The organism is Inmirania thermothiophila (genome assembly GCF_003751635.1).
Lineage (GTDB): Bacteria > Pseudomonadota > Gammaproteobacteria > DSM-100275 > DSM-100275 > Inmirania > Inmirania thermothiophila.
In genome coordinates this window covers 1,003,671-1,057,122 of record NZ_RJVI01000001.1, presented here as the reverse complement: position 1 = coordinate 1,057,122, position 53,452 = coordinate 1,003,671, and the positions used below count along the sequence as shown (strand labels likewise).

Here is a 53,452-nt window from a genome sequence, read left to right as displayed (position 1 = left end):
GCGTCCCCCCGACCATGGCCATGAGGCTGTTGAGGGCCACGAGCCCCGAGACCGCCTCCAGGCGCTGGGCCGACATCACGTTGAAGCCGAACCAGCCCACGATCAGCACCCAGGCGCCGAGGGCGAGGAAGGGGATGCTCGACGGAGGGTGGGCGGCGACGCGCCCGTCGCGGCCGTAGCGGCCGCGGCGCGCCCCCAGGTGCAGGACCGCGGCGAGCCCGATCCAGCCGCCCACCGCGTGCACCACCACGGAGCCTGCGAAGTCGTGGAACGGAGCCCCGAAGGTGGCCTCCAGCCAGGCCTGCAGGCCGAGGTTGCCGTTCCAGACCACACCCTCGAAGAACGGATAGACCAGGGCCACGAGGAGGAAGGTGGCGGCAAGCTGGGGGTAGAAGCGGGCGCGCTCGGCGATGCCGCCGGAGACGATGGCCGGGATCGCCGCGGCGAAGGTGAAGAGGAAGAAGAAGCGCACCAGCTCGTAGCCGTGGTCCGCGCTCAGGGCCGCCGCGCCGCGCCAGAAGCCGACACCGTAGGCGATACCGTAGCCGACGAGGAAATAGGCCACCGCCGAGACGCAGAGGTCGGCCAGGATCTTCGTCAGGGCATTGACCTGGTTCTTGGCGCGCACCGTCCCGAGCTCGAGGAAGGCGAACCCGGCGTGCATGGCGAGCACCATGACGGCACCGATGAGGATGAACAGCACGTCCCCCGCGACGGGCCCCTTGGGCATGGCACGATCCCCCTGTCTCCGGAAACCGAACGGAGACCGCAATTGCAAACATCGGGCCAGCTCGGGCGGTGCCGGCGGTCCCCGATCCCAAGGGCCTGGGCACCGCCCATGGGCACCGCGACGGTGCAGACGGGGCCGGCGTGCACCGGGATGGTGCAGCCGCGTCTCAGGCCGCGAACCAGAGATCGCGTCCCTCGCGCCGCCCGAGCCCGGGGAGTGCGGCGCGGATGGTCTCGCGCGCCCCCGCCGCGCCCACCGCCACCACCACCGGGAGGTTCGCGCGGGCCAGCGCCGAGACCGGGCGGATCGGGCGCCCGCGACGGGTGCGCCCGATCTTGCGCGGGTCGATGTCGACGAAGGCGGCCACCGCGACCCCCTCGGCGGCGAGGGCGTCGGCGAGCCGCGCCCCCGTGGGGCCCGCACCCCAGATCACGCAGCGCCCGGCGGCGAGCACGGTGCGCGCGAGGAAGTGCGCCCGTGCCGCGCGGAAGGCGGCGGGGCTGCAGCGCGGATCGCACCGCGACAACCGCCCGGGGCGATCGCGCCAGGCGAGCAGCACCCCCTCGGGCTTGCCCATGGGTACGCCGGCCGCCCACGCCCGCAGCCACAGGTCGTAGTCCTCGGGCCAGGGGACCTCGCGGTAGCCGCCGAGACGCTCGAGCACCGCGCGCCGGATCACCGCGGTGGGATGGGGGATCGGGCTCTCGACGAAGATCTCGCGCGCGATGGCGGCGGGGCTGCGCAGGCCGTTGAGCCAGTCCCGGTAGCGGCGGAAGCCCCCGCCGGGGGGGCCGGCGTCGGTGACGATCTCCACCTGCGCGCCGCAGATGCCCGCCTCCGGGCAGGCCTCGAGCCAGGCGAGCTGGCGCGCGAGCCGCTCGGGATGGGCGAGGTCGTCGGCGTCCATGCGCGCCACCAGCGGCGCCCGCGCAAGGGCGATCCCGGTGTTGAGCGCGGCGACGATGCCGCGCCCCGCCGCCGGCACCACGCGCAGGCGGGCGTCGCGCGGCAGGCGCCCGGGCGCGCCGTCGCGGCTGCCGTCGTCCACCACGATGAGCTCGAGCTCGCCCAGGGTCTGGGCGAGGATGCTCTCCACCGCGGCGGCCAGGGCCGCCCCGCCGTCGCGCACCGGCATCACCACCGAGACTCTCGGCCGCATGGGCGCCCGTTGTACCATGTCCGCCACCGGCGGCGGGCCCGGCACCGCCGAGGGACGTCTCCATGAGCGCGACCATCCTCATCGTCGAGGACGAGCGGGCCATCCGCGAGATGCTGGAGGGTGCCCTGCGGCGGGCGGGGTTCGCGGTGCGCACGGCCCCCGACGCGGTGCAGGCGCGCCGCCTCATCGGGCGCGAGCCGCCCGATCTCGTGCTGCTGGACTGGATGCTGCCCGGGATCAGCGGGCTCGAGCTTCTGCGCCGCCTGCGCCGGGAGGAGGCGACGCGGGAGCTGCCGGTGATCCTGGTCACCGCGCGCGGGGCCGAGGAGGACAAGCTGCGGGCGCTGGAGGAGGCCGGCGCCGACGACTACGTCACCAAGCCCTTCTCGCCGCGGGAGCTCATCGCGCGCATCCACGCCGTGCTGCGCCGCAGCGGGCGCGACGCGCGGGAGACGGTGCGCCTCGGCCCCATCGAGGTGGACCGCGCCGCCCACGCCGCCCGCGTGGGGGGGTGCGAGCTCGCCCTCAGCCCCACCGAGTTCCGCCTCCTCGCCTTCCTCGCCGCCCATCCCGGGCGGGTCTTCTCCCGCGCCGAGCTCCTCGACCGCGTCTGGGGGCGGGAGGCCGCGGTGGAGGAGCGCACGGTGGACGTGGGCGTGCGCCGCCTGCGCAAGGCGCTCGCCCCCTTCGGCCTCGACGGGCTGGTGCAGACCGTGCGCGGCGCGGGCTACCGCTGCGCGGCGAGGGTCTGAGGGGCATGGCGGGCCCGCTCCTGCGCGAGCTGCTGTGGGTGGCGGCAGGCCTCGCCCTCCTCGCCGCCGCGGCGGCGCCGCTGGAGCGCGCCGGCGCCGCCGTGGGCACGGGGCTTCTGCTCTATCTCGGCTGGCACCTGGTCCAGATCGCCCGCCTCCTCGCCTGGCTCGCCGACGGGCGCAAGGCCGAGCCGCCGGAGGCCCCCGGCCTGTGGGGCGAGGTCTTCGACGGCCTGCACCGCCTCCAGGGCCGCAACCGCAAGCGCAAGAAGAAGCTTGCCAAGATCATCCGCCGCTTCCAGGAATCGACCCGCGCCATCCCCGACGCCACCGTGGTGGTCTCCCCCGGGGGCGAGATCGAGTGGTTCAACGACGCCGCCGGCCGCCTCCTGGGGCTCAAGAGCCGCGATCTCGGGGCCCACGTCAACGCCCTGCTGCGCCACCCGGACCTGGTGGCCTACCTGCAGCGGGGCGCCTTCGACGAGCCGGTGGAGATCCCCGCCCCCGCCGACCCCGCGCGCACGCTGAGCGTCGTCGCCATCCCCATCGCCAAGCGCCGCCGCCTCCTCATGGCCCGCGACGTGACCCGCCTCAAGCGGCTCGAGCGGATCCGGCGCGACTTCGTGGCCAACGTCTCCCACGAGCTGCGCACGCCCCTCACCGTCATGACCGGCCACGTGGAGGCGCTGTCCGAGGCCCCCGACGGCGACACCCTGGGCGCCTGGCGGGCCGAGATCCAGGCCGTGGCCGAGCAGACCACGCGCATGCGCCACCTGGTCGAGGACCTGCTGGAGCTGTCGCGCCTCGAGGGCGACCGCCGCCCCCCGCCCGAGCGGCCGGTGGCGGTGGCGGCGCTGGCGGCGGAGCTCGCCCGCGAGGCGCGCCTGCTCTCGGGGCCGCGCCGGCACCGGATCGAGGTGGAGGCGGACGAGGGGCTCGTCCTCCTCGGCGCCGAGGGCGAGCTGCGAAGCGCCTTCGCCAACCTCGTCCACAACGCCGTGCAGTACACCCCGGACGGCGGGCGCATCACCATCCGCTGGGGGGCCGAGGGCGACGGCGCCGTCTTCGTGGTCACCGACACCGGCATCGGCATCCCCGCCCCCCACATCCCGCGCCTGACCGAGCGCTTCTACCGCGTGGATGTCGCCCGCTCGCGCGAGAGCGGCGGCACCGGCCTGGGGCTTGCCATCGTCCGCCACGTCCTCGCCCGCCACGGCGCGAGGCTCGAGATCGAGAGCGCCGTGGGCCGGGGCTCCACCTTCCGCTGCCGCTTCGACGCCGCGCGCGTGCGCCGCCGCGCCGAGGCGGAGGCCGCAGGCTGAACCGGGGCTGTCACGAAACCGTCACACCCGCCTGCTAGGGTGGGCGCCGGTTCCCACGAGAAGAGGAGCAGGAGCGACATGACCGCACCGAGCCATCGTGCCCTCGGGGCGCTCGCGGCCCTCGCCCTGGCCGCGGCCGCGCTGCCGGGCCCCGCCGCGGCCGCCGAACTGATCCGCATCGACGGCTCCTCCACCGTCTACCCCATCACCGAGGCGGTGGCGGAGGAGTTCCAGATCGCCCACCGGGGCCGGATCCGGGTCACGGTGGGGATCTCGGGCACCGGGGGCGGGTTCAAGAAGTTCTGCCGCGGCGAGATCGACATCGCCGACGCCTCCCGCCCCATCCGCCCCAAGGAGCGCAAGGCCTGCGCCGAAAACGGCGTGCGCTTCATCGAGCTGCCCGTGGCCTTCGACGCCCTCACCGTGGTGGTCAACCCGCGCAACGACTGGGTCGACCACCTGACCGTGGAGGAGCTGCGCCGGATCTGGGAGCCCGCGGCCCAGGGCAGGATCCTGCGCTGGAGCCAGGTGCGGCCCGGCTGGCCCGACGTGCCGCTGCGCCTCTACGGCCCCGGCTCGGACTCCGGCACCTTCGACTACTTCACCGAGGCGGTGGTGGGCGAGGCCGGGGCGAGCCGCGGCGACTACACCCCCAGCGAGGACGACAACGTCCTCGTCCAGGGGGTCGCGGGCGACCGCGGGGCGCTGGGCTACTTCGGGCTCGCCTACTACGAGGAGAACCGCGGCAGGCTGCGGGCGGTGCCCATCCGGCACGGCGACCGCCCGCCCGTGGCCCCGTCGCTGGAGACCGCCCGCAACGGCACCTACCAGCCGCTGTCGCGCCCGATGTTCATCTACGTCAACGCCGAGGCGGCGCGGCGCCCCGAGGTGCGGCAGTTCGTGGAGATGTACCTGGACAAGGCGGTGGCGCCGCAGCTCGTCCGGGACGTGGGATACGTGCCCCTGCCCGAGCAGGCCTACGACCTCGCCCTCGAGCACTTCCGCCGCGGCGTCACCGGCACCGTCTTCGAGGAAGGTTCCCACGTGGGGATCCGCATCGAGGAGCTGCTGCGACGGGAGCGCAGGGACTGACCGCCCGGGCCCCTCCCCCGCCCTCCCCGCGCTGCGGGGAGGGCGGGGGAGGGGCTGTCATCGTCCTGTCACATTCGGCGCCTAGGCTTGCGCCCGCCGTAGCCGTCGCACCGGGAGCCTGTCCGCCATGAACGTGAGCACCGAGGAGGCCGCCCTCTCGGCCGCCGAGCTGCGCCGGCGCGAGGCCGTCCACCTGCGCCGGGCGAAGGCCGCCGACGCCGTCATGCGCGCGGTCCTCTTCGCCGCCGCGGCCTTCTCGATCCTCGTCACCCTCGGCATCGTCTACGTCCTGGTGAAGGAGTCGGTGGCCTTCTTCCGCCACGTGCCGCTCTCGGACTTCTTCACCGACACCCAGTGGACCCCGCTCTTCGCCGACGCCCACTACGGGATCCTGCCGCTGCTCGCGGGCACGCTGGTCACCTCGGCGGTGGCCCTCGTGGTGGCGATCCCGGGCGGCACCATCAGCGCCATCTACCTCAGCGAGTTCGCCGGCGCGCGCGTGCGCGAGGCGGTCAAGCCCGTGCTGGAGCTGCTCGCGGGGGTGCCCACCGTGGTCTTCGGCTACTTCGCCCTGCTCTTCCTCACCCCGCTGCTGCAGCGGATCCACCCGAACCTGCCCACCTTCAACATGCTCTCGGCGGGCCTCGTGATGGGGATCATGATCATCCCGTACGTGGCCTCCATCAGCGAGGACGCCATGCGCGCCGTGCCCAAGGCCATGCGCGAGGGCTCCTACGCCATGGGGGCGACGCGGCTGCAGACGGCGCTGCGGGTGGTGGTGCCGGGGGCCTTCTCGGGCATCGCCGGCGCCTACATCCTCGGCATGTCCCGCGCCGTGGGCGAGACCATGGTGGTGGCGGTGGCCGCCGGACAGCAGCCGAACTTCACCTTCAACCCCCTCGAGGGGGCGGCCACCATCACCGCCTACATCGTCCAGGTGAGCCTCGGGGACGTGCCCCACGGCAGCATCGGCTACCAGACCATCTTCGCCGCGGGGCTGACACTGTTCCTCGTCACCCTCGCCTTCAACATCCTCGGCTACATGCTGCGGGCAAGGATCCGGGAGGTCTACTGATGTCCGTCGCCGCCGACCCCCGCGCCATCGAGCGCATCGCGCGCGCCAACGAGCGGCGCGACGCCGCCTTCGCGGTGCTGGGTCTGCTCGTGCTCTTCGTCGCGCTGCTGGTGCTGACGGCGCTGTTCGTCGATCTGCTCATCGACGGCTGGCCGCGCCTGAACTGGGAGTTCCTCACCGGCTACCCCTCGCGCTTCGCCCACCGCGCGGGCATCCTCCCCGCCATCGTGGGCACCTTCGCGGTGATGCTGGTCACGGCCGCGGCAGCGGTCCCGGTGGGGGTCCTCTCTGGTGTCTATCTCGAGGAGTACGCTCCCCGCAACTGGCTCACCACCGTGATCGAGATCAACATCAACAACCTCGCCGGAGTCCCTTCCATCATCTACGGCCTGCTCGCCCTCGGCCTGCTGGTGCACCAGTTCCGCCTCGGCGAGAGCATCCTCGCCGCCGGCATCACCCTCGCCCTGCTGATCCTGCCCATGATCATCGTCGCCACCCGCGAGGCGCTGCGCGCCATCCCGTCGGCGGTGCGCGAGGCCGTCTATGCCCTCGGCGCCACCAAGTGGCAGGTGATGTGGCACCACATCCTGCCCTACTCCACCGGCGGCATCCTCACGGGGGTGATCATGGGCCTGGCGCGGGCCATCGGCGAGACCGCCCCGGTGATCACCATCGGCGCGCTGACCTTCATCGCCTTCCTGCCCGATCCGCCCTTCAAGGCCGAGTTCCCCTTCGTCTCCTTCGAGTGGCTGACCGCCCCCTTCACGGTGATGCCGATCCAGATGTTCAACTGGGTCTCGCGCCCCCAGGCCGCCTTCGCGGTCAACGCCGCCGCCGCCGGCGTCGTCCTCATCGTCATGACCCTGGCCATGAACGCGGCCGCCATCGTCATCCGCAACCGCTTCCGCCGGCGCGTGCGCTGGTGAGCCCGAGGAGCCGCCCCATGGAGCAGCCGACCACCATGCCCGCCCTCGACCTCTCGGGTCGCGCCCCTGCGCAGGCCCAGGACGATGCGCCGCCCAAGGTCGAGGTCCGCGACCTCAACTTCCACTACGGCGAGTTCCACGCCCTGCGCGGCGTCTCCATGGTCATCCGCGAGCGCCGGGTCACGGCCCTGATCGGGGCCTCGGGCTGCGGCAAGAGCACCTTCCTGCGCTGCTTCAACCGCATGCACGACCTCGTCGAGGGCGCCCGCTACGAGGGCGAGATCCGCCTCTTCCCCGACGACATCAACATCATCGACCGCCGCGTCGACCCCATCACGGTGCGCATGCGCATCGGCATGGTGTTCCAGAAGCCGAACCCGTTCCCCAAGTCCATCTACGAGAACGTCGCCTACGGGCTGCGCATCCGCGGCATCTCGCGCCGGCGCGTCCTGGACGAGCGGGTGGAGCGGGCGCTGCGCCAGGCGGCGCTGTGGGACGAGGTCAAGGACCGGCTGCACCGCTCCGCCTTCGACCTCTCCGGCGGCCAGCAGCAGCGGCTCTGCATCGCCCGGGCGCTGGCGACGGAGCCGGAGATGCTGCTCCTCGACGAGCCCACCTCGGCCCTCGACCCCATCGCCACCGCCAGCATCGAGGAGCTGGTGACGGAGCTGCGCGAGCGGCTCACCATCCTCATCGTCACCCACAACATGCAGCAGGCCGCCCGCGTCTCCGACTACACGGCCTTCATGCACCTCGGCGAGCTGGTGGAGTTCGGCCCCACCGAGGAGATCTTCACGCGGCCGCGCGAGAAGCGCACCGAGGACTACATCACCGGCCGCTTCGGCTGAGGCGGAGGAAGCCGTCATGAGGAAGCCCGAGATCGGACACCACATCTCCCACCGCTTCGACGAGGAGCTCGAGGACGTGCGCAACCGCGTCCTCGCCATGGGCGGGCTGGTGGAGGAGCAGCTGCGCGACGCCCTGCGGGCGCTGGCCGAGGGCGACGGCGCCCTCGGCGAGCACGTCATCGCCAACGACGCCAAGGTCAACGCCCTCGAGGTGGCCATCGACGACGAGTGCAGCAAGATCATCGCCCTGCGCCAGCCGGCGGCCTCCGACCTGCGCTTCATCGTGGCCATCATCAAGACCATCACCGACCTCGAGCGCATCGGCGACGAGGCCGAGAAGATCGGCCGCATGGCGGTCCGTCTCGCCGAGGTCTCCGACCCGGCGCGCTACTACGGCGAGGTGGAAACCCTGGGCGAGCGGGTGCAGCAGGTCCTGCACGGGGCGCTGGACGCCTTCGCCCGCACCGACACCCGGGCCGCCTACGAGGTGGCGGCCGCCGACGAGCGCGTCGACAAGGAGTACGAGGCGGTCCTGCGCCAGCTCATCACCTACATGATGGAGGACCCGCGCACGATCAAGCGCGTCCTCGACGTCATCTGGTGCGCGCGGGCGCTGGAGCGCATCGGCGACCACGCGAAGAACATCTGCGAGTACGTGATCTACCTCGTGGAGGGCAAGGACATCCGCCACACCCACCCCGCCCCCCTGGAGCACCGCGAGTAGCGGCGCCGACGCGCGAAGGCCCGGCGCAGGGCCGGGCCTTCGCGGGGCACCCGCCCGCAGGCGGGCTCCGTTCCGCTCAGCTGCGGTCGTCGGCGAAGCCCAGCGCCGCCGTGCCGATCACGCCCCGCGTCGCCCGCACCGCCGGCTCGCCGCTGCGGTCGTCCGCCGCCACCAGCCCGCCGCCCGGCTGCGACACGCTCGCCACCACCGCCGGCTCGCCGCTGCGGTCCTGCCCGTACTCCAGCGTCCCCGCCGTCGCCGTCATCGCCAGCCCCGACAGCAGCACCGCACCCAGCACACCCTTCAGCATCTCGTGAGTCTTCATCTCGCGTTCTCCTCAGATCTTCGCTTCGCTTGCAGGGCGTGCAATCGCCGCCCCTCGCACCATGAGACCCGGCCTCCGCCCGGATCCTTACCGGCCCGGTGCGAAAAAGGGGCGCGGGCCGCGTATACTGGCGCCATGCACCCGCACCACCCCCGCACCGGCCGCTTCCCGCCCCGGAGACCCCGCCCGTGAGCATCCGCGTCGAGCCCGCCGTCTGCCCCCACGACTGCCCCTCGGCCTGCGCCCTGGAGGTGGAGGTGCACCCGGGCGGGCGCATCGGGCGGATCCGCGGCAGCCGCCGCAACCCCTACACCGCCGGGGTCATCTGCGCCAAGGTGGCCCGCTACGCCGAGCGCCTCCACCACCCAGACCGCCTCGTGCAGCCGCTGCGCCGCGTCGGGGCCAAGGGCGAGGGGCGCTTCGTGCCGGTCTCGTGGGAGGCGGCCCTGGACGAGGTGGCGGAACGGCTGGCCGAGGCCGCCGCCCGCCACGGGCCCGAGACGGTCTGGCCCTACTACTACGCCGGCACCATGGGGCTCGTGCAGCGCGACGGCATCAACCGGCTGCGCCACTGCCTGGGCTGGTCGGGCCAGGAGACCAACATCTGCACCGGCATCGGCTATCCGGGCTGGATCGCCGGCGCCGGGGCGCTGCGCGGCACCGACCCGCGGGAGCTGGCCGAGAGCGAGCTCATCGTGATCTGGGGCTGCAACGCGGTGGCGACCCAGGTCAACGTCATGACCCACGTCGCCCGCGCCCGCCGGCGCGGCGCCCGCCTGGTGGTGGTGGACCCGGTGCGCACGCCCACCGCCGAGAAGGCGGACCTGCACCTCGCCCCCCGCCCGGGCACCGACGGCGCGCTGGCCTGCGCGGTGATGCACGTCCTCTTCCGCGACGGGTTCGCCGACCGCGACTACCTCGCCCGCTACACCCGCGACGCCGAGGCCCTCGAGGCCCACCTGCGCCACCGCGGCCCCGCCTGGGCGGAGCCGATCACCGGCGTCCCCGCCGCCGAGATCGAGGCCTTCGCCCGCCTCTACGGCGCCACCCGCCGCAGCTTCATCCGCCTCGGGCTCGGCATGAGCCGCCAGCGCAACGGCGCTCACAACGTCCACGCCGTGAGCTGCCTGCCCGCGGTCACGGGGGCCTGGCGCCACCGCGGCGGCGGGGCGCTGCTCGCCACCAGCGGCGTCTTCCACACCGACAAGACCCTCATCGAGGGCCTCGACGCCCGCCGCGACGGCGTGCGCAGCCTGGACATGTCCCGCATCGGGGCCGTGCTGGCGGGCGAACCCGAGGCGCTCGCGGGCGGACCGCCCGTGACCGCGATGCTGATCCAGAACACCAATCCCGCGGAGGTGGCGCCGGACTCGGCGCGGGTGCGGGCGGGGCTCGCCCGCGAGGACCTCTTCCTCTGCGTGCACGAGCAGTTCCTCACCGCCACCGCACGCCTCGCCGACATCGTGCTGCCGGCCACGATGTTCCTGGAGCACGACGACCTCTACCAGAGCTACGGCCACACCTTCCTGCAGCTCGGCCGCAAGGTGGTGGAACCGCCCGGCGCGTGCCGCTCCAACCACGAGGTGGTGTGCGCCCTCGCCGCGCGCCTCGGCGCCGAGCACCCGGGCTTCGGCATGAGCGCGCTGGAGCTCATCGCCGCGACCCTGGAGCGCTCGGGCTATCCGCCCCTTGCCGAGCTCGAGCGCACCCGCCTCCACGACTGCGCCCTGCCCTCGGAGCGGATGCGCTTCCTCGACGGCTTCGCCTGGCCCGACGGGCGCTTCCGCTTCCGCCCCGAGTGGGCGGCGCTGGGTCCGGAGGGGGCGGCCATGCCCCCGCTGCCCGACCACTGGGCGGTGAACGAGCCCGCGGACGCGGCGTACCCCCTGCGCCTGGTCACGCCCCCGGCGCGCGGCTTCCTCAACACCACCTTCACCGAGACGCCGGGCTCGCGCACGGCCGAGGAGGCGCCGCGCCTGCAGATCCGTCCCGACGACGCCGCCGCCTGCGGCATCGGCGATGGCGACTGGGTGGAGGTGGCGAGCCGCCGCGGCCGCATCCGCCTGCGCGCCCGCATCCGCGAGGGCCTCGCCCCCGGGACCGTTTGCCTGGAGGGCATCTGGCCCGGCGCCGCCTTCGCCGACGGCCTGGGCGCCAACGCCCTGGTGGCCGCCGACCGCCCCGCGCCCCGCGGCGGCGCCGCCTTCCACGACACCGCGGTGGCGGTGCGCCCGGCACCGCCGCCCGGAGGCGCCCGGCTCAGTCGGGACGGCGGATGACGAGGCTGCCCCAGACCGGGATGTCGTCCAGGGCCTCGATCTCCTGGGAGCGGGCGCGCACGGCGACGCTGAGCTCCAGCCCCCACGGGCCCGGGAAGGTGTAGCCGACCCAGGCCTCGCCCACGACGGGACGGAGCTCGTCGCGGGAGAAGGTCACGTCGCTGTCGCGGAACTGCCCCTGCAGGAGCACGTTGTAGAGCCGGTAACGCAGCATGAGGCCGGCCCACAGGTAGCGGTCGCCGCGGCCGCGATCGCCGGTGCCGCCGCCGCCGAGGACGATGTACTCGGCCTCCTGGGGCGTGAAGCTCCACCACGGGCTCGCGATGCGCCCCGAGCGCCAGCCGAGGCCCACCCCGAGGCCGGTGATGCCGCCGAGGGCCGCCTCCGCCGTCCACACGAGCTCGCGGGTGCCCCCCGCGCCGCGCCGCGCCCACAGCAGCGCGTTGCGGTTGAGGCTCCAGCGGAAGGTGGGCTCGCCGCCATCGGAGATCTGGTGGTCCCAGCCGCGCGGATCGTCGCCGCTGAAGGTGGCGTGCAGGCCCTCCTGCATCGTCTCGCAGACGGAGGTGCCGAGCAGGCCGAGGGTGAGGTTGGTGTCGTAGCTCACCCCCTGCGCCGGCAGCGGGCGGCCGGTCGTGGCCCCGACGAAGATCACGCAGCCGTAGGGGTGGTCGTCGGGGACGGGCTCGGCGCGGGTGATGTCGCTCGGGGTGAAGGCGGCGATGCCGAACTCGAGGGCGTGGCGGCGCGTCCGCCCGGCCCGCGCCAGGCGCTCGACGCCGACGAGGCGGTCGAACCCGCGCAGCAGCGCGTGGATGGAGAGGGGGTGGTCGAGGACGCGGTCGCCGTAGAGGGTGAAGGCGAAGCCGCCGGTGTAGTCCCGGTCGCTGGGGGTCAGGCCGAAGGCGTCGTTGTCGATGTGGAACGACCAGCCGCCCGCGCGCACCGCCCCGGGCTCGGGCCGGCCCACGTCCCCCGGGTCGGCATGCGCCGCAAGCGCCGCGAGCCCGAGCAGCACCACCCCCGTCCAGCGCGCCGTTGGCATCGTCCTCAATCCCCCGTATGATCGAGCGATTCGAATGATAACCTCGGAAACACCGGATTGCAGGGCCGCTGCAGGCGGGGAAGGAGGCGTCGTGACGGAGATCCCCTGGCGCCCGGACTGGCGCGTCGGCATCGCCTGGATGGACCGCGACCACGCGATCCTGCGCCGCCTCGCCGACCGGCTCTTCGCCGCCGCCTCGGGCGACACCGCCCCGGCGCAGGTGCTCGCCGTCGCCGACGAGCTCATCCGCCACGCCCGCCTCCACTTCCACAAGGAGGAGCGCGAGATGGACCGGCTCGGCCATGCCGACGAGGTCCAGCACCGCTTCCAGCACGACCACCTGATCCACGAGCTGGAGCACCTGCGCGCGGAGCTGGCGCGCGAGCCCCACCCGGACCCGGCGCCGCTGGCCTCTTTCCTCCACCACTGGCTCGACGACCACATCCTCGAGAGCGACCGCCCGCTCGCCGCGGCGCTTCGCGCCGACGCTCACCGGTAGCGCAGCGAGAGGTCCACCGCGCGCACATGCTTGGTGAGGGCGCCGACGGAGATGTCGTCGACGCCGGTCTCGGCCACGGCGCGCACGCGCTCGAGGGTGACGTCCCCCGAGGCCTCCAGGCGGCAGCGCCCGCGCGCAATGCGCACCGCCTCCCGCAGCCCCTCCAGCGGGAAGTTGTCGAGGAGCGCCCGGCGGGCGCCGGCGGCGACCGCCTCCTCGAGCTGGCCGAGATCCTCCACCTCCACCTCCACCTCGAGCCCGGGGTTGCGCGCCAGGGCGCGGCGCACCGCCTCGGCCACCGAGCCGAGGGCGGCGATGTGGTTCTCCTTGACGAGGACGGCGTCGTAGAGGCCCATGCGGTGGTTGTGGCCGCCGCCGGCGCGCACGGCGTACTTCTGCGCCGCGCGCAGGCCGGGCAGGGTCTTGCGGGTGTCCAGGATGCGCACCCCCGTGCCGGCCACCGCGTCGACGTAGCGGCGCGTCACGGTGGCCGTGCCGGAGAGGGTCTGGAGGAAGTTGAGGGCCGTGCGCTCGCCGGTGAGCAGCGGGGCCGCCGGCCCCTCGAGCTCGCACAGCACCGTCCCCGGCCCCACCCGCTCGCCCTCCGCCACGCGCCAGCGCACCGCGACGGCCGGGTCGAGGCGGGCGAAGACGGCGTCGAACCAGGGGCGGCCGCAGACCACCGCCTCCTCGCGGCAGACCACCGCCGCGGCGAGGCGCACGCCGGCATCCAGCAGCGCCGCGGTGCGGTCGCCCGGCCCCACGTCCTCGGCCAGCGCCGCGGCCACGTTGGCGGCCACCGCCTCGGGATCCGGCCCTGGCACCATCCTCGTCCCCCTCTCCTCGCGGCCAAGGCGCCCGATCTTAACAGCCGCCCGCCTTTCCGGTAACGTGGTGCGCCGCTTGCGGCCTGCAGCGAGGGAGGGGTATGGGGGGATCGATCCGGGCCCTGGGGGCGGCGCTGCGCGACCTCGTCCCCATCGTCGCCGTCGTCGCCTTCTTCCAGCTCGTGGTGCTGCGCCAGCCGCTGCCCGACCTCGGCCGCCTCCTCGGCGGGACCCTCCTGGTGGCCGCGGGACTGGCGCTCTTCGTGCGCGGCCTCGAGATCGGCCTCTTCCCCCTCGGCGAGTCCATGGCCTACGCCTTCGCCCGCCGCGGCGGCCTCGGCGCCCTGCTCGCCTTCGCCTTCTGCCTCGGCTTCGGCACCACCGTGGCCGAGCCCGCCCTCATCGCCATCGCCGGCGAGGCCGCGAAGGTGGCCGCGGCCGAGGGCCACATCGAGGGCAGCGCGCAGGCCCAGGCCCGCTACGCCCTCGGCCTGCGCCTGACGGTGGCGCTCTCGGTGGGGGTCGCCCTCGTCCTCGGCGTGCTGCGCATCCTGCGCGGCTGGCCCATCCACCGCATGATCGCCGCAGGCTACGTCCTCGTCGTGGTCATGACCGCCTTCGCCCCGCCCGAGATCATCGGCATCGCCTACGACTCGGGGGGTGTGACCACCTCCACCATCACGGTGCCGCTGGTGACGGCGCTGGGGGTGGGCCTCGCCTCCAGCATCCGCGGCCGCAACGCCCTGGTGGACGGCTTCGGCCTCATCGCCTTCGCCTCGCTCACGCCCATGATCTTCGTCATGGGCTACGGGATGCTGGTGGGATGAGCTGGGTTGCAGACCTCGGCGGCGCGCTCCTCGGCACCCTGCGCGACGTCGCCCCCATCGCCGTGATCCTGGCCTTCTTCCAGCTCGCGGTGCTGCGCCGCCCGCTGCCCAACCCGCGCCGCATCCTCCTCGGCACCCTGTGGGTGATGGTGGGCATGAGCCTCTTCCTCGTGGGGCTCGAACAGGCGCTGTTCCCCCTCGGCCGCACCATGGCGGCGCAGCTCACCGATCCCCGCCTCCTCGGCGGCGAGGCGGCGGCGTGGTGGCGCTACTGGCCGGTCTACGCCTTCGCCGCCGCCATCGGCTTCGCCACCACCCTGGCCGAGCCGGCGCTGCTGGCGGTGGCGATCAAGGCGCGGGAGGTCTCGGGCGGCGCCGTCGGGGTGACGGGCCTGCGGGTCGCGGTCGCCCTCGGGGTGGCGGCCGGGCTCGCCGTGGGCACCCTGCGCATCGTCACCGGCACGCCGCTGCACCACTACATCATCGCCGGCTACATCGTGGTGGTGGTGCAGACGCTCTACGCCCCGCGCATGATCGTGCCGCTGGCCTACGACTCGGGGGGCGTGACCACCTCCACCGTGACCGTCCCTCTGGTGGCCGCCCTCGGCCTCGGGCTCGCCTCCAACGTCCCCGGGCGCAGCCCGCTGCTCGACGGCTTCGGCCTCATCGCCTTCGCCAGCCTGTTCCCGATGATCACGGTCATGGGCTACGCTCAGCTCAGCGCCTGGCGGGCGCGAGGACGCGGCCCGGGGAGGAGCTGAGCCATGCACTTCAAGCTCATCATCGCGCTGGTGGAGGACCACAAGACCGACGAGGTGATGGAGGCGGCGCGCGAGGCCGGCGCCACCGGCTGCACGGTCATCGCCAACGCCCGCGGCGAGGGGCTGCGCCAGCCCAAGACCTTCTTCGGGCTGAGCCTGGAGACCCAGCGCGACGCCGTCCTCTTCCTCGTGGAGGAGCACCTGGCGCGGAAGATCCTCGAGACCATCGCCCGCGTCGGCGAGTTCGACAGCAAGCCCGGCACGGGCATCGCCTTCCTCCTGGACGTGGAGGATGCGGTGGGGGTGAGCCACCAGGTGAGCGCGCTGTCGCAGGTGGTGGAGGAGCGGATCTGAGGGGGGCACGGCCATGGAGCGCGAGGAGAGACTGGTGCGCGTACGCGACGTCATGCACCGCGAGTTCGACTGGGTCGACGGGATGGAGACGGTGGCCGCGGCGCTGGAGCGGATGCAGCGCCGCGGGCTCACCGCGCTGGTGGTGAAGAAGCGCCACCCGGACGACGAGTACGGGCTGCTGCTCGCCTCCGACATCGCGCGCAAGGTGCTCGCCCCCGACCGCGCCCCCGAGCGGGTCAACGTCTACGAGGTCATGGCCAAGCCGGTCCTGACCGTGGACGCCGACATGAACATCCGCTACTGCGCGCGGCTCTTCGACCGCTTCCGCATCTCCCAGGCGCCGGTGGTGGAGGGCGGCGAGGTGGTGGGCCTCGTGACCTTCCTGGACCTCGTCCTGCGCGGCATGGGCCCGGCGGCGGCGCGGTGAGCCGGTTCGGCGAGGTGGACCGCGCCAGCGGCCGCGTCGCCGGCGCCCGCTGGCTGCCGAGCCCCAACCGCGACGCGCGCCCGCCCGGGTGCGACGTGGAGCTGGTGGTGATCCACGCCATCAGCCTCCCGCCGGGCCAGTACGGGGGCCCCTGGATCGACCGCCTCTTCACCAACCGCCTCGACCCGGCGGCCCATCCCTACTTCGCCGCCGTCGCCCACCTGCGGGTCTCGGCGCACCTGCTCATCCACCGCGACGGCGGCCTGACCCAGTACGTGTCCCTGCACGAGCGGGCCTGGCACGCGGGCGAGTCCGCCTTCCGCGGCCGCCCGCGCTGCAACGACTACTCGGTGGGGATCGAGCTGGAGGGCCCGGAGGAGGGCCCCTTCGAGCCCGTCCAGTACCACACCCTGGAGGCGGTCCTCGCCGGCCTGCGCCGGGCATGGCCCGCCCTCACCGCGGACCGGATCGTGGGCCACGCCGACATCGCGCCGGGGCGCAAGCGCGACCCGGGCGCCGGCTTCGACTGGGTGCGGGTGCGCCGCGCCCTGGACGTGGAGGGGAGCGTCGCATGAACCTCATCGCCCTGCTCGCCGCCCTGGCCGCGGATGCCTGGTCGCTGCGGCTGCCCGCCTGGCGCGAGCGCGTCCCGCTCGCGGCCGCCGCCGGCGCCGCGGCGCGCCTGCCGTGGCCGGCGGACCCCACCGCCCGCGCCGTGCTCCTGGTCCTGCCCCTGCCCCTCGCGGTGGGGCTTGCACAGTGGCTGCTCGCGGGGCTCCTCGGCGGGCTCGCCTCCCTCCTCCTCGCCGCCCTCGTCCTCGCCCTCGCCCTCGGACCCGGCCCGCTCTGGCGCGAGGTGGACGGCTGGCTCGCGGCGCGCGCCTGCGGCGACGAGGCGGGGGCCGCCGAGGCCGCCGCCGCGCTCGGGCGGGACCTGCCGCAGGCGACGGTCGCGGACACGATCCTGGTGGAGGCGGTGCGACGGCTGTTCGCGCCCCTGCTCTGGTTCCTCGTCCTCGGCCCGGTGGGCGCGGCCCTCTACCGCTGCGCCTGGTGGCTCGCGCTGCGCGCGCCGGACGGGACCGCCGGGGCCGAGGTGCGCGAGGCCGCGCGGCGGCTCCTGTGGCTGCTGGACTGGCTGCCGGCGCGGGGCACCGCCCTCGCCTACGCCCTCGCCGGCAGCTTCGACGAGACCCTGGCGGGGTGGCGCTGCTTCGCCCGCCGCAGCGCCGACCCGGGACGCGGGGCCACCGAGGAGCTGCTGGTCTGCACCGGGCGCGGCGCCCTCGGCCTCGTGGGCGACGACGGCGAGGTGACGGCGGACCCCTCGGCCGAGGCCGTGCGGCGCGCCCGCGACCTCGTGCGCCGGGCCGTCGTGGTCTGGGTCACGGCGGTGGCGCTGCTGACCCTCGGCGGCTGGATCGCCTGAAGAGCTCGCACCCCAACAGCACCGCCACGCCGGCGGTGATGGCGGCGTCGGCGAGGTTGAAGGCCGGCCAGTGCCAGCCCCGCCAGTGCAGGTCCAGGAAGTCCACGACGTGCCCCAGACGGAGCCGGTCGGCGAGGTTGCCGACGGCGCCGCCGAGGACCAGCGCAAGCCCCAGCCCCTCGGCCCTGTGCCCCGCCTCGAGCCGCAGCAGCCAGCGCAGGAGCAGGAGCGAGACCGCCGCCGCCACCGCGGCGAGGAGCCAGCGCTGCCAGCCGCCGGCCTCGCGCAGCAGCGAGAAGGCCGCCCCCTCGTTGCGGACGAGGACGAGGTTCAGCACCGGCGCCACCGCCACCGCCTCGCCGGGCGCGAGCAGCAGCGTCGCCAGCACCTTGGCGGCCTGGTCCAGCAGCACCACCATGGCCGCGGTGGCAAGCCACAGGATGCGCTCGCCGCTCCAGGTCACGGGCGCCGCCGCGCCTCAGGCCACGCGGCGCCGCTCGCCGGCGCCGGCGACGTTCTCCACGCAGCGCCCGCACAGCGCCGGGTGGGCCGGATCGGCCCCCACGTCGGGCCGCCGGTGCCAGCAGCGCACGCACTTGGGGTGGGGGCTTCGCCGCACGTGCACCCGCACGCCCGCCAGCGCGCCGGGCGCGGCCTCGTCGGGGGCCTGCTCCAGGGGATGCAGGCGCAGCGCCGAGACCAGGAAGGCGAAGCGCAGCTCGTCGCCGGCCGGGGCCAGCCGCTCCAGCCGCTCGGGGGCGAGGTAGAGATCCACCTCGGCCTCCAGCGAGGAGCCCACCTCGTCGGCGTTGCGCGCCCGCTCGATGGCCCGCGCCACCTCGTCCCGCAGCGCCAGCACCTCCTGCCACAGCCGCTCGCCGAGGGCCTCGTCGGCGGCCGGTCCCACGGGGATCTCGTGCCAGGTGGCGAGGAAGACGCTCTCGGCGCGCTCGCCCGGCAGGTGGTGCCAGATCTCCTCGGCGGTGAAGCTCAGGATCGGCGCGAGCCACCGCACCATGGCCTCGGCGATGTGGTGAAGGACGGTCTGCGCCGAGCGGCGGGCGTGCCCGGCGGCCTTCGCCGTGTAGAGGCGGTCCTTGAGCACGTCGAGGTAGAAGCTGCCCAGATCGACGGTGCAGAAGTTGTGCACGCGCTGGTAGATGTGGTGGAACTCGTAGGCCTCGTAGGCCCGCACCACCTCCTCCTGCAGGGCGCGGGTGCGCTCCAGGGCCCAGCGGTCGAGGGCCACGAGCTCGGCCACCGGCACCGCGTCGCGCGCGGGGTCGAAGTCGTGGAGGTTGCCGAGGAGGAAGCGCGCGGTGTTGCGGATGCGCCGGTAGGCATCGGCCATGCGGTCGAGGATCTCGTCCGAGACCCCCATGTCGCCGCGGTAGTCGGTGGCCGCCACCCACAGCCGCAGCACATCGGCACCGAGGCGGTCCATGACCGCCTGGGGGGCGATGACGTTGCCCAGGGACTTGGACATCTTGCGCCCCTGGGCGTCCACGGTGAAGCCGTGGGTGAGGACCCCGCGGTAGGGGGCGACGCCGTTCATCGCCACCGAGGCGAGGAGCGAGCTCTGGAACCAGCCGCGGTGCTGGTCCGAGCCCTCGAGGTAGAGATCGGCCGGGAAGCCCAGCTCCTCGCGCTGCTCCAGCACCGTGTAGTGGGTGACGCCGGAGTCGAACCAGACGTCGAGGGCGTCGTCCACCTTGACGTAGTCCGCCGCCTCCTCGCCCAGCAGCTCCGCCGGGTCGAGGTCGTACCAGGCGTCGATGCCGGCCTCCTCGATGCGCCGCGCGACGGCCTCGATGAGCTCCGGGGTGCGCGGATGGAGCGCGCCGTGCTCGCGGTGGACGAAGAGCGCGATGGGCACGCCCCAGGAGCGCTGGCGCGAGATGCACCAGTCCGGGCGCGTCGCCACCATGGAGGCGATGCGCGACTCGCCCCAGGCCGGGGTCCAGCGCACCCCGCGGATGGCCTCGAGGGCGGCCTCGCGCAGCCCCTTGCGGTCCATGGCGATGAACCACTGCGGCGTGGCGCGGAAGATGATGGGCGTCTTGTGGCGCCAGCAGTGCGGGTAGCTGTGCCGGATCGGCTCGTGGGCCAGGAGCGCGCCGCGCGCGCGCAGGACCTCCACCACGTGGTCGTTGGCCTCGAAGACGAACTCGCCGGCGAAGAGCTCCGTGCCGGGGAGGAAGCGGCCGTCGTCGCCCACCGGGTTGTCCACCGGCAGGCCGTAGCGCCGGCCCACCTCGAAGTCCTCCTGGCCGTGGCCCGGGGCGGTGTGCACCGCGCCGGTGCCGGCCTCCACGGTGACGTGCTCGCCGAGGATCACCGGGACCTCGCGCGCCTGGAAGGGGTGACGCAGGCGCAGCCCCTCCAGCGCCGCCCCCTTGCAGCGTCCGAGGACCTCGTGGCGGTCGGCGCCGTAGCGTGCGAGCGCCGCGCCGGCCAGGGCCTCGGCGAGGAGCAGCCGCTCGCGCCGCCCGCCGATCTCGGCCGCGACGAGGACGTAGTCCACCTCGGGGTGCAGCGCCACCGCCTGATTGGCGGGCAGGGTCCAGGGGGTGGTGGTCCAGATGGGCACCGCGAGCGGCGCCTCCTCGTCGACGGCGCCGCAGCGCGCGGCGAAGGCCGCCGCATCGACGGCGGCGAAGCGCACGTCGATGGCGGGCGAGGTGCGCTCCTCGTACTCCACCTCCGCCTCCGCGAGGGCCGAGCGGCACTCGGCGCACCAGTGCACGGGCTTGGCGCCGCGCACCACGTGGCCGTTGGCGATGACGCGCCCGAGCGCGCGCACGATGTCGGCCTCGCAGCGGAAATCCATGGTGAGATAGGGCCGCTCCCAGTCGCCGAAGACGCCGAGGCGCTTGAAGTCGCGCTTCTGCCGCTCCACCTGCTCGGCGGCGTAGGCGCGGCAGGCCCGGCGGAAGGTGCGGGGATCCACCGCCTCGCCCGCCTTGCCGATCTCGCGCTCCACGTGCAGCTCGATGGGCAGGCCGTGGCAGTCCCAGCCCGGCACGTAGGGGACGTCGTAGCCGGCGAGCAGGCGCGACTTGTTGATGATGTCCTTGAGGACCTTGTTCACGGCGTGGCCGATATGGATCGCGCCGTTGGCGTAGGGCGGCCCGTCGTGGAGGATGAACTTCGGCCGCCCCCGCCGCGCCTCGCGCACGCGCGCATACAGCCCCATCGCCTCCCAGCGCGCGAGGATCTCGGGCTCGCGCCGCGGCAGGTTGGCGCGCATGGGGAATTCGGTCCTGGGAAGGTTCAGCGTGTCCTTGTAGTCCGCCATCGGCCCCTCTTCTCCCGGGTTCGTCCGGCCCGCTCAGGCCCCCGCCCGCACCGCCGCGAGGTAGGCCCGCGCCTGCCGGGCGTCCTGCGCGATCTGCGCCTTGAGCGCCGCCAGCGAGGCGAAGCGGCGCTCCTCGCGCAGCTTGTGCAGGAAGTCCACGTGGATGACCCGCCGGTAGATGTCGCCGGCGAAGTCGAACAGATGCACCTCCAGCAGCACCGCGCCGCCGCCCACCGTGGGCCGGCTGCCGACGTTGGCCACCCCCGACAGCGGCTCGTGCTCGAGGCCGAAGACCTCCACCGCGTAGACGCCCCGCAGCGGGGCCACCTTGCGCCGCAGCGGCACGTTCGCGGTGGGGAAGCCGATGCTGCGCCCGCGCCGGTCCCCGGGCATGACCCGGCCGCTGATGCGGTAGGGCCGCCCCAGCAGCTCCTGCACAAGCTCCATGTCGCCGGCGGCGAGGGCCTCGCGCACCCGCGTCGAGCTCACCCGCCGCCCGCCGAGCTGCACCGTGTGCATCCGCGCCACGGCGAAGCCGTGCCGCGCCCCCGCCCGCTCCAGCATGGCGAAGTCGCCACGCCGGCCGCGGCCGAAGCGGAAGTCGTCGCCCACCACCAGGTAGCGCACCCCCAGTCCCGCCACCAGCACCTCGTCGATGAAGGCCTCCGCCTCCATCGCCGCAAGGCCCGGGTTGAAGCGCAGGCACAGCACCCGCTGCACGCCGAAGCGCGCCAGCGCCTTGAGCTTCTCCCGCAGGGTGGTGAGCCGCGGCGGCGCCTCGCCGGGCGCGAAGTACTCCTCGGGCAGCGGCTCGAAGGTGACCACCACCGCGGGCAGCCCCAGCTCCGCCGCCTTCTCCGCCACCTGCCCGAGCACCGCCTGGTGGCCCAGGTGGACGCCGTCGAACTTGCCGATGGTGGCGACGCACCCCCGGTGCCGGGGACGCAGGCTGTAGTGTCCGCGTATGAGTTCCATGGCACCGCCGCGACCGGAAAGGGGCCGATTATACGGGAGTTCGCGGGCCGCTTCAGGCCGCCGCGGGGGCGCGCAGCGCCGCCGGCCGAAGCCCCAGGACCCACAGCACGAGGCCGTAGACCGCGGCCCCGAGCCCGATCCAGAGGGCGAGGCGCAGCGCCCGCCCGCCCGCATCCAGGGCGAGCCACGCCTCGAGCGGTCCGGCGCCGGCCGCCACCACCCCCGTCATCGCCGCCGTCGCCGCCGCCACCTGCAGCCCCAGGCGCCGCCAGCCCGGGCCCGGCCGGTAGTGCCCCTGGCGGCGCAGCAGCCACACCAGGGCGAGCCCGTTGACGCTGGCCGCGGCCGAGGTCGCCGCGGCCAGCCCGGCGTGGGCCAGGGGCAGCACCAGGGCGAGGCTGAGGGCGAGATTCACCGCCACCGCCACCAGCGCCACCCGCACCGGCGTGCGCGTGTCCTGGCGGGCGTAGAAGCCCGGTGCCGCCACCTTGACGAGGACGAAGCCCGGCAGCCCCGCGGCATAGGCCACCAGTGCCCGCGCCGCCATCTCCACGTCCTGCCCGCCGAAGGCCCGGTACTGGAAAAGGGTCGCGAGCATCGGGCCCGCCAGCGCCGCCAGCCCCGCCGCCGCAGGCACCGTGATCAGCGCGACCCAGCGCAGCGCCCAGTCCAGGGTGGCGCCGTAGGCGTCGGCGCGGCCGGCGGCGTGGTGGCGGGCGAGCTGCGGCAGCACCACCGTGGCCAGGGCGATGCCGAAGACGCCCAGCGGGAACTCCACCAGGCGGTCGGCGTAGTAGAGCCAGGAGATGCTGCCGGCGACGAGGAAGGAGGCGATCAGGGTGTCCACGAGGAGGTTGATCTGGGTCACCGAGGCGCCGAAGAGGGCCGGGCCCATGAGGCGGACGATGCGCCGCACCCCGGGGTCGCGGGGCGCCGGCCGCGGCCAGGCGAGGAGGCCGAGGCGGGCGAGAAAGGGCAGCTGGAAGGCGAGCTGGGTGAGGCCGGCGAGGAGCACGCCCACGGCGAGCGCCGCCACCGGGGGGTCGAGCCGCGGCGCAAGGAGCAGCGCCGAGCCGATCAGCGAGAGGTTGAGCAGCACCGGCGTCGCCGCGGGCACCGCGAAGCGGCCCCAGGTGTTGAGGACCCCGGCGGCGAGGGCCGTGAGGGCGATGAGGGGTAGGTAGGGAAAGGTCAGGCGCAGGAGCGCGGCGGCGAGCCCGCGCCGCCCGGGGTCGGCGGCAAAGCCCGGCGCGAAGAGCGCCACCACCGCCGGCGCCGCCACCAGCGCCAGCACCGTCAGCGCGAGGAGAAAGGCCCCCAGGGTGCCGGCGACGCGCCCCACCAGCGCCCGCACCGCCTCGGGCCGGTGCGTGCGGTACTCCGCCAGCACCGGCACGAAGGCCTGCGAGAAGGCCCCCTCGGCGAACATGCGGCGGAAGAAGTTGGGGATCTTGAAGGCGACGAAGAAGGCGTCGGTGGCCGGACCGGCGCCGAACAGGGCCGCGATGGTGACGTCGCGCGCGAACCCCAGCACGCGCGAGATGAGCGTCATCCCCCCCACCACGGCGGTGGAGCGCGCAAGATCCCGTCCCACCGGCGAGCGATCCCCCTGCGCGCCCCTCGCGCGCGTTGACACGGCCCGGGAGAATCCGCATAGTATGCGGCCTTTCGTTCGGGACGACCAGCAGGAGAGACGGCCTTGGCCAACACCCGGTCAGCGAGAAAGCGCGCCCGCCAGGCGGAGAAGCGCCGCCGGCACAACGCCAGCCTGCGCTCGATGGTCCGCACCTACATCAAGAAGGTCTACCGCGCCGTCCAGGCCGGCGACCTCGAGCGCGCCCGCGAGGCCTACCGGGCGGCGGTGCCCGTGATCGACCGCATGGCGGCCAAGGGGCTGATCCACAAGAACAAGGCGGCCCGTCACAAGAGCCGGCTCAACCGCCACATCAAGGCCCTCGGCGAGCAGCAGTCGGCCGGCGCCTGAGCCGCCCACGCCTCGCCGCCGCGCCCGCCCGCACCGCGCGCCGGTGCGGGCGGCTTGCTTTGGCCCCCCTCAGACGAGGACGAGGTTGTCGCGGTGGATGAGCTCGGGCTCGTCCACGTAGCCCAGGATGGCCTCGATGCGCGAGCTCGGCTGCCCCATGATCCGGCGCACCTCGTCGGCGTCGTAGTTGACCAGCCCCCGCGCCACCTCGCGCCCCTCGGGGTCGAGGCAGGCCACCAGCTCGCCGCGCCGGAACCGCCCCTCCACCCCGTGCACCCCCACGGGCAGGAGGCTGCGCCCCGCCTCCCGCAGCACCCGCACGGCGCCGGCGTCGAGGTGCAGCCGCCCGGCGACCCGGAGCTGCCCCGCGAGCCAGCGCTTGCGCGCCGCCACCGGCTCCTGGTCCGGCACCAGCAGGGTGCCGATCCGCTCGCCCGCGGCGACGGCGCGCAGGACCCCCTCGCGGCGGCCGCTGGCGATCACCGTGGCGGTCCCGGAGCGGGCGGCGCGACGGGCGGCGGCGAGCTTGGTCGCCATGCCGCCGCGGCCGAGGGCGCCGCCGTCGCCCGAGGCCATGGCGTCGAGGGCGGGATCCCCCACCGCACGCTCCTCCACCACCGGGGCCTGGGGGTCGCGGCGCGGGTCGCGCTCGTGCAGCCCCTCCTGGTCGGTGAGGATCACCAGCACCTCGGCCTCCACCAGGTTGGCCACCAGCGCGGCGAGGTTGTCGTTGTCGCCGAGGCGGATCTCGTCCACCGCCACGGTGTCGTTCTCGTTGACCACCGGCACGACACCGAGGGCGAGCAGCGTGCGCAGGGTGCTGCGGGCGTTGAGGTAGCGGCGGCGGTCGGCGAGGTCGGCGTGGGTCAGCAGCACCTGCGCGGTGTGGCGGCCGCGGGCCTGCAGGTGGGCCTCCCAGGCCTGGACCAGGGCGGCCTGCCCCACCGCCGCGGCGGCCTGAAGGCGGTGCAGCTCGTGCGGGCGGCTGCGCCAGCCGAGCCGGCTCATGCCCGCGGCCACCGCCCCCGAGGAGACCACCACCACCTCCCGCCCGGCCTCCCACAGGGCCGCCACCTCGCCGGCGAAGCGGGCCAGGGTCGCACCGTCGAGGCCGCGGCCGTCGGCGGTGAGCAGCGCGCTGCCGATCTTGACCACCCAGCGGCGGGCGTTGCGCAGGGCGGCCCGGTTCATGCCTCGGCCTCCGCCCGGCCGGCCAGGGCCTCGAGCCGGGCCATGACCGCCTCGGCCAGCGCCCGCGTCCCCGCCCCTGTGGCCCCGGAGACCGCGAACACGGGCCCGCGCCAGCCGAGGCGCGCACCCAGCGCCCGGGCCCGCGCCGCCGCGGTCTCGGCGTCGAGGAGGTCGGTCTTGGTCAGCACCAGCCAGCGCTCGCGCGCCGCGAGCGCGGGGTCGAAGCGGGCAAGCTCGGCGGCGACGGCCACGGCGTCCGCCGCCGCCGCGGCCTCGTCCTGGGTGCCGATGTCCACGAGGTGGAGCAGGATCCGGGTGCGCGCCACGTGCCGCAGGAAGCGGATGCCGAGCCCCGCGCCCTCGGCCGCACCCTCGATCAGCCCCGGGATGTCGGCCATGACGAAGCTGCGGCGGGGATCGACGCGCACCACGCCGAGGTGGGGGTGGAGGGTGGTGAAGGGGTAGTCGGCGACCCGGGGGCGCGCCGCGGAGAGCGCCCGGAGCAGGGTCGACTTGCCGGCGTTGGGCTTGCCCAGCAGCCCGACGTCGGCGAGGACGCGAAGCTCGAGGCGCAGCGTGCGGCGCTCCCCGGGCGTGCCCTTGGTGGCCTCGCGCGGTGCCCGGTTGGTGCTGCTCTTGAAGCGGGTGTTGCCGAGCCCGCGGCGGCCGCCGCGGGCCACCAGCAGGCGCTGGCCGGGAGCGACCAGGTCGCCGATGAGCTCGCCCGTGTCCTCGTCGTGGACCACCGTCCCCACCGGGACCGCGATCTCGAGGTCGGCGCCGCTGCGCCCGGTGCAGTTGCGGCCGCTGCCGTTGCCGCCCCGCTCGGCGCGGAAGCGGCGCTGGTGGCGAAAGTCGGCGAGGGTGTTGAGGTCGGGATCCGCCACCAGGTAGACGCTGCCGCCGTCGCCCCCGTCGCCGCCGTCGGGGCCGCCGCGGGGGATGAAGCGCTCGCGGCGGAAGCTGACGCAGCCGTCGCCGCCGTCGCCGGCCTCGACCCGGATGGTGACCTCGTCGACGAACTTCATGCCACGGCCCCCGGCCGCCCCTCCACCGCCCGGGATACGAAAAGGCCCCGCACCGCGGGGCCTCTCGCGCCGCGCGGTGCGGGCGGGATCACTCCGGGACGACGCTCACGTACTTGCGGTTGCGCGGCCCCTTGACCTCGAACACGACGCGGCCGTCGGCCTTGGCGTAGAGGGTGTAGTCGCGGCCGCAGCCGACGTTGCGGCCCGGATGGAAGCGCGTGCCGCGCTGGCGGACGATGATGTTGCCCGCCGCCACCCGCTCGCCGCCGAAGCGCTTGACGCCGAGCCGCTTGCTGATGGAGTCGCGGCCGTTGCGCGTGCTGCCGCCTGCCTTCTTGTGCGCCATGGGTGCTCTCCCCTCAGACCTCGATGCCGGTGATGCGCACCTCGGTGTAGTCCTGCCGGTGGCCCATCCGCTTCATGTGGTGCTTGCGCCGCTTGAGCTTGATGATGCGGATCTTGGGCCCGCGCCCGTGCGCCTGCACCGTGGCCCGCACCCGGCCGCCCTCGACGAAGGGGGCACCGACCCGCACCTCCCCGCCGTCGCAGACCATGAGCACCCGGTCGAAGGTCACCTCGGCGCCGGGCTCGACCGCAAGCCGCTCCACACGCAGCCGCTCGCCCTCGCGCACCCGGTACTGCTTGCCTCCGGTCTGAATCACCGCATACATCGTCCGTCGCCCCTTGGAAGAACTGGGTCCCATGCCAAACCACGGAAAAGCGGAATTCTAGCGGCCGCGCCGGGCGCGGGTCAAACGAAGCTCACAGGGGCGGCAGCCCCGGCCCCAGCCCCCGCAGCAGGTTGCGCATGCCGCCCTTGCGGCGCATGCGCTTCATCAGCTTCTGCGCCTGGTGGAACTGCTTCAGCAGCCGGTTGACGTCCTGCACGCGCGTCCCCGAGCCGGCGGCGATGCGCCGCTTGCGCGAGCCGTTGATGATGTCGGGCCGGCGCCGCTCGCGCGGGGTCATGGAGTTGATGATGGCGATGACGCGCCGCAGCTCGCGGTCATCCATCTGCGCCCGCACCCCCTCGGGCAGCGAGGCCGCCCCCGGGAGCTTGTCCAGCAGTGCCGCCACGCCGCCCATGCGGCTCATCTGCTCGAGCTGGTCGCGGAAGTCCTCGAGGTCGAAGCCCTCGCCCTTGCGCACCTTGCGCGCGAGCTTCTCGGCCTTGTCGCGGTCGACCTTGCGCTGGACCTCCTCCACGAGGCTGAGGACGTCGCCCATGCCGAGGATGCGCGAGGCCATGCGCGCGGGGTCGAAAGGCTCGAGGGCGTCGCTGCGCTCGCCGACGCCGAGGAACTTGACCGGGCGGCCGGTGATGTGCCGCACCGAGAGGGCGGCGCCCCCCCGCGCGTCGCCGTCCGCCTTGGTGAGGATCACGCCGGTGAGCGGCAGGGCGGCACCGAAGGCGCGGGCGGCGTTGGCCGCGTCCTGGCCGCTCATGGCGTCCACCACGAACAGCGTCTCGGCCGGGTTCAGGGCCGCGTGCAGCGCCTGCACCTCGGCCATCATGGCCTCGTCCACGTGGAGGCGGCCGGCGGTGTCGACGACGAGGACGTCGGCGACGCGGCGGCGCGCCTCGGCCAGGGCCTCGCGGGCGATGGCGACCGCATCACGCGTCCCGCCCGGCTCGTGGAACGGCACCCCGAGCTCGGCGGCGAGGGTGCGCAGCTGATCGATGGCGGCGGGGCGGTAGACGTCGCAGCTCGCCAGCATCACCGAGCGGCGCTCGCGCTCGCGCAGCAGGCGCGCGAGCTTGGCCGCGGTGGTGGTCTTGCCCGCGCCCTGCAGGCCGGCGAGGAGGATCACCGCCGGCGGCTCCACCGCCAGGCGCAGCCCCTCGGCCGCGCCCCCCATGACCGCCACCAGCTCGTCGTGGACGATCTTGACCAGGGCCTGGCCGGGGGTCAGGCTCCTCGTCACCTCCTGCCCCAGGGCCCGCTCGCGCACCCGCTCGATGAAGGCGCGCACGACCGGCAGCGCCACGTCGGCCTCGAGCAGCGCCATGCGCACCTCGCGCAGGGTGTCGCGGATGTTGTCCTCGGTCAGGCGTCCCTGGCCGCGCAGGCGGTCCAGGGTCCGCGTCAGGCGCTGGGTGAGGTTGTCGAACACGGCCCCTCCGGCGGCGGGCGATGCGGTGGCTGCGGAGGCGCCATTATAGGTGAAGGAGAGAGCCGGCGCGCAGCGGCTCCACCGCCCGCCCGGGCAGCGCGGCACGCACCTCCTCGACGATGCGCGCCTCCTCGCCCGGCTTGAGGTGGGTGAGCAGGATGCGCGGGCGGTGGCGCAGCCGCGCCAGATCCGCGGCCAGCGCCCGGGGCACGTAGTGGCCCGCCTGCTCGGCGAGGGCCCGGTCGCGGTCGGGGAAGGCGCACTCGACGATGAGGACGTCAAGGGCGGGACCGGCGTCCAGGGCCTCCCAGAAGGCCTCGCTGGGCCCGGTGTCGCCGCTGAAGGCGAGGACCCGCCCGCCGGCCTCGATGCGCAGGCCCGCGGCGGGGACGCTATGGCGGACGGGCAGCATCTCGATGCGCCGCCCGCCGAGCTCGACCACCTCGCCGTGGCGCATGGGGAGGAGCCGCAGCACCGGGCGCGCGCGGGTCGGCAGGCGCGTGAAGTCGGGCCACAGCGCCCAGTTGAACACGTGCCGCCGCAGCACCTCGAGGGTCTCGGGCAGGGCGTGCACCTGCACCGGCTCCGCGATGCGGTCGAAGATGCTGTCGACGAGGAGCGGGATGCTCGCGACGTGGTCCAGATGCGCGTGGGTCAGGAAGACGTGGCGGATGCGCGCCAGGTCCTCGAGCGCGAGCTCGCCGACGCCGGTGCCCGCATCCAGGAGCACGTCCTCGTCCAGGCGCAGCGCCGTGGTCCTCAGCCCCTGCCCGATCCCGCCGCTGCAGCCGAGCACCTGCAGTCGCATCGATGGCTTCCGTCGCCCGCACCGGCGTCGATTCTTGCACACCGCGTGGGGGCAAGGAAGGGAAGCGGATCACAGCCGCGGCGGACCCCGGCGGGCGTTTTTCGCCTCGGCGAACTGTGCGATCATGCCGCGGACCGGCAGCCGGACCCACGCCATGATCCTGACCGCCGCCGCAGCCATCGCCCTCTACCTGGTCGCGGGAACGCTCCTCGCGGCGCGCCTCCTCCGCGCGGGACCGCCCGCCGAATCCCCGCGGCCGCTGATCCTGGGCCTGGCCCTGCTCGCCCTCCTCCTGCACGGGGCGGCGCTGCTGGAGCGGCTCCCCACCGGGACCGGCCTCGACCTCGGGATCTTCAATGCGGCCTCCCTCTTCGCCTGGGGCGCGGCCGGGGTGCTGGTGGCCGCGGCCCTGTTCCGGCCGGTGGAGAACCTGGGCGCGGTGATCCTGCCGCTGGCGGCACTCGCCCTCCTGCTCGACCTGCTCTTCCCCGCCCACCGGCCGCTGGACACCTCGCGCCACTGGGCCTTGGACCTTCACATCCTCGCCTCGGTGGCGGCCTACGCGGTGCTCACGCTGGCGGCGGTGCAGTCGGCGCTGCTGGCCCTGCAGGACCACCTCCTGCGCGCACACCGCCCCACCGGCGTGGTGCGCGCGCTGCCGCCGCTGCAGGTGATGGAGGGCGTGCTCTTCCAGTTCATCGGGGTGGGATTCGCGCTCCTCACCCTCGCCCTGCTCACCGGCTTCTTCTTCGTCGAGGACCTCTTCGCCCAGCACCTGGTGCACAAGACCGTGCTCTCGCTGCTCTCCTGGCTGGTCTTCGGGGCGCTGCTCGCGGGCCGCCTGCGCTTCGGCTGGCGCGGGCGCACCGCCATCCGCTGGACCCTGGGCGGCTTCGCGAGCCTCGCCCTCGCCTACTTCGGCTCCAAGCTGGTCCTCGAGCTCGTCCTCCACCGCACGGCATGACGGGCCTGCGACGCCGGTCACGGAAGCCGCCGGCGGACGGGCTAGAATCCACCGCATGAAGGCGCGATCCGCAGCCCTTCCCACCCTCGCCGCCGTGCTGCTCGCCGCGGCCGCGGCGGCCCCCGCCGAGCCCCTGTCCGCGGACGGCCTCGCCGCCCGCGAGCTCTTCCTCCTGCGCCCGAGCGCGGGGGAGGCAACGCCTGCGGGCTCGTTCGAACTCGGCGCCGAGCTCCTCGCGCCGCGGCTTGCCGCCGCGCCCGAGGCGGATCCCGCGGTGGACGCCGGGGCCCCGGCGCTGACGGGCGATGCCTTCACGCTCCTCGCGGGCCCGCGCGCCAGCCTGCGGCTGGGTGGCTTCCTGGGCGGCGGCGGGGAACTGCGCGTCTGGGGGGCGGAGGCGGGCTATCACCTCCGCCCGCCCGGCGCCGAGACCTTCGCACTGTCGCTGCGGGGCGGGATCGGCGGCCTCTCCGAGGCGGACGGCGGCGAGCTCACGAGCCGCGGCGTCGAGCTCGCGGTGAGCCGGGACTTCTCCCTGGTCACGCCCTACGCCGGCTGGGGGCGCCTGTGGCTGCGCGAGGACGGCGAGCGGCAGCCCCGGCAGGACCGCTACTTCCTCGGCGCCCGCCTCGGGCTGGGCGGTCTGCATCTGGACCTCGAGGGCGACGTGGGCGGCGAGGCGCCCGCCTACCGCCTGCGCCTGGACTGGCGCTTCTGAGCGCGCCTCTCAGCCGCCGCGTCGCAGCCGCTGCAGGATCCGCCGCGCCCGCTTGTCGGGCCGCCCCGGCCGGTGCACCGCGGAACGCCCCTCCAGGCGGCGCCGCTCCACCTCCTCGCGGCGGCGCGCCGCGCTCTCCTCCGTCTCCTCGTAGAGCAGGCGGGCCTTCGGCGCGGGGCGGCGCTGGCGCTCCAGCGCGCGCACGATCACCTCGTAGGTGTGCTCGCCGCGGGTGATGCGGAGGCGGTCGCCGGGGCGGATCTCCTTGGCGGGCTTGCAGCGCACGCCGTTGACGTGGACCTTGCCGCCGGCGACCGCCTCCGCGGCGAGGGCGCGCGTCTTGAAGAAACGCGCCGCCCACAGCCACTTGTCGAGCCGCATGCCGCCGCTCACGGCCGCGGCCCCCGTGGCGCCGGGCTCAGCGCGCGGCGGCCGCCTCCTGCGGCTCGGGCGGCCGGACCTCCACGACCCCCCGCATGCGCTCGAGGAGCTTCGGGCCGATGCCGCGCACCGCGAGCAGGTCCTCGAGGCTGCGGAACGGCCCGTGGGTCTCGCGGTAGCGGACGATGGCCTCGGCCCGGGCCGGCCCCACCCCGGGCACCGCCCGGGCGAGGGTCTCGGCGTCCGCGCTGTTGAGATCCACCCCGGCACGGGCGCCGAGGGCGGCCAGAAGCAGGATCGGGGCGAGAAGCAGACGTGCCCGTCGCATGCGGCATCCTCCCTGTCGCCGGTCTCTTCCCTGGGCGCCGGGCCGCGCCGGCCCGGCGCCGATAGCGTAGCCGCGCCTCAGCCCGCCCCGCCATCGGCGATCTCCGATGCGATCGTCCGCAGCGCCCGATCCGGATCGTCCGCCTGCGTCACCGGCCGGCCCACCACGAGATGGTCGGCCCCGGCCCGCACCGCCTCCGCCGGCGTCGCCACCCGCCGCTGGTCGCCGCGCCCGCTGCCCGCCGGCCGCACCCCAGGGGTCACCAGCAGGAAGCCCGCCCCGAGGGCGCGGCGGAGGCTGGCCGCCTCGCGCGGCGAGCAGACCACGCCGTCGAGACCGCTCGCCTGCGCGAGCCGGGCAAGCCGCATCGCGGCCTCGGCGGGCGAGCCGCCGATCCCCACCTCGGCCAGATCCGCCGCCTCCATGCTGGTGAGCACCGTCACCGCGGTGAGCAGCGGGCGCCGCCCGCCCGCGCGCTCGGCCGCCTCCCGCGCGGCCTCCATCATGCGCCGCCCCCCGAGGGCGTGCACGTTCACCATCCACACCCCGAGCGCCGCGGCCGCGCGCACCGCGCCCGCCACGGTGTTGGGGATGTCGTGGAACTTGAGATCCAGGAAGACCTCGTGGCCGGCCCGCTGCAGGGCCTCCACCACGCCGGGCCCGCAGCGCGTGAAGAGCTCCTTGCCCACCTTGACGCGGCACAGCGCGGGGTCGAGCCGCCCCGCCAGCGCCAGCGCCTGCTCCGCCCCGGCCACGTCCAGGGCCACGATGATGCGTCGGTCCGCGCTCATGGCTGGATCACCCCCCGTTGCACCCGATCCACGCCCTCTTCGCTGGTGAAGGCCCGCATCGCCCCCCAGGCCTTGCAGCGCGGGCACTGCCAGTGCAGGGCGCGGGCCCGGAAGCCGCAGCCGCGGCAGCGGTAGCGGGCGCGCTCGGCGAGCATCCGCGCAAGCGCCGCCGCCACCGCACGCCCGTCCTCGCCCGTGGGATCGCCGTCGGCGCGGAGCGCAAGCAGGGCGTGCGCCGCCTCGAGACCCGGCCGGTGCGCCAGCGCCTCGCGCAGCAGGGCCGCCGCCGCCTCGGAGCCCTCCCGGTCCCGCCGCAGCTCGGCAAGGCGCAGCAGCGCCGCCTCCGCCCCGGGCTCACGGCCGAGGGCGTAGAGCTCCCGCATCAGGCCCGCCTCGTCGCCGAGCATGGCGAAGGCCGCCTCGAGCCGCTCCACCACCGCCGGCGCCACCTCGGCCGCCGCCTCGCGGCGGATCTCGCGCAGCGCCCGCAGCGCACCGCGCGGGTCGCGCCGCGCCAGCGCCACGTCGGCGACGAGCAGCGCCGCGCGCGTGCAGCCGCGGTGCGCGGCCAGGGCCTCGCGCGCGCGCGCCTCGGCGCCGCGCAGGTCACCCGCCGCCCGCGCCTCCTCGCCCAGCTCGCAGAGGTAGTGGGCGATGCGCGCGCGCTGGTCGCGGCCCTGCCGGGCGAGGCGGCGTGCCGCGGCGATGGCCTGGGGCCACTCCCGCTCGCGCTCGTAGATCGCCATGAGCTGCTCCAGCGCCTCCGCACCCACGCGGCCGTCCCCCACCAGATCCTGGAAGATCGCCTCGGCGCGGTCGTAGAGACCGGCGCGGAGATAGTCGCGGCCGAGCTCGAGCAGTGCCTGGGTGCGCTGCGCGGGCTCCAGGGTGGGGCGGGCGATGAGGTTCTGGTGGATGCGGATCGCCCGCTCCAGCTCGCCGCGGCGGCGGAACAGGCTCGCGAGGGCGAGGTGGGTCTCCACGGTCTCGGAGTCCGCCTCCACCATGCGGATGAGCAGCTCCACCGCCTTGTCGGTCTCGTCGTTGAGGAGGTGGTTGATGCCGCGCAGGTAGTCGCGCGCCGAGACGGGGGGCGGGGCCGGCGGGCGGCGCCGGCCGGCGAGGTAGCCGCTGGCCGCGGCCAGCGGCAGCAGCAGCCACAAAAGCTCCAGCACTACCGCTGGTCTTCGCGGATCGGGATGGCGCGCAGATTCGCCACTTCCTGCTCCGCCAGCCGCGCGCTGCGGCGCAGCCGGGCGTTCTCGCGGCGCAGGCGCAGCCACTGCCCCACCGCCGCCACCAGGGCGACGGCGGCGCCGGCGGCGAAGGCCAGCGCCAGGGCCAGGGCCAGCGGCACCTCGACCCGCGCCACGTAGAGGTCGATGGAGACGGGGCCGGCGTTGATGGAGGCGAAGCCGAGGGCGACCACGAAGGCGGCCGCAAGGACCAGGAAGCGCAGCAGCCGCACCGTCGCCCCCCCGGCTCAGCGCCCGGCGAGAGCCCGCTCGCGGGCGGCGTTGACCCGCTCGCGCAGCTCCTTGCCCGGCTTGAAGTGGGGCACGTACTTGCCCGGCAGCGCCACCGGGGCGCCGGTCTTGGGGTTGCGGCCGATGCGCGGGGGGCGGTAGTGGAGGGAGAAGCTGCCGAAACCGCGGATCTCGATCCGCTCGCCCGAGGCCAGGGCCTCGCTCATCTGCTCGATCAGGCTCTTGACCGCGAGCTCCACGTCCCGATAGGCGAGATGGCTCTGCTTGCGCGCCAGGTTCTCGATCAGCTCGGACTTGGTCATCCTCCCGCTCCCCCTCGGACGCCCTCGGCAACACCCCGCCGCACGGGGCGGGGCGGCGGGCACGGGCCTCGCCCGCGCCCGCCCGCCGTCACTCCTCGCTGCCGCCCTCGAGCTGCTCCTTGATGAGGTCGCCGAGGGTGGTCTTGGTGGGCCGCGGCGCCGAGCGCCGGTAGTCCTGCAGCGCCGCTGCCTCCTGCTCGCTCTCCTTGGCCCGGATCGAGAGCGTGATGAGGCGGTTCTTGCGGTCGACGCCGACGAACTTGGCCTCCACCTCGTCGCCCGCCTTCAGATGGTTGCGTGCGTCGTCGACGCGGTCGCGGGCGATCTCGGAGGCGCGCAGGTAGCCCTCCACACCCTCGGCGAGGCTGATCACCGCCCCCTTGGGTTCGACCTCCTTGACCACGCCGCGCACGATGCTCCCCTTGGGGTGCTCGGCGACGTAGGCCGAGAAGGGATCCTGCTGCAGCTGCTTGATGCCCAGCGAGATCCGCTCCCGCTCCGGGTCCACGGAGAGGATCACCGCCTCGACCTCGTCCCCCTTCTTGTACTGGCGCAGGGCCTCCTCCGGGTCGCCCTCCCAGGTCAGGTCGGAGACGTGGACGAGTCCGTCGATGCCGCCCTCGAGGCCGATGAAGATGCCGAAGTCGGTGATGGACTTGACCTTGCCCGTGACGCGCTCCCCCTTGTTGTGGTTGGCCGCGAACTCCTCCCACGGGTTGGGCAGGCACTGCTTGATGCCGAGCGAGATGCGGCGCCGCTCCTCGTCCACCTCGAGCACCATCACCTCCACCTCGTCGCCCACCTGCACGACCTTGGAGGGATGGATGTTCTTGTTGGTCCAGTCCATCTCGGAGACGTGGACGAGGCCCTCGACCCCCTCCTCGATCTCCACGAAGGCGCCGTAGTCGGCGAGGTTGGTGACCTTGCCGAAGAGCCGCGTGCCCACCGGGTAGCGGCGGGAGATGTCCTCCCACGGATCCTCGCCGAGCTGCTTGAGGCCGAGGGAGACGCGCTCGCGCTCGCGGTCGAACTTGAGGACCTTGACCTCGATCTCGTCGCCGATGTTGACCACCTCCGAGGGGTGGCGGACCCGCTTCCAGGCCATGTCGGTGACGTGAAGCAGGCCGTCGATGCCGCCGAGGTCCACGAAGGCGCCGTAGTCGGTGAGGTTCTTGACGATCCCCTTGAGGACCTGGCCCTCCTGGAGGCTGTTGAGCAGGGCCTCGCGCTCGGCGCTGTACTCCTGCTCCACCACCGCGCGGCGCGAGACCACCACGTTGTTGCGCCGCTGGTCGAGCTTGATGACCTTGAACTCGAGGTCCTTGCCCTGCAGGTAGGTGGGGTCGCGCACCGGCCGCACGTCCACCAGCGAGCCCGGCAGGAAGGCGCGGATGCCGCCGATGTCCACGGTGTAGCCGCCCTTGACCTTGCCCGTGAGCCGCCCCGTGACCGGCTCGCCCTTCTCGAACGCCTCCTGCAGGCGCATCCACGTGCGCAGCCGCCTGGCCCGCTCCCGCGACAGGCGCGTCTCGCCGAAGCCGTCCTCCACGGCGTCGAGGGCGACCTCCACCTCGTCGCCCACCTTGACCTCCAGCTCGCCCTGCTCGTTGGTGAACTGGGACAGGGGGATCACCGCCTCCGACTTCAGCCCGGCGTTGACCACCACCCCCTCGGGACGGATGTCCTCCACCACGGCCTTGACGATGGTGCCCGGACGCATCTCCGTCCCGGCGAGACTCTCCTCGAACAGCTGCGCGAAGCTCTCACTCATGAGTTGCCATACCCTGGCCCCGTCGCCGGGACCCCCGGTTGTGCCGCGGCCTCGCGACCGCGGATCCGTACCCCGGGCCGGCGGCCCTGCGCCCCCGGCCCACCCTTCGACGCGGCGCCGCCGCGCCGCCCAGGCTCCCTGCCGTCGCTGCGCCGGCCGGGCGCTCCCGCCCGCGCCGCAGGCTCAGGAGGCATCCGGCACCGCCCCGCCGAGCCGCGAGCGGACCTCGGCGAGGACGCGCGCCACCACCTCCTCGACCCCGATCCCGGTGGTGTCGATCACCACCGCGTCCGGGGCGGCGACAAGAGGGGCATGCCGCCGCCCGGCGTCGCGGGCATCCCGCGCGGCAAGCTCCCCAAAAAGATCTGGAAGCTTAGCATCCAGCCCTTGTTCCAACAACTGCTTATGGCGCCGGCGGGCGCGCTCCTCCACGCTCGCGGTGATGAAGAACTTCGCCACCGCGTCCGGGAAGACCACCGTGCCCATGTCCCGCCCGTCGGCGACCAGCCCCGGCGCACGGCGGAAGGCGCGCTGGCGCGCGAGCAGCGCCTCGCGCACCTCGGGCAGCGCGGCGATGCGCGAGGCCGCCTCGCCGCAGCGCTCGCTGCGAAGCGCCGCGGTGACGTCCTCGCCGGCGAGCCGCACCCGATCCCCCTCGAAGGCGAGATCGAGCCCCGGCGCCAGCGCCGCCACCGCCGCGCCGTCGGCGAGGTCGACGCCCGCTCTGCGGGCGGCCAGCGCGAGGGCGCGGTAGAGGGCGCCGCTGTCCAGGTAGTGCCAGCCGAGGATCCCGGCCAGACGGCGCCCCACGGTGCCCTTGCCGGAACCGCTGGGCCCGTCGACGGCGATCACGGGGGTGTCGGAGGGTGGCGCCTGGGTCATGTCCGGACCTCGAAGGCCCCGCAGTATACACCCGCCCCGCCCTCAAAGGGCGCGGGCCATGATCAGCGCGTCCTCGCGTCCGTCCGCCGCCGGGTAGTAGTCCCGGCGCACGCCCACGGTGTCGAAGCCGAGATCGCGGTAGAGGCGGATCGCCACCCGGTTGGAGGGGCGCACCTCGAGGAAGGCGCTGTCGGCGCCGGCCCGGCGGGCCTGGTCGATGAGGTGCTCGAGGATGAGCCGCCCGATCCCCCGCCCCTGGTCCTGCGGGCGCACGCAGAGGTTGAGGATGTGGCACTCCCCCACCGTCACCGACATCAGCCCGTAGCCGCGGATCTCGCCGCCCTCTTCGTAGACCCAGCCCGGATAGCCCGCGCGCAGGCAATCGCGGAAGATGCCCTCGCTCCAGGGGAAGGCGTAGGCGGCACGCTCGATGGCGATCACCGCAGGGAGGTCCGCCGCGCGCAGCGGGCGCAGCGCCGCAAGCCGCCGGGCCACCGCGTTCACGGCCCCGCCTCCCCGGCGGCGACGCGGCGGGCCAGGCACAGGTCCTCCCACGCCCGCCGCTTCTGCTGCGGCGAGCGCAGCAGGTAGGCCGGGTGATAGGTCACCACCACCGGCACGCCGGTGCCGGGCAGGCGGTGGACGCGCCCGCGCAGCCGCCCGAGACCCTCCGCGGTGCCGAGCAGGTTCTGCGCCGCGATGCGGCCCACGGCGAGGACGACCCGCGGCGCCACCAGGGCGAGCTGCCGCTCCAGGTACGGCCGGCAGGCGGCCGCCTCCTCGGGCAGCGGGTCGCGGTTGTCCGGGGGGCGGCATTTGAGGACGTTGGCGATGTAGACCCCGCGCCCGCGGACGAGGCCGATGGCGGCGAGCATGCGGTCGAGCAACTGACCCGCCCGGCCCACGAAGGGCTCGCCGCGCCGGTCCTCCTCCGCCCCCGGGGCCTCGCCCACCACCATCCACGGGCCGGTGCGGTCCCCGACCCCGAAGACCGTGCGGGTGCGGCCGCGGTGCAGGGGGCAGCGGGTGCAGCCCTCCACCAGCGAGGCCAGCCGCTCCCAGTCCGCGCTCTGCGGCCCGTCGGGCGCCGCCCCCGCCCCGGCGGGTGTCCCCGGCGGCGCCGCGGCCACGGGCGGGTGCGCCGTGCGGCGCACCCACACCGTGATGCCCATGGCCTGCAGAACTGCGAGTCGGCGTGCGTCCATGGCCCGAACCGCGCGGCCGCCCAGGGCCCTAGCCTAAGGCCGCACCGGATGGAAGACCACCCCGGGCCGCCCGCTCAGACGTCGCCCGCCTGGGGGTGGGTCTTGGGCTCGCCCTGCAGGATCCGGTTGAGGGCGTTGATGTAGGACTTGGCCGAGGCGATGACGATGTCGGTGTCGGCCCCCTGGCCGTTGACCACGCGCCCGTTCTTGCGCAGCCGCACCGTGACCTCGCCCTGGGCGTCGGTGCCGGTGGTGATGCTGTTGACCGAGTAGAGGAGCAGCTCGGTGCCGCTGGCGACGATGGATTCGATGGCGCGGAAGCTGGCGTCCACGGGGCCGTCGCCGCGCGCGGTGGCCGTGCGCTCCTCGCCGTCCACGGCGACGGTGACCGTGGCCTCGGGGGTCTCGCCGGTCTCGCTGCAGACCCGCAGATACACCAGGCGCAGGCGCTCCTGCCCCGTCACCACCGCGGTCTCGCTGACGAGGGCCTGCAGGTCCTCGTCGTAGATCTCGTGCTTCTTGTCGGCGAGCTCCTTGAAGCGGGCGAAGGCCTCGTTGAGGGCCTCCTCGGAGTCGAACTCGATGCCCAGCTCGCGCAGCCGCGTGCGGAAGGCGTTGCGGCCCGAGTGCTTGCCGAGCACGATGCGGTTGGCGCTCCAGCCCACGTCCTCGGCGCGCATGATCTCGTAGGTCTCGCGCTTCTTGAGCACCCCGTCCTGGTGGATGCCCGACTCGTGGGCGAAGGCGTTGGCGCCCACCACCGCCTTGTTGGGCTGCACCGGGAAGCCGGTGATGGAGGCCACCAGGCGCGAGCAGGGCACGATCTGGCGGGTGTCGATGCCGGTGTCGCAGGGGAAGCGGTCCTGGCGCGTGCGCACCGCCATCACCACCTCCTCGAGGGCGGCGTTGCCGGCGCGCTCGCCGAGACCGTTGATGGTGCACTCCACCTGGCGCGCGCCGGCGAGCACCGCGGCTAGCGAGTTGGCCACCGCGAGCCCCAGGTCGTTGTGACAGTGCACCGACCACACCGCCTTGTCGGCGTTGGGCACCCGCGCCATGAGCTCGGCGATGAGGGCCCCGAACTGGTCCGGCAGGGCGTAGCCCACGGTGTCGGGGATGTTGACCGTGGTGGCGCCGGCGGCGATCACCGCCTCCAGGATGCGGCAGAGGAAGTCGGGCTCCGAGCGGCCGGCGTCCTCCGGCGAGAACTCCACGTCGTCGGTGTAGCGGCGCGCCCGCCGCACCGCCCGCACGGCGTGCGCCACCACCTCGTCGGGCTCGAGCCGCAGCTTCTCCCGCATGTGGATGGGCGAGGTGGCGATGAAGGTGTGGATGCGCGCCCGCGCCGCCGGGCGCAACGCCTCGGCGGCGCGGTCGATGTCGGCGTCCTTGGCCCGCGCGAGGCCGCAGACGGTGCTCTCGCGCACCGCCTCCGCGACCGCCTGCACGGCCTCGAAGTCCCCGGGGCTGGCGATGGGGAAGCCGGCCTCGATGACGTCGACGCGCAGCCGCTCCAGCGCCTTGGCGATGCGCACCTTCTCGTCCCGCGTCATGGAGGCGCCGGGGCTCTGCTCCCCGTCGCGCAGGGTGGTGTCGAAGATGATCAGCCGATCGCTCATGTTCCTGCCCTTCGCTCGTGTCCGACTCCCGGACCTGCGCCGGTCCGGCCTGGCCTCTCTCGTATCGGTGTCCCCCGCGGGGGTTGTGAGGTGGGTTCAGTTGCCGCCGTGCGGCGGCAGGAGTCGCAGCAGGCGAAGGCCGAGCGCAAGGCCCCGGCGCGGAAGGCCGGTGCGGCGGGAGACGGTGCTGCGCCCGGTGCGGTGGTCCATGATGCAGTCCACTATAGCCCCTCGCCCCCCGCCTGCCAACACTCAGCCCTGCCCGCCGCGGCGGGCGGCGCGCCGGCGCCGGAGCCCGGCCACCGTCCACACCGGTCCCGAGAGGGCGTAGACCGCCGCCATGGTGAACAGGACCACGGCCGGCTGCACGAAGACCACGGCGAAGAGGACCGCCACCGCCACCGCGGCCATGAAGGGGACACGACCCTTGAGGTCGATGTCCTTGAAGCTGTAGTAGCGGATGTTGCTGACCATGAGCAGGCCGGCGGCGATGGTGAGGGCGAAGGCCGGCAGCGCCAGCGCCCGCCCGTCCCACCCCGCCTGGGCGCCGACCCACACCAGGCCCGTCACCAGCGCCGCCGCCGGCGGGCTCGCCAGCCCCTGGAAGAAGCGCTTGTCGACGATCCCCACCTGGGTGTTGAAGCGCGCAAGGCGCAGCGCCGCGCAGGCGGCGTAGAGGAACGCCGCCAGCCAGCCCGGCTTGCCGAGCCCCACCAGCGCCCACTGGTAGACCACCAGGGCCGGGGCGAGGCCGAAGGAGACGACGTCGGCGAGGCTGTCGTACTGGACGCCGAACTCGGACTGGGTCTGGGTCAGGCGTGCCACGCGTCCGTCGAGCCCGTCCATGAGCATGGCGACGTAGACGGCCACCGCCGCCGCCTCGTAGCGCCCGCCCATGGCGGCGACGATGGCGTAGAAGCCGGCGAAGAGCGCCGCGGTGGTGAAGAGGTTGGGCAGGAGGTAGACGCCGCGGCGGCGCACCCGCCCGCCGGTGCCGTCGGGTCCGCTCATGCCGTCGCCGCCTCCCGCGGTTGCGCGTGCACCAGCTCGCCCACGAGGTGGCTGCCGGCGAGCAGGCGCGTCCCCGGCTGCACGCCGATCCGGCTCGTCGCCGGCAGCAGCAGCCCCACCTCGGTGCCGAGGCGCACCCGGCCGCAGCGCTGGCCCTGGCCGAGCCGCTCGCCCGCGCGCACCGCAAGCCGCACCCGCCCGCGCCCGATGCGGCCCGGCAGCACCAGCACCACGTCGTCACCCTCGTCGGTGCGCAGCCACACCCCGACGGCATCCCCGTCCTCCCCCTCCGGCACGAAGGGGGGGCGCCCCAGCTCCATCACCCGTCCCTCCACCGGCGCACGCAGGACGTAGCCGCCGAGCAGCGGCATGCGGATCGCCACCTCCACCGCCTCGCGCCCGAGGAAGGGGTCCCGCACCCGCCCGACGCGCAGCACCCGCCCGTCGCAGGGGCTGACGATGCCCAGCGGCACCGCCGGCACCGCCCGCTCGGGATCGCGGAAGAGCCAGGCCGCGGCGGTCCCGAGCGCAGCCGCGGCCGCGGCCGCCAGGGGGCGGTCGGCGGCGGCCGCGGCGAGGGCCGCCGCCACGCCGAGCGCCGCCAGGTAGCGCCCCTCCGGCAGGATCATGGCCGTGCTCAGTTGACCTCGCGGTCGACGATCTTGCCGGCCTGGATCCAGGGCATCATCGCCCGCAGCCGCTCGCCCACCTGCTCGATGGGATGCTCGCGCCCGAGGCGGCGCAGGGCCTTGAGCCGCGGCGCCCCGGCCTGGTTCTCGAGGATGAACTCCCTGGCGAACTCGCCGCTCTGGATCTCCGCGAGGATGCGCCGCATCTCCTCCTTGACCCGGCCGTCGATGATGCGCGGCCCGCGGGTGAGGTCGCCGTACTCGGCGGTGTTGGAGATGGAGTAGCGCATGTTGGCGATGCCGCCCTCGTAGATGAGGTCGACGATCAGCTTGACCTCGTGCAGGCACTCGAAGTAGGCCATCTCCGGCGCGTAGCCCGCCTCCACCAGGGTCTCGAAGCCGGCCTGGATGAGCGCCGTGAGCCCGCCGCAGAGCACCACCTGCTCGCCGAAGAGGTCGGTCTCGCACTCCTCGCGGAAGGTGGTCTCGATGATGCCCGCGCGCCCCGCGCCGATGGCCGCGGCATAGGCCAGCGCGAGCGCCTTGGCGCCGCCGCTGGCGTCCTGCTGCACGGCGATCAGGGCCGGCACGCCCGCGCCCTTGGTGTAGGTGGAGCGCACCAGATGGCCCGGCCCCTTGGGCGCGATCATGATGACGTCGAGGTCGGGGCGCGGCTCGATCTGACCGAAGTGGATGTTGAAGCCGTGGGCGAAGGCGAGCGCCGCCCCCGGGCGGATGTGGGGCGCGATCTCGTCGCGGTAGAGCCGGGCCTGGTGCTCGTCCGGCACCAGCACCATGACCAGGTCCGCCCCCGCCACCGCCTCGGGCACCGGCTTCACGGTCAGGCCGGCGCGCTCGGCCTTGGCCGCCGAGGCCGAGCCTTCGCGCAGCCCCACCACCACCTCGACGCCGGAGTCCTTGAGGTTGTTGGCATGGGCGTGGCCCTGCGAGCCGTAGCCGAGCACCGCCACCTTGCGGCCGCGGATCAGGGAGAGGTCCGCGTCCTTCTCGTAGTAGATGTTCATCGTCGATGGTCTCCGCTTCGGTGTTGGGACGAAAGGGAACCGGCGCCGCTCACACGCGCAGGGCCCGCTCGCCGCGGGCGATGCCCAGGACGCCCGAGCGCACCACCTCCAGGATCGCCTCGTCGGCGAGGCCGTCGAGGAAGGCGTCCAGCTTGGCCCCGGCGCCGGTGAGCTCGATGGTGTAGGTGGTGTCCGTCAGGTCGATGATGCGGCCGCGGAAGATGTCCACGCGGCGCTTGACCTCGTCGCGGTCGGCGCCGGTGGCGCGCACCTTGACCAGCATCATCTCGCGCTCGATGTGGGCGCCCTCCGTGAGGTCGCTGAGCTTGACCACGTCGATGAGCTTGTTGAGCTGCTTGGTGATCTGCTCGATGACGGCGTCGTCGCCCGTGGTCACCAGCGTCATGCGCGACAGCGACGGGTCCTCCGTGGGCGCGACGTTGAGCGACTCGATGTTGTAGCCCCGCGCCGAGAACAGCCCCGCCACCCGCGACAGCGCCCCGGCCTCGTTCTCCAGCAGAATGGAAATGATGTGCCGCATGGTCCCTACCTGAATCCGTGCCCCCGCCCCTTGCCGCCTCAGAGCAGGATCATCTCGTCCAGCCCCGCCCCGGCGGGGATCATCGGGTAGACGTTCTCGGTCTGGTCGGTGACGAAGTCGAGGAAGACGAGCCGATCCTTCATCTCGAGGGCCTTGCGCAGGGCGGGCTCCACCTCCTCCGGCCGCTCGACGCGCATCCCCACGTGCCCGTAGGCCTCGGCCAGCTTGACGAAGTCGGGCAGCGCGTCCATGTAGGACATGGCGTAGCGCCCCTGGTAGAAGAGCTCCTGCCACTGGCGCACCATGCCCAGGTAGCGGTTGTTGAGATTGACGATCTTGATCGGCAGCCCGTACTGGCGGCAGGTGGACAGCTCCTGGATGTTCATCTGGATGCTGCCCTCGCCGGTGACGCAGACGACGTCGGCGTCCGGGTGCGCGATCTGCACCCCCATCGCCGCCGGCAGGCCGAAGCCCATGGTGCCGAGGCCGCCGGAGTTGATCCAGTGGTAGGGCTCGTCGAAGCGGTAGTACTGCGCCGCCCACATCTGGTGCTGGCCGACGTCGGAGGTGACGTAGGCCTTGCCGCGGGTGACCTTGTAGAGGGTCTCGATGACGTACTGCGGCTTGATGACCTCCTTGCTCGGGCGGTAGCGCAGGCACTGCTTGGCGCGCCACTCCTCGATCTGCTCCCACCACTCGCGCAGGGCGCCCTCGTCGGGCCGGCGCCCGCTCTCGCGGATGAGGCCGATCATCTGGCGCAGGACGTCGTCCACCGGCCCCACGATGGGGATGTCCACGCGCACGTTCTTGGAGATGGAAGAGGGGTCGATGTCGACGTGGATGATCTTGGCGTAGGGGCAGAACTTGGCGACGTTGCCGGTGACGCGGTCGTCGAAGCGGGCGCCGATGGCGATGAGCACGTCGCAGTGGTGCATCGCCATGTTGGCCTCGTAGGTGCCATGCATGCCCAGCATGCCGAGGAACTGCCGGTCGGTGCCGGGATAGCCCCCGAGCCCCATGAGCGTGTTGGTGACGGGGAAGCCGAGCATGCGCGCCAGCTCCGTCAGCAGCTTCGAGCCGCCGCCCAGCACCACGCCGCCGCCGGTGTAGATCACCGGGCGCCGGGCCGAGAGCATGAGCTCGACGGCGCGCTTGATCTGCCCGGTGTGCCCCTTGCGCACGGGGTTGTACGAGCGCATGGAGATGCGCTTCGGGTAGTGGAACGGCACCTTGACGTTGGGGTCGGTGACGTTCTTCGGGATGTCCACCACCACCGGCCCCGGGCGTCCGCTGGTGGCGATGTAGAAGGCCTTCTTGATGGTGAGGGCGAGGTCCTCGACCCGCTTGACGAGGAAGTTGTGCTTGACGCACGGGCGCGTGATGCCGACGGTGTCGACCTCCTGGAAGGCGTCGTTGCCGATGAGCTGGGTCGGCACCTGGCCGGTGAAGACCACCAGCGGCGAGGAGTCCATGTAGGCGGTGGCGATGCCGGTGACCACGTTGGTGGCGCCCGGGCCCGAGGTCACCAGGACCACGCCCGGGCGCCCGGTGGCGCGGGCGTAGCCGTCGGCGGCGTGGGCCGCCGCCTGCTCGTGGCGGACGAGGACGTGCTTGACGTCCTCCTGGCTGAACAGGGCGTCGTAGATGTGCAGGACCGCGCCGCCGGGATAGCCGAAGATGTGCTCCACCCCCTCCTGCTTGAGGCACTCCACGAAGATCTCGGCACCACTGAGTTCCACTGCTGCGCTCTCCTCGGCTGCGGCGCGGTTGCGACGACGGGCTTCGGCCCGCACGGGCGGACCGTGCTCCGAAAAGGCTGGAGTTTCCCCGGGCGAAGGTCTCTTATATGGTGTTCCCATGATGCGGTCAAGGCGCCGCATCGCCGCAGGGAGGTCCCGCCCATGCGTCCGCTGCTCGTGCTCGCCGCCGTGCTCGCGCTGCCGCCGGCCATGGCGGCGACGGTCTACCGCTGGACCGACGACGAGGGCGTGGTCCACTACGGGGCGGCCCCGCCGCCCGGCCGCGAGGCGACCCCGCTGCAGCTCGGCCGCGGGCCGGCCCCGCCGCCCCGCCCGCCCGCGGCACCGCCTGCGCCGCAGCGCCAGGCGGCGCCCGCCCCGGCCGCGCCGCAGGCGCGCGTCCCGCCCGAGGTCGCGGCCGAGAACTGCCGCCGCGCCCGCGCCAACCTCGGCCAGCTCACCATCACCGCAGTGCGCCGCTACCGCCTGCCGGACGGGCGGGTCGTCACCTTGACGGCCGAGGAGCGCCAACGGAGAATCGAGGCCGCCCGGGCGCAGATCCGCCGCTTCTGCACCGACTCCTGAGGATTCCGCCATGCCGTACCTGCGCCTACAGACGAGCGCCACGCTCGCCGCGGAGGACCGTGCGCCGGTCCTGCGCGCCCTCTCGCGGGCGGTGGCCGAGATCCTCGGCAAGCCCGAGCGCTACATGATGGTGGCGCTGGAGGACGGCGTGCCCATGGCCTTCGCCGGCGAGGACGCGCCCTGCGCCTACCTCGAGCTCAAGAGCATCGGACTGCCCCGCCATCGCACCGAGGAGCTCTCCGCGGCGCTCTGCGGCCTGGTGGAGAAGCACCTCGGCGTGCCCGCGGAGCGCACCTACATCGAGTTCACCGACCTCGAGCGCGACCTCTTCGGCTGGAACCGCCGCACCTTCGCCCGCTGAACCCGCAGGAGAGCCCATGCGCACCAGCCAGTTTCCCCTTCACACCCTCAAGGAGAGCCCGGCGGACGCCGAGGTGGTCAGCCACCGCTACATGCTGCGGGCCGGGCTCATCCGGCGCCTGGCCGCCGGCATCTACACCTGGCTGCCGCTGGGGCTGCGGGTCCTGCGCAAGGTCGAGCAGATCGTGCGCGAGGAGATGGACCGCATCGGCGGGCTCGAGGTCCTGATGCCCGCGGTGCAGCCGGCGGAGCTGTGGCAGGAGTCGGGGCGCTGGGAGCAGTACGGGCCGGAGCTTCTGCGCGTCCGCGACCGCCACCAGCGCGACTTCTGCTTCGGGCCCACTCACGAGGAGGTGATCACCGACCTGGTGCGCCGCGAGATCTCCAGCTACCGCCAGCTCCCGCTGCTCTACTACCAGATCCAGACCAAGTTCCGCGACGAGATCCGCCCCCGCTTCGGCGTCATGCGGGCGCGCGAGTTCCTGATGAAGGACGCCTACTCCTTCCACCTCGACCAGGCCTCGCTGGAGGAGACCTACGCCCGCATGCACGAGGCCTACAGCGCGGTCTTCCGCCGCTGCGGCCTCGAGTTCCGCGCCGTGCGCGCCGACTCCGGCGCCATCGGCGGCGCCGTCTCCCACGAGTTCATGGTCCTCGCCGACTCGGGCGAGGACGCCATCGCCTTCTCCGACGAGAGCGACTACGCCGCCAACGTCGAGCTCGCCGAGGCGCTTCCCCCCGAGGGCGCGCGCCCGGCCCCGGCGCAGGCCATGGAGCGGGTCGCGACCCCGGGGGCGCACACCATCGAGGCGGTCTCGACATTTCTCGGCGTCGAACCCGCGCGCTGCCTCAAGACCCTGCTCGTGGCCGGCGCCGAGGGCGGACTGGTGGCGCTGGTGGTGCGGGGCGACCACGAGCTCAACGCGGTCAAGGCGGCGAAACTGCCGGAGGTGGCGAGCCCGCTGCGCTTCGCCACCGCCGAGGAGATCGCCGCTGCGGTGGGCTGCGGGCCCGGGTCGCTGGGCCCGGTGGGCCTGCAGATGCCGGTGATCGTGGATCACGCCGCGGCGCACGTGGCCGACTTCGTCTGCGGCGCCAACGAGGAGGGCTTCCACCTGCGGGGCGTCAACTGGGGGCGGGACCTGCCCGAGCCGCGCACCGCCGACATCCGCAACGTGGTGGAGGGCGATCCCAGCCCCGACGGGCGCGGGCGCCTGCGCATCCGCCGCGGCATCGAGGTCGGCCACATCTTCCAGCTCGGCGACAAGTACAGCGCGGCCATGGGCGCCACGGTGCTCGACGAGGCCGGACGCTCCGTGGTCCTCACCATGGGCTGCTACGGCATCGGCGTCAGCCGCGTGGTCGCCGCCGCCATCGAGCAGAACCACGACGAGCACGGCATCGTCTGGCCCGAGCCCATCGCCCCGTTCCGCGTCGCCATCGCCCCCATCCAGTACCACCGCTCGGCCGCGGTGCGCGAGGCCGCCGACGCGCTCTACGCGCGGCTGTGCGCGGCCGGCGTGGAGGTGCTGCTGGACGACCGCGACGTCCGTCCCGGCGTGATGTTCGCCGACCTCGACCTCATCGGCATCCCGCACCGCGTCGTCGTCGGCGAGCGCGGGCTCGGGCGCGGGGTCGTGGAGTACAAGCGCCGCGGCGAGGCCGAGGCGGAGGCGCTGCCGCCGCAGGCCCTCCTCGAGCGGCTCGGGGTGGGCGCGGGGGGCTGAGCCCGTGCGCCGGGCGCTGCCGGCGCTGCTCCTCGCCTCCGCCCTCGCCGCCTACGCCGCGCCCCCGGTCGATCCCGCCCTGCGCGCGGCCCTGCGCGCGGCGATCGAGGCAGCGGACAGCTTCGGCGACCGCTTCGAGGCCGAGGTCTGGCTGCTGGACATGGCCACGCGCCTCGCCCCGTTCCTGCCCGATCCCGACGAGCGCCTCCGGCTCCTGCGCCTCGTGCACCGCGAGGCCACCCGCGCCGGCCTCCCCCCGGAGCTCGTGCTCGCGGTGATCGAGGTGGAGAGCGGCTTCGACCGCTTCGCCATCTCCGAAAGCGGCGCCCAGGGGCTGATGCAGGTGATGCCCTTCTGGCTCGAGGAGATCGGCCACCCCGAGGACAACCTCTTCGACCCCCGCACCAACCTGCGCCTGGGCTGCACCATCCTGCGCTACTACCTGGACCGCGAGGACGGGGACCTCGTGCGGGCGCTCGCCCGCTACAACGGCAGCCTCGGCAGCCCCCGCTACCCGGGCCGCGTCCTCGACGCCCTCAACCGCCGCTGGTTCCGCTGACGCCCCCCTCAGAGGGCGCCGAAGACCCGCCGCAGCAGATCGGTGCTCCGCGCCACGGGGTCGGTGCGGATCCGCCGCTCCTCCTCGGCCACCAGGGTGAAGAGCCCGTCCAGCGCCTTCTCCGTGACGTAGTGGTCGAGGTCGAGGTCCGAACCCGCCACGTAGGAGGCGATCTCCGGGCGGCCGGCGAGCCGCTGGTAGGCGCGGGTAACCCCGACCTCGGAGGCGGCCTGCCGCACCACCGGCAGGAAGCGGGCGTAGAGCGCATCGCGCGTGGTCCGGCGCAGGTAATCGGTGGCCGCGGTCTCGCCGCCCTGCCACACCGCCTGCACGTCCTCGAAGGTCAGCCCCCGCACGGCCTCGGCGAGGACCGGAAAGGCCTCCGCCGCCGCCCGCTCGGCGGCCCGGTTGAGGGTCTCCTCGAAGGCGTCGGCCTGCCCCCCGAGGCCGAAGCGGCGCGCCAGCGCCGCCGCCTTCTCCAGCCTCTCCGGCAGCGGGACATGGATGCGCGGGTCGTCCAGGAACCCGCCGGGGGCCGAGGCCCGCTGCGCCGCACGGCGCGCCGCCTCGATCAGGGCCTCGCGCAGGCCCGCCGTGATCTCCTCGGTGGAAAGCCCGGCGGGCGCCTCCCCCGCCTGCCCCGGCGCCGCCTTCCCGAGGGCGCCCTTGAGCCGGTCGAGCCAGCCCGCCTGCGCCGGTGCCCCCACCGCGAGGGCCACCCCCAGCACCACCCACCAGCGCCTCGCGAACCCGCCCATGCCGTCGCCCCCCCGCCGCCGCCCGTCCTTCCCGCGCCGGCCGCTCAGCGGATGCGGAACTGCGCCGGCGGCGTCACCGGCGCCTCCTCGCAGCGCACCTCGTGCACCTGCGCCGTGGGGGGACCCCGCCGGAGCCAGTCGCGGAAGGCCGCGAGGGCCTCCTCCGGGCCGCAGGCGAGCACCTCCACGCTGCCGTCGGGCAGGTTGCGGGCGTAGCCCGTGATCCCGAGCCGCTGCGCTTCCTCCCGCGCCGTGGCGCGGAAGAACACGCCCTGGACGCGCCCCGTGACGCGGCAGCGCAGGCAGCGCATCACGGCCCTCCCGCAGGCGGCGCCACCACCGCCTTCCAGGCGTCCGCCGGCACCGCCCCCAGCGCTGCGAGCTCCAGCCAGGCCAGGATGATGCCGTGCTCGGCAAGGGCCTTCCCGTGGAGCGCGGCGCTCACCTCGGCCTCGGCGCGCGCCAGATCCGCGGCCTCGCCCCGCTCGTAGCGGATCCGCACCTGATCCAGAGCAAGGTCGCGATACGCGAACTCCGCCACCGCCGCTTCGCGCTCGGCCATCGCCACCACGAGGCGCTGCCACGCCTGCGCGATCGCCGTCCCGCGCCCCGCCCCGCCGGCCGCGAGCAGCGCATCCAGCTCGGGGCGCGGCAGCCCCTTCGCCCGCAGCGCAGGCGCCGCAAGCTCCGCCGGGGGCTCCGCGGCACCCAGGAGCTCCGCCAGCCGCATCCGCTGCAGGCGCTGCTCGGTCTCGGCACGGACCCGTCCGGCGACGGCGCGCCGGTAGGCGGCCTGCGCCTGGGCGATCTCCACCTCCAGCGAGGCCTGATCCGACGCCTGCACCGTGCGCCGCGCCAGGCGGCGCGCACGCAGGAACTCCGCCGCGCTCATCTCCTCGTGACGCGCATGGGCGAGATCCGCCGCCACCGCCCCGAGGAAGGCCCGCGCCGCCTCCAGCCGCACCCGCGCCGCACCCGCCGCGTCGGCGGCAAGCCCCGCCGCCGCCACCGCACGCGCCATGGCCGCTTCCAGCGTCAGCTCCTGGGCCGCCGCCTCGGACGACGCCCAGAGCGCCAGCGCCCCGAGCCACGCCGCACACCAGCCGAGGACACCGCGCGGCGCCCTGCGCCCCGCGGCGCCGTTCCTCTGGGCGGTCACGAGCCGCCCCCGGCCTGCTTGCGCCGCTTGTACTCGAGAAACGGCATCATCTCGTAATGCCCCTCGGCGACGTACTCGGCAAGCCACAGGAAGTGCTCCGGTGTGCTCGTGGCACCGGTGTAGCGGAAGACGAGCCGGCCTTCCAGGTCGAAGAAGGCGATCACCGGGGTCGCCCAGACACGGTAGCGCCGCGCCATCGCCTTCTCGATGGTGGGGGTGCCGTCGAAGTCCACCACCTCCACGTCGCCCTCCACGTCCACCGTCAGGCAGCGGAAGCGCTCCCGGTAGTAGCGCTGCACCTCCGGGCGGTTGAGCACCGTGCGCCGCATCCGCTTGCAGTAGGGGCAGGTGTCCGATTCGAAGAACACCATCACCCCCCGCCTGCCCTCCGCTCGGGCCGTGGCGAGCTCCTCCCGGAAGTCGCCGAAGCTGGGCTCGAAGAAGTGCGTGTCCGGATCGCGCCCCTGGCCGGCGGCCAGACCCCAGGCCAGCGCGAGCATCCCCGCCACCACCCAGCGCATCCGCATTGCCCCGCCTCCCTTCATTCCTCCTTGGCCTTCGCCTCGCGCAGCATGGCCTCCAGCTGCTCGCCGTCCATGGGACCGACATGGGTCGCCGCGAGCTCCCCCTGCGGCGAGATCAGGAAGGTGGTGGGCAGCCCGAACAGCGACGGCAGCGGCAGCCGCACCGAGGGTGGCGCCCGCAGGATGAGGTAGCCGACGTCGTAGTCCTCCAGGAACATGGCCACCGCCTCCGGGTCGGCCTCCTCGTAGTTGAGGCCGACGACCACCGCGTCGCGGTCCTTGTGGCGCTCGTGGAAGGCGGCGAACTCCGGCAGCTCCTTGCGGCAGGGCGGGCACCAGGTGGCCCAGAAGTTGAGCACCACCCAGCGGCCGCGGAAGTCGGACAGGCGGTGGACCTGCCCCTGGAGGTCGGGGAGCGCGAAGTCGATGGGCGCCGGCCACCCGACGACGGGCGCCCACAGCAGCACGGCCAGCAGCCAGACTCTTCGCATCGCGGCACCTCCTTCGGTGGTGCGTCTCACCGTGCCACCAAGCCGGCGGCCGCGCAATCCCCCGCCGGGGGGCCGCGCTGGCGGGGGACGGTGGCCGCCGCTATCATCGTCGCAGGCCGCCTGGTGCGCGGCCCGAGGAGCGCGCAAGGATCCATGGCCCAGCTTCCGCTCACGGTGCCCCCGGTCAGCGAGGTGCGCGACCCGCGGGTGCCGGTCCGGCCCGGCGAGGTGCGGGCCTTCATCGCCGAGCTCCCGCTCGCCGACCCACGCGGCGCGGCGGCGCGCCTCGCCGAGGCGGTGGCGCGGCTCAACCGCCAGCCGCTGGCGGTGGCCGAGCGCCTCGCCCTGCTGGAGATCTACCGCGAGGGGATGGAGACGGTGCAGCAGCTTTTGCGGGCACCGCTTCGCGCCGACCCCAACGCCGTCCGCCGCAGCCGCGTCCGCGAGGGCCTGGCCCCCCTGCGCCGGCTCGTGCGCGAGATGGGATACGGCTACAAGCAGGCGGTGCTGGCGGACGTCGGGGACCACGGGGGCGGGCCGCGGCATCTCGCCCTCGCCATCACCCGGGCCCTGGAGATGCTCTCCCTCGAGCTCGCCCATGCCTGGGAGGCCTATCTGCCCGCGCCGACCCACGCCTGGCGCGAGCTGCACGCCCTCCTCGCCCACGGCTGCGCACGCGGCATCCTCGAGCGGCAACCCCGGCGCGACATCCCGGCGCCGCGCATCGCCTACGTCCGCACGGCGCTGCTCGCCCTCGCGGACCCCTACCGGCTTCCCGCGGGCGGCCTGTGGCAGGTGGCCCGCTACCTGGAGGAGGCCGCGCCGGCCGCGCCGCTGCTGCCGCCGCAGCCCGCCCGCCCCGCGCCGGAGGGCTATTTCGTGGTCGACCTCGCGGCCAACGCGCGCCCGCTGCCCCTGACGGAGGTCACCGCGCCGCTCGAGCCCGCGCGTCACCGCCTTCTCGACAGCGCCGGGCCGGTGGCGGCGCTGCGGCGCAGCGCGGAGGCCCTCGAGGCGGGGGACGCGGCGCCGGCCGCGGCCTTCGGCGAGGCGACCCCGCCCATGCACGCCCTGCACCTCGTCCGCCATCTGCTGCGGGCCTGGTGGGCGGCGCCGCGCCGCCGCCACGGCCGCCGCGAGCGGCTGGTCCAGGTGGCCGCGGTCTGCGGCCTGCGCGCCGCGCAGGCCCGGCTGCGGCGCCGGGAGGCGGAACCGAGCCTCGGCGGCGAGATCGAGATCCGCAGCCTGAGCGGGCTGCACAGCGCCGAGGCGCTCGCGGGAGCGGGCGAGGAGGCCCACCAGTGGCGGCTGCTCAACCACGGCCCGAACGGCGTCGCGCTCGGGGTTCCCGCGGAGCAGTCCGGTGCGCTGCGCGTGGGCGACCTCGTGGCCTTCCGCAATCCGGCGGCCGAAGGCGAGGCGTGGCTGACCGGCATCGTGCGGTGGCTCAGCCACGCCCACGGCGACGAGGTCCGCATCGGCGTCGAATATCTGCCGGGCGGCGCCTTCGGGTGCGAGGTCAGCGTCGAGGGCGAGGACGGGCCCACGCGGACGCAGCAGCCCGCCCTCGCCGTGGAGCGCGGCGACGGGATGGTCGAGGTCGTCGCCCCCCACGGCCTCTACCGGCCCGGTGCCACCATCCGCCTCGAGGCCGGCGACGGCGCGACCCATCTCGAGCCCCGCGGGCTCGTGGAGACCACCCGCACCCTCGACCGCTTCCTCGCGGTCCGGCTCTGAGCGGACGCCGAAACGAAGACGGCCCGCCGGGGCGGGCCGCCGTCACCCGAACCCGCCGGGCCTCAGGGACTGCGGTTGAGGTAATCGAGGTCCGAGGCCTCCACCTCCCCCAGCGACCAGGCGCCCCGGTTGCGGGCGTGCTCCACCGCCGCCGCCACCGCGTCCGGGCTCGGGAACCGGTCGATGGTGAACACCTGCCCCGGGTAGATGAGATCGGCGTCCCGGATCTGGTCGCGGTTGCGCTTGTAGATCAGCGGCCAGCGGAAGGGATCGCCGTAGACCTCCTCACGCCCGGAGATCTTCCACAGGCTGTCGCCCCGGACCACGGTGTAGCGCAGGACCGAGGCGCGAAGCTCCGCCAGCAGTCCGCTCGCGAGGGCGTAGGCGCGCTCGCCCTGGGCCTGGCGCACCGCCGCCTCGGCGTCCGCCAGCGTCTGGCGCTGCGCCGGCGTCATGTCGGCCTCGTAGACCTTGGCCTGCTCGATGAGCGCCTTGGCCTTCTCCAGCAGGGCCTGGTTGTAGCCCAGCTCGGCCTCCGCACGGGCCTGGTCGGCGAGGGTCTTGGCGCGCTCGTAGTCGCCGGCGTCGAAGGCCCGCTCCGCCGCCTGCAGGGTCGCGCTGGTGCCGGGCTGGAGGCCGTCCACGGATTCGGCGCGGGCCACCGCCGCGCGCGCGTCGGCGATCGCCTGGGCCGCGGCGGCGCGCGCCGCGGCACGCTTCTCCTCCTCGGTCGGCCCGCTGGGCTGCTGCGGCGCCTCGAGCTGCGCCTGCTCGCGCGGCGCCTCCTTGGGGGCGCTTGCGCAGCCGGCGAGGAGTCCGCCGGCGGCGGCCAGCGCCAGCGCGGTGCGGAAGAAGGTGGCCGATCTCATGGTGCGTGCTCCCTTGGGGATCCTTGTTCTTGCTCTCTTGCTCCGCTGCCGGCCCGCCGCGCGCCGTCGGCCGCACGCGCAGGCCGGCATCCTGCATCATTCGGACCGTAGCACCCGATATCCGCAAGTGTCAAGGTGGGTCGGCGCGACCCCGGTCGTCACCCGGGCGGGACCGGATGCTCAGCGCCCCGCGGCCTCGCGCCGCGCCTGCGCGGCCCGCTCGCGGGCACGCAGCGCCGCCTCGCGCGCCTCGCGGAAGCGCCTCGCCTCGAGGGCGCGCTCCGCCTGCTCCAGCAGCCGCTCGGCCTCCTCGAGCAGGGCCGGCGCCCGCTCTGCGGCGCCGGCCTGCCGCGCCGCCTCCACGGTCTGGCGCGCATCGCTCATCTCCTGCACCGGTGCGGTGGCGCAGGCGCCGAGCAGGAGGGCGAGGAGGACCGCGGCGACCCCCCCCTTGGTGTACGTGGCGAGCTCCGCCATAATGCCGGGCGAC

62 protein-coding genes (1 of these 62 running past the window's edge) are annotated in these 53,452 nt (G+C 74.3%); 23 read left to right on the top strand and 39 right to left on the bottom strand.

Features of this window, described 5'->3' with window-relative positions:
* Both EDC57_RS05210 and EDC57_RS05205 read right to left on the bottom strand, forming a co-directional pair.
* Positions 1–730, bottom strand: the 5' portion of a protein-coding gene (locus EDC57_RS05210; protein WP_123400772.1) for an ammonium transporter. Its footprint begins 494 nt before the window's first position; only the first 730 of its 1,224 coding nucleotides appear in the window; its start codon is at positions 728–730; its stop codon lies beyond the left edge, outside the window.
* A 166-nt stretch (positions 731–896) separates the two neighbouring features.
* Positions 897–1,889 (bottom strand): glycosyltransferase, encoded by a 993-nt coding sequence (locus tag EDC57_RS05205; protein ID WP_123400771.1) that lies wholly within the window; start codon positions 1,887–1,889, stop codon positions 897–899.
* Between the two features lie 62 nt (positions 1,890–1,951).
* Between EDC57_RS05205 and phoB the strand changes: the two genes are divergently transcribed.
* The 7 genes from phoB (at position 1,952) to phoU (ending at position 8,628) form a co-directional block, all read left to right on the top strand.
* Entirely contained in the window at positions 1,952–2,641 is a 690-nt protein-coding gene (gene phoB, locus EDC57_RS05200; protein WP_123400770.1) for a phosphate regulon transcriptional regulator PhoB, read from the top strand.
* A gap of 5 nt (positions 2,642–2,646) precedes the next feature.
* Positions 2,647–3,963 carry a phosphate regulon sensor histidine kinase PhoR gene (phoR, locus tag EDC57_RS05195; RefSeq protein ID WP_123400769.1) on the top strand — a complete coding sequence of 439 codons (1,317 nt, stop codon included), beginning with the start codon at positions 2,647–2,649 and terminating at the stop codon, positions 3,961–3,963.
* A gap of 78 nt (positions 3,964–4,041) precedes the next feature.
* Positions 4,042–5,055 (top strand): PstS family phosphate ABC transporter substrate-binding protein, encoded by a 1,014-nt coding sequence (locus EDC57_RS05190; protein WP_123400768.1) that lies wholly within the window; start codon positions 4,042–4,044, stop codon positions 5,053–5,055.
* Positions 5,056–5,182: 127 nt separating this feature from the next.
* Positions 5,183–6,130, top strand: coding sequence for a phosphate ABC transporter permease subunit PstC (gene pstC, locus EDC57_RS05185; RefSeq protein WP_123400767.1), 948 nt, complete (start codon positions 5,183–5,185; stop codon positions 6,128–6,130).
* Positions 6,130–7,056, top strand: coding sequence for a phosphate ABC transporter permease PstA (gene pstA / locus EDC57_RS05180; protein WP_123400766.1), 927 nt, complete (start codon positions 6,130–6,132; stop codon positions 7,054–7,056). Before pstC ends, pstA begins: the two co-directional genes overlap by 1 nt.
* Positions 7,057–7,073: 17 nt before the next feature.
* Complete coding sequence (gene pstB, locus EDC57_RS05175; RefSeq protein WP_281272248.1) at positions 7,074–7,904, top strand: phosphate ABC transporter ATP-binding protein PstB; 831 nt, start codon at positions 7,074–7,076, stop codon at positions 7,902–7,904.
* 16 nt (positions 7,905–7,920) lie between these two features.
* Positions 7,921–8,628 (top strand): phosphate signaling complex protein PhoU, encoded by a 708-nt coding sequence (gene phoU, locus EDC57_RS05170; RefSeq protein WP_123400765.1) that lies wholly within the window; start codon positions 7,921–7,923, stop codon positions 8,626–8,628.
* Between the two features lie 76 nt (positions 8,629–8,704).
* Here the strand turns inward: phoU and EDC57_RS05165 are convergent, their stop codons facing one another.
* Complete coding sequence (locus EDC57_RS05165) at positions 8,705–8,953, bottom strand: hypothetical protein (RefSeq protein ID WP_123400764.1); 249 nt, start codon at positions 8,951–8,953, stop codon at positions 8,705–8,707.
* A 188-nt stretch (positions 8,954–9,141) separates the two neighbouring features.
* Here EDC57_RS05165 and EDC57_RS05160 point away from each other — a divergent pair, with 188 nt between their 5' ends.
* Positions 9,142–11,232: a molybdopterin-dependent oxidoreductase gene (locus tag EDC57_RS05160; protein WP_123400763.1), complete on the top strand. Its 2,091-nt coding sequence runs from the start codon at positions 9,142–9,144 to the stop codon at positions 11,230–11,232.
* Here the strand turns inward: EDC57_RS05160 and EDC57_RS05155 are convergent.
* Positions 11,213–12,277 carry a lipid A deacylase LpxR family protein gene (locus tag EDC57_RS05155; protein ID WP_170165041.1) on the bottom strand — a complete coding sequence of 355 codons (1,065 nt, stop codon included), beginning with the start codon at positions 12,275–12,277 and terminating at the stop codon, positions 11,213–11,215. The genes EDC57_RS05160 and EDC57_RS05155 overlap by 20 nt on opposite strands.
* A 91-nt stretch (positions 12,278–12,368) precedes the next feature.
* Between EDC57_RS05155 and EDC57_RS05150 the strand changes: the two genes are divergently transcribed.
* Positions 12,369–12,776, top strand: coding sequence for a bacteriohemerythrin (locus EDC57_RS05150; RefSeq protein ID WP_170165040.1), 408 nt, complete (start codon positions 12,369–12,371; stop codon positions 12,774–12,776).
* On the opposite strand, the gene nadC is transcribed toward EDC57_RS05150, so the two are convergent.
* Positions 12,767–13,603 (bottom strand): carboxylating nicotinate-nucleotide diphosphorylase, encoded by an 837-nt coding sequence (gene nadC / locus EDC57_RS05145; protein WP_123400761.1) that lies wholly within the window; start codon positions 13,601–13,603, stop codon positions 12,767–12,769. The genes EDC57_RS05150 and nadC overlap by 10 nt on opposite strands.
* A 101-nt stretch (positions 13,604–13,704) precedes the next feature.
* On the opposite strand from nadC, the gene EDC57_RS13380 reads away from it, so the two are divergent.
* The 6 genes from EDC57_RS13380 to ampE are packed head-to-tail and all read left to right on the top strand — an operon-like array spanning position 13,705 to position 17,401.
* Entirely contained in the window at positions 13,705–14,430 is a 726-nt protein-coding gene (locus tag EDC57_RS13380) for a DUF1538 domain-containing protein (protein ID WP_123400760.1), read from the top strand.
* Complete coding sequence (locus EDC57_RS13375; protein WP_123400759.1) at positions 14,427–15,191, top strand: DUF1538 domain-containing protein; 765 nt, start codon at positions 14,427–14,429, stop codon at positions 15,189–15,191. The genes EDC57_RS13380 and EDC57_RS13375 overlap by 4 nt, the downstream gene beginning before the upstream one ends.
* Before the next feature lie 3 nt (positions 15,192–15,194).
* On the top strand, positions 15,195–15,545 hold the full coding sequence (locus EDC57_RS05130; RefSeq protein WP_123400758.1) for a P-II family nitrogen regulator: 351 nt from the start codon (positions 15,195–15,197) through the stop codon (positions 15,543–15,545).
* A 13-nt stretch (positions 15,546–15,558) separates the two neighbouring features.
* Positions 15,559–15,972: a CBS domain-containing protein gene (locus EDC57_RS05125; RefSeq protein WP_123400757.1), complete on the top strand. Its 414-nt coding sequence runs from the start codon at positions 15,559–15,561 to the stop codon at positions 15,970–15,972.
* Positions 15,969–16,547, top strand: coding sequence for a 1,6-anhydro-N-acetylmuramyl-L-alanine amidase AmpD (gene ampD / locus EDC57_RS05120; protein WP_123400756.1), 579 nt, complete (start codon positions 15,969–15,971; stop codon positions 16,545–16,547). The genes EDC57_RS05125 and ampD overlap by 4 nt, the downstream gene beginning before the upstream one ends.
* The gene (ampE, locus tag EDC57_RS05115) at positions 16,544–17,401 is read left to right on the top strand and encodes a regulatory signaling modulator protein AmpE (protein WP_123400755.1); all 858 of its coding nucleotides are present in this window, start codon (positions 16,544–16,546) and stop codon (positions 17,399–17,401) included. The genes ampD and ampE overlap by 4 nt, the downstream gene beginning before the upstream one ends.
* Here ampE and lspA read toward each other — a convergent pair.
* Genes lspA through murJ form a run of 4 tightly spaced genes read right to left on the bottom strand, consistent with a single transcriptional unit; the run spans position 17,358 to position 23,268 of the window.
* Entirely contained in the window at positions 17,358–17,819 is a 462-nt protein-coding gene (gene lspA / locus EDC57_RS05110; protein WP_123400931.1) for a signal peptidase II, read from the bottom strand. The genes ampE and lspA overlap by 44 nt on opposite strands.
* Before the next feature lie 60 nt (positions 17,820–17,879).
* Positions 17,880–20,699: an isoleucine--tRNA ligase gene (gene ileS, locus EDC57_RS05105; protein ID WP_123400754.1), complete on the bottom strand. Its 2,820-nt coding sequence runs from the start codon at positions 20,697–20,699 to the stop codon at positions 17,880–17,882.
* Positions 20,700–20,732: 33 nt separating this feature from the next.
* Positions 20,733–21,674, bottom strand: a complete 942-nt coding sequence (gene ribF / locus EDC57_RS05100; RefSeq protein WP_123400753.1) for a bifunctional riboflavin kinase/FAD synthetase — start codon at positions 21,672–21,674, stop codon at positions 20,733–20,735.
* Between the two features lie 52 nt (positions 21,675–21,726).
* A complete protein-coding gene (murJ, locus tag EDC57_RS05095) occupies positions 21,727–23,268 on the bottom strand; it encodes a murein biosynthesis integral membrane protein MurJ (RefSeq protein WP_123400752.1) in 1,542 nt (513 codons plus the stop codon).
* Positions 23,269–23,373: 105 nt separating this feature from the next.
* Between murJ and rpsT the strand changes: the two genes are divergently transcribed.
* Positions 23,374–23,658, top strand: coding sequence for a 30S ribosomal protein S20 (gene rpsT, locus EDC57_RS05090; RefSeq protein WP_123400751.1), 285 nt, complete (start codon positions 23,374–23,376; stop codon positions 23,656–23,658).
* A gap of 69 nt (positions 23,659–23,727) precedes the next feature.
* On the opposite strand, the gene proB is transcribed toward rpsT, so the two are convergent.
* From proB to EDC57_RS05060, 6 genes are all read right to left on the bottom strand, one after another.
* Entirely contained in the window at positions 23,728–24,849 is a 1,122-nt protein-coding gene (gene proB / locus EDC57_RS05085) for a glutamate 5-kinase (protein WP_123400750.1), read from the bottom strand.
* Entirely contained in the window at positions 24,846–25,877 is a 1,032-nt protein-coding gene (gene cgtA / locus EDC57_RS05080; RefSeq protein ID WP_123400749.1) for an Obg family GTPase CgtA, read from the bottom strand. The genes proB and cgtA overlap by 4 nt, the downstream gene beginning before the upstream one ends.
* Before the next feature lie 88 nt (positions 25,878–25,965).
* Positions 25,966–26,223: a 50S ribosomal protein L27 gene (gene rpmA, locus EDC57_RS05075; protein WP_123400748.1), complete on the bottom strand. Its 258-nt coding sequence runs from the start codon at positions 26,221–26,223 to the stop codon at positions 25,966–25,968.
* Positions 26,224–26,236: 13 nt separating this feature from the next.
* On the bottom strand, positions 26,237–26,548 hold the full coding sequence (gene rplU / locus EDC57_RS05070) for a 50S ribosomal protein L21 (protein WP_123400747.1): 312 nt from the start codon (positions 26,546–26,548) through the stop codon (positions 26,237–26,239).
* A gap of 91 nt (positions 26,549–26,639) precedes the next feature.
* Positions 26,640–27,992, bottom strand: coding sequence for a signal recognition particle protein (gene ffh / locus EDC57_RS05065; protein WP_123400746.1), 1,353 nt, complete (start codon positions 27,990–27,992; stop codon positions 26,640–26,642).
* A 43-nt stretch (positions 27,993–28,035) separates the two neighbouring features.
* Positions 28,036–28,800: an MBL fold metallo-hydrolase gene (locus EDC57_RS05060; RefSeq protein ID WP_123400745.1), complete on the bottom strand. Its 765-nt coding sequence runs from the start codon at positions 28,798–28,800 to the stop codon at positions 28,036–28,038.
* Between the two features lie 154 nt (positions 28,801–28,954).
* Here EDC57_RS05060 and EDC57_RS05055 point away from each other — a divergent pair, with 154 nt between their 5' ends.
* Entirely contained in the window at positions 28,955–29,764 is an 810-nt protein-coding gene (locus tag EDC57_RS05055) for a cytochrome C assembly family protein (protein ID WP_123400930.1), read from the top strand.
* A gap of 55 nt (positions 29,765–29,819) precedes the next feature.
* Positions 29,820–30,482, top strand: coding sequence for a hypothetical protein (locus EDC57_RS05050; RefSeq protein WP_123400744.1), 663 nt, complete (start codon positions 29,820–29,822; stop codon positions 30,480–30,482).
* A 9-nt stretch (positions 30,483–30,491) separates the two neighbouring features.
* Here EDC57_RS05050 and EDC57_RS05045 read toward each other — a convergent pair whose 3' ends face one another.
* From EDC57_RS05045 to EDC57_RS04975, 17 genes are all read right to left on the bottom strand, one after another.
* On the bottom strand, positions 30,492–30,863 hold the full coding sequence (locus tag EDC57_RS05045) for an RNA-binding S4 domain-containing protein (RefSeq protein WP_123400743.1): 372 nt from the start codon (positions 30,861–30,863) through the stop codon (positions 30,492–30,494).
* A gap of 37 nt (positions 30,864–30,900) precedes the next feature.
* Positions 30,901–31,191: a ComEA family DNA-binding protein gene (locus tag EDC57_RS05040; RefSeq protein WP_123400742.1), complete on the bottom strand. Its 291-nt coding sequence runs from the start codon at positions 31,189–31,191 to the stop codon at positions 30,901–30,903.
* Positions 31,192–31,268: 77 nt separating this feature from the next.
* The gene (pyrF, locus tag EDC57_RS05035) at positions 31,269–31,982 is read right to left on the bottom strand and encodes an orotidine-5'-phosphate decarboxylase (protein ID WP_123400741.1); all 714 of its coding nucleotides are present in this window, start codon (positions 31,980–31,982) and stop codon (positions 31,269–31,271) included.
* Positions 31,979–33,157, bottom strand: coding sequence for a lipopolysaccharide assembly protein LapB (gene lapB, locus EDC57_RS05030; protein WP_170165039.1), 1,179 nt, complete (start codon positions 33,155–33,157; stop codon positions 31,979–31,981). Before lapB ends, pyrF begins: the two co-directional genes overlap by 4 nt.
* Positions 33,157–33,450 carry a lipopolysaccharide assembly protein LapA domain-containing protein gene (locus EDC57_RS05025; protein WP_123400739.1) on the bottom strand — a complete coding sequence of 98 codons (294 nt, stop codon included), beginning with the start codon at positions 33,448–33,450 and terminating at the stop codon, positions 33,157–33,159. The genes lapB and EDC57_RS05025 overlap by 1 nt, the downstream gene beginning before the upstream one ends.
* 15 nt (positions 33,451–33,465) lie before the next feature.
* Positions 33,466–33,834, bottom strand: a complete 369-nt coding sequence (locus EDC57_RS05020; RefSeq protein WP_484132672.1) for an integration host factor subunit beta — start codon at positions 33,832–33,834, stop codon at positions 33,466–33,468.
* Positions 33,835–33,859: 25 nt separating this feature from the next.
* Positions 33,860–35,542 (bottom strand): 30S ribosomal protein S1, encoded by a 1,683-nt coding sequence (rpsA, locus tag EDC57_RS05015; protein WP_123400737.1) that lies wholly within the window; start codon positions 35,540–35,542, stop codon positions 33,860–33,862.
* 183 nt (positions 35,543–35,725) lie between these two features.
* Positions 35,726–36,424 carry a (d)CMP kinase gene (gene cmk / locus EDC57_RS05010; RefSeq protein ID WP_123400736.1) on the bottom strand — a complete coding sequence of 233 codons (699 nt, stop codon included), beginning with the start codon at positions 36,422–36,424 and terminating at the stop codon, positions 35,726–35,728.
* Between the two features lie 42 nt (positions 36,425–36,466).
* Entirely contained in the window at positions 36,467–36,928 is a 462-nt protein-coding gene (gene rimI, locus EDC57_RS12920; RefSeq protein WP_211331879.1) for a ribosomal protein S18-alanine N-acetyltransferase, read from the bottom strand.
* Positions 36,925–37,629, bottom strand: coding sequence for a uracil-DNA glycosylase (locus tag EDC57_RS12915; protein WP_211331878.1), 705 nt, complete (start codon positions 37,627–37,629; stop codon positions 36,925–36,927). Before EDC57_RS12915 ends, rimI begins: the two co-directional genes overlap by 4 nt.
* 74 nt (positions 37,630–37,703) lie before the next feature.
* Positions 37,704–39,248, bottom strand: coding sequence for a 2-isopropylmalate synthase (locus EDC57_RS05000; RefSeq protein ID WP_123400734.1), 1,545 nt, complete (start codon positions 39,246–39,248; stop codon positions 37,704–37,706).
* A gap of 96 nt (positions 39,249–39,344) precedes the next feature.
* The gene (locus tag EDC57_RS13290) at positions 39,345–39,470 is read right to left on the bottom strand and encodes a hypothetical protein (RefSeq protein ID WP_281272247.1); all 126 of its coding nucleotides are present in this window, start codon (positions 39,468–39,470) and stop codon (positions 39,345–39,347) included.
* A gap of 30 nt (positions 39,471–39,500) precedes the next feature.
* On the bottom strand, positions 39,501–40,259 hold the full coding sequence (pssA, locus tag EDC57_RS04995; protein WP_123400733.1) for a CDP-diacylglycerol--serine O-phosphatidyltransferase: 759 nt from the start codon (positions 40,257–40,259) through the stop codon (positions 39,501–39,503).
* The gene (locus EDC57_RS04990) at positions 40,256–40,888 is read right to left on the bottom strand and encodes a phosphatidylserine decarboxylase (protein WP_123400732.1); all 633 of its coding nucleotides are present in this window, start codon (positions 40,886–40,888) and stop codon (positions 40,256–40,258) included. Before EDC57_RS04990 ends, pssA begins: the two co-directional genes overlap by 4 nt.
* A gap of 8 nt (positions 40,889–40,896) precedes the next feature.
* Positions 40,897–41,913, bottom strand: a complete 1,017-nt coding sequence (ilvC, locus tag EDC57_RS04985) for a ketol-acid reductoisomerase (RefSeq protein WP_123400731.1) — start codon at positions 41,911–41,913, stop codon at positions 40,897–40,899.
* A gap of 49 nt (positions 41,914–41,962) precedes the next feature.
* Positions 41,963–42,454, bottom strand: a complete 492-nt coding sequence (gene ilvN / locus EDC57_RS04980; protein ID WP_123400730.1) for an acetolactate synthase small subunit — start codon at positions 42,452–42,454, stop codon at positions 41,963–41,965.
* Positions 42,455–42,492: 38 nt separating this feature from the next.
* Complete coding sequence (locus EDC57_RS04975) at positions 42,493–44,193, bottom strand: acetolactate synthase 3 large subunit (protein WP_245995127.1); 1,701 nt, start codon at positions 44,191–44,193, stop codon at positions 42,493–42,495.
* A 162-nt stretch (positions 44,194–44,355) separates the two neighbouring features.
* Between EDC57_RS04975 and EDC57_RS04970 the strand changes: the two genes are divergently transcribed.
* Genes EDC57_RS04970 through EDC57_RS04955 form a run of 4 tightly spaced genes read left to right on the top strand, consistent with a single transcriptional unit; the run spans position 44,356 to position 47,424 of the window.
* Positions 44,356–44,778 carry a DUF4124 domain-containing protein gene (locus EDC57_RS04970; RefSeq protein ID WP_123400729.1) on the top strand — a complete coding sequence of 141 codons (423 nt, stop codon included), beginning with the start codon at positions 44,356–44,358 and terminating at the stop codon, positions 44,776–44,778.
* 10 nt (positions 44,779–44,788) lie between these two features.
* Positions 44,789–45,139, top strand: coding sequence for a phenylpyruvate tautomerase MIF-related protein (locus EDC57_RS04965; RefSeq protein WP_123400728.1), 351 nt, complete (start codon positions 44,789–44,791; stop codon positions 45,137–45,139).
* 16 nt (positions 45,140–45,155) lie between these two features.
* A complete protein-coding gene (locus tag EDC57_RS04960) occupies positions 45,156–46,865 on the top strand; it encodes a proline--tRNA ligase (protein ID WP_123400727.1) in 1,710 nt (569 codons plus the stop codon).
* A 4-nt stretch (positions 46,866–46,869) separates the two neighbouring features.
* Positions 46,870–47,424, top strand: coding sequence for a lytic transglycosylase domain-containing protein (locus tag EDC57_RS04955; protein ID WP_211331877.1), 555 nt, complete (start codon positions 46,870–46,872; stop codon positions 47,422–47,424).
* Positions 47,425–47,432: 8 nt separating this feature from the next.
* Here EDC57_RS04955 and EDC57_RS04950 read toward each other — a convergent pair whose 3' ends face one another.
* The 5 genes from EDC57_RS04950 to EDC57_RS12760 are packed head-to-tail and all read right to left on the bottom strand — an operon-like array spanning position 47,433 to position 50,356.
* Entirely contained in the window at positions 47,433–48,182 is a 750-nt protein-coding gene (locus tag EDC57_RS04950) for a DUF4197 domain-containing protein (protein ID WP_123400726.1), read from the bottom strand.
* A 44-nt stretch (positions 48,183–48,226) separates the two neighbouring features.
* Positions 48,227–48,493 carry an acylphosphatase gene (locus EDC57_RS04945; RefSeq protein ID WP_123400725.1) on the bottom strand — a complete coding sequence of 89 codons (267 nt, stop codon included), beginning with the start codon at positions 48,491–48,493 and terminating at the stop codon, positions 48,227–48,229.
* Positions 48,493–49,341: a hypothetical protein gene (locus tag EDC57_RS04940; RefSeq protein WP_123400724.1), complete on the bottom strand. Its 849-nt coding sequence runs from the start codon at positions 49,339–49,341 to the stop codon at positions 48,493–48,495. The genes EDC57_RS04945 and EDC57_RS04940 overlap by 1 nt, the downstream gene beginning before the upstream one ends.
* Positions 49,338–49,868 (bottom strand): thioredoxin family protein, encoded by a 531-nt coding sequence (locus EDC57_RS04935; RefSeq protein WP_245995126.1) that lies wholly within the window; start codon positions 49,866–49,868, stop codon positions 49,338–49,340. The genes EDC57_RS04940 and EDC57_RS04935 overlap by 4 nt, the downstream gene beginning before the upstream one ends.
* A gap of 14 nt (positions 49,869–49,882) precedes the next feature.
* Positions 49,883–50,356, bottom strand: coding sequence for a TlpA family protein disulfide reductase (locus EDC57_RS12760; protein WP_170165038.1), 474 nt, complete (start codon positions 50,354–50,356; stop codon positions 49,883–49,885).
* Positions 50,357–50,509: 153 nt separating this feature from the next.
* Here EDC57_RS12760 and EDC57_RS12755 point away from each other — a divergent pair, with 153 nt between their 5' ends.
* Positions 50,510–52,093, top strand: coding sequence for a hypothetical protein (locus EDC57_RS12755; RefSeq protein WP_170165037.1), 1,584 nt, complete (start codon positions 50,510–50,512; stop codon positions 52,091–52,093).
* A gap of 62 nt (positions 52,094–52,155) precedes the next feature.
* Here the strand turns inward: EDC57_RS12755 and EDC57_RS13090 are convergent, their stop codons facing one another.
* Both EDC57_RS13090 and EDC57_RS04915 read right to left on the bottom strand, forming a co-directional pair.
* Complete coding sequence (locus tag EDC57_RS13090) at positions 52,156–52,962, bottom strand: LysM peptidoglycan-binding domain-containing protein (protein WP_245995125.1); 807 nt, start codon at positions 52,960–52,962, stop codon at positions 52,156–52,158.
* A 180-nt stretch (positions 52,963–53,142) separates the two neighbouring features.
* Entirely contained in the window at positions 53,143–53,439 is a 297-nt protein-coding gene (locus EDC57_RS04915; RefSeq protein ID WP_123400720.1) for a DUF4398 domain-containing protein, read from the bottom strand.
* Between the last annotated feature and the right edge of the window lie 13 nt (positions 53,440–53,452).

Excerpts from the sequence above, each read along its gene's own strand:
- EDC57_RS05205 (WP_123400771.1), bottom strand. The coding sequence starts at position 1,889 with ATGCGGCCGAGAGTCTCGGTGGTGATGCCGGTGCGCGACGGCGGGGCG.
- phoB (WP_123400770.1), top strand. The coding sequence starts at position 1,952 with ATGAGCGCGACCATCCTCATCGTCGAGGACGAGCGGGCCATCCGCGAG.
- phoR (WP_123400769.1), top strand. The coding sequence starts at position 2,647 with ATGGCGGGCCCGCTCCTGCGCGAGCTGCTGTGGGTGGCGGCAGGCCTC.
- EDC57_RS05190 (WP_123400768.1), top strand. The coding sequence starts at position 4,042 with ATGACCGCACCGAGCCATCGTGCCCTCGGGGCGCTCGCGGCCCTCGCC.
- pstC (WP_123400767.1), top strand. The coding sequence starts at position 5,183 with ATGAACGTGAGCACCGAGGAGGCCGCCCTCTCGGCCGCCGAGCTGCGC.
- pstA (WP_123400766.1), top strand. The coding sequence starts at position 6,130 with ATGTCCGTCGCCGCCGACCCCCGCGCCATCGAGCGCATCGCGCGCGCC.
- pstB (WP_281272248.1), top strand. The coding sequence starts at position 7,074 with ATGGAGCAGCCGACCACCATGCCCGCCCTCGACCTCTCGGGTCGCGCC.
- phoU (WP_123400765.1), top strand. The coding sequence starts at position 7,921 with ATGAGGAAGCCCGAGATCGGACACCACATCTCCCACCGCTTCGACGAG.
- EDC57_RS05165 (WP_123400764.1), bottom strand. The coding sequence starts at position 8,953 with ATGAAGACTCACGAGATGCTGAAGGGTGTGCTGGGTGCGGTGCTGCTG.
- EDC57_RS05155 (WP_170165041.1), bottom strand. The coding sequence starts at position 12,277 with ATGCCAACGGCGCGCTGGACGGGGGTGGTGCTGCTCGGGCTCGCGGCG.
- nadC (WP_123400761.1), bottom strand. The coding sequence starts at position 13,603 with ATGGTGCCAGGGCCGGATCCCGAGGCGGTGGCCGCCAACGTGGCCGCG.
- EDC57_RS13380 (WP_123400760.1), top strand. The coding sequence starts at position 13,705 with ATGGGGGGATCGATCCGGGCCCTGGGGGCGGCGCTGCGCGACCTCGTC.
- EDC57_RS13375 (WP_123400759.1), top strand. The coding sequence starts at position 14,427 with ATGAGCTGGGTTGCAGACCTCGGCGGCGCGCTCCTCGGCACCCTGCGC.
- EDC57_RS05130 (WP_123400758.1), top strand. The coding sequence starts at position 15,195 with ATGCACTTCAAGCTCATCATCGCGCTGGTGGAGGACCACAAGACCGAC.
- EDC57_RS05125 (WP_123400757.1), top strand. The coding sequence starts at position 15,559 with ATGGAGCGCGAGGAGAGACTGGTGCGCGTACGCGACGTCATGCACCGC.
- ampE (WP_123400755.1), top strand. The coding sequence starts at position 16,544 with ATGAACCTCATCGCCCTGCTCGCCGCCCTGGCCGCGGATGCCTGGTCG.
- lspA (WP_123400931.1), bottom strand. The coding sequence starts at position 17,819 with ATGGTGGTGCTGCTGGACCAGGCCGCCAAGGTGCTGGCGACGCTGCTG.
- ileS (WP_123400754.1), bottom strand. The coding sequence starts at position 20,699 with ATGGCGGACTACAAGGACACGCTGAACCTTCCCAGGACCGAATTCCCC.
- ribF (WP_123400753.1), bottom strand. The coding sequence starts at position 21,674 with ATGGAACTCATACGCGGACACTACAGCCTGCGTCCCCGGCACCGGGGG.
- proB (WP_123400750.1), bottom strand. The coding sequence starts at position 24,849 with ATGAACCGGGCCGCCCTGCGCAACGCCCGCCGCTGGGTGGTCAAGATC.
- cgtA (WP_123400749.1), bottom strand. The coding sequence starts at position 25,877 with ATGAAGTTCGTCGACGAGGTCACCATCCGGGTCGAGGCCGGCGACGGC.
- rpmA (WP_123400748.1), bottom strand. The coding sequence starts at position 26,223 with ATGGCGCACAAGAAGGCAGGCGGCAGCACGCGCAACGGCCGCGACTCC.
- rplU (WP_123400747.1), bottom strand. The coding sequence starts at position 26,548 with ATGTATGCGGTGATTCAGACCGGAGGCAAGCAGTACCGGGTGCGCGAG.
- EDC57_RS05060 (WP_123400745.1), bottom strand. The coding sequence starts at position 28,800 with ATGCGACTGCAGGTGCTCGGCTGCAGCGGCGGGATCGGGCAGGGGCTG.
- EDC57_RS05055 (WP_123400930.1), top strand. The coding sequence starts at position 28,955 with ATGATCCTGACCGCCGCCGCAGCCATCGCCCTCTACCTGGTCGCGGGA.
- EDC57_RS05050 (WP_123400744.1), top strand. The coding sequence starts at position 29,820 with ATGAAGGCGCGATCCGCAGCCCTTCCCACCCTCGCCGCCGTGCTGCTC.
- EDC57_RS05045 (WP_123400743.1), bottom strand. The coding sequence starts at position 30,863 with ATGCGGCTCGACAAGTGGCTGTGGGCGGCGCGTTTCTTCAAGACGCGC.
- EDC57_RS05040 (WP_123400742.1), bottom strand. The coding sequence starts at position 31,191 with ATGCGACGGGCACGTCTGCTTCTCGCCCCGATCCTGCTTCTGGCCGCC.
- pyrF (WP_123400741.1), bottom strand. The coding sequence starts at position 31,982 with ATGAGCGCGGACCGACGCATCATCGTGGCCCTGGACGTGGCCGGGGCG.
- rpsA (WP_123400737.1), bottom strand. The coding sequence starts at position 35,542 with ATGAGTGAGAGCTTCGCGCAGCTGTTCGAGGAGAGTCTCGCCGGGACG.
- cmk (WP_123400736.1), bottom strand. The coding sequence starts at position 36,424 with ATGACCCAGGCGCCACCCTCCGACACCCCCGTGATCGCCGTCGACGGG.
- EDC57_RS12915 (WP_211331878.1), bottom strand. The coding sequence starts at position 37,629 with ATGGACGCACGCCGACTCGCAGTTCTGCAGGCCATGGGCATCACGGTG.
- EDC57_RS05000 (WP_123400734.1), bottom strand. The coding sequence starts at position 39,248 with ATGAGCGATCGGCTGATCATCTTCGACACCACCCTGCGCGACGGGGAG.
- pssA (WP_123400733.1), bottom strand. The coding sequence starts at position 40,259 with ATGAGCGGACCCGACGGCACCGGCGGGCGGGTGCGCCGCCGCGGCGTC.
- EDC57_RS04990 (WP_123400732.1), bottom strand. The coding sequence starts at position 40,888 with ATGATCCTGCCGGAGGGGCGCTACCTGGCGGCGCTCGGCGTGGCGGCG.
- ilvC (WP_123400731.1), bottom strand. The coding sequence starts at position 41,913 with ATGAACATCTACTACGAGAAGGACGCGGACCTCTCCCTGATCCGCGGC.
- ilvN (WP_123400730.1), bottom strand. The coding sequence starts at position 42,454 with ATGCGGCACATCATTTCCATTCTGCTGGAGAACGAGGCCGGGGCGCTG.
- EDC57_RS04970 (WP_123400729.1), top strand. The coding sequence starts at position 44,356 with ATGCGTCCGCTGCTCGTGCTCGCCGCCGTGCTCGCGCTGCCGCCGGCC.
- EDC57_RS04965 (WP_123400728.1), top strand. The coding sequence starts at position 44,789 with ATGCCGTACCTGCGCCTACAGACGAGCGCCACGCTCGCCGCGGAGGAC.
- EDC57_RS04960 (WP_123400727.1), top strand. The coding sequence starts at position 45,156 with ATGCGCACCAGCCAGTTTCCCCTTCACACCCTCAAGGAGAGCCCGGCG.
- EDC57_RS04950 (WP_123400726.1), bottom strand. The coding sequence starts at position 48,182 with ATGGGCGGGTTCGCGAGGCGCTGGTGGGTGGTGCTGGGGGTGGCCCTC.
- EDC57_RS04945 (WP_123400725.1), bottom strand. The coding sequence starts at position 48,493 with ATGCGCTGCCTGCGCTGCCGCGTCACGGGGCGCGTCCAGGGCGTGTTC.
- EDC57_RS04935 (WP_245995126.1), bottom strand. The coding sequence starts at position 49,868 with ATGCGGATGCGCTGGGTGGTGGCGGGGATGCTCGCGCTGGCCTGGGGT.
- EDC57_RS12760 (WP_170165038.1), bottom strand. The coding sequence starts at position 50,356 with ATGCGAAGAGTCTGGCTGCTGGCCGTGCTGCTGTGGGCGCCCGTCGTC.
- EDC57_RS12755 (WP_170165037.1), top strand. The coding sequence starts at position 50,510 with ATGGCCCAGCTTCCGCTCACGGTGCCCCCGGTCAGCGAGGTGCGCGAC.
- EDC57_RS13090 (WP_245995125.1), bottom strand. The coding sequence starts at position 52,962 with ATGAGATCGGCCACCTTCTTCCGCACCGCGCTGGCGCTGGCCGCCGCC.
- EDC57_RS04915 (WP_123400720.1), bottom strand. The coding sequence starts at position 53,439 with ATGGCGGAGCTCGCCACGTACACCAAGGGGGGGGTCGCCGCGGTCCTC.